Consider the following 57,671-nt stretch of genomic DNA (forward strand, 5'->3'; position numbering starts at 1 on the left):
GCGGTCATCTTTTCCTGGCCCACACAGGGGATCGTTCTGCTGTTATATGCCGCTCTGCTGCTGGTCGCATGCACCGCGGCGCTGGTTGCCGGCCTGATACCGGCGATCACCATGGCGCGCCTGACGATCTGGCGGCAGGTCCATTACGTCCTGTTCGTGACGGCGCTGGTCTATCTGCTGATACAGTTCAACAACTGGAACATGATCGGCTTCAGATTTTAACGGGACTGTCAGGCGGCGCGTGCGGTGCGCCGACGGGTCATGCTCCCACACACGGGGGCGGCTGTGTCTATCCCTGTGCCGCCCGTTTGACCGGGCGGTCGGGGAAGGAATGGCAGGTATCGCCCAATGATGGGCCGCGTGACTGACTGGTCAGTCACGCGGGGTCTCCAATGGCCCATACAGGGCCCCGAAATGGTACATTTGCCCAGAGCTCTTTCGTGATTTCTGAGCCCTTTCATGATCTGCGATGGATGAACGCGACAGCATGACGCGTTCCCGCTGACGCGGTACCCACCGGGTGGGCAGACCCTTGGGCGGTTTGGCGCGACCCGCTTCAGCCGTGATTCATGGTATCCGAAAGCGCCGGGCATCTAAAAAAGGCCGTTCATATAGGCCTTCCTGTGTGCGATGGGTCGCCGCATGAAGGGGTATCAGGCCGCTTTCTCAGGTCCGAGTTTTTCGAAATACTCCAGACTGTCGGCCAGCGTGATCACATCGGCGTAACGCCGGCCCACATCCAGAAGATTGGCCTTGTGCGGGCCTTCCTCCATGTCGCCCACACAGTCCTCCGGCACCATTGTGCGGAAACCGTGCGAAAAGCTGTCATTGATGGTGGCGCGTACACAGCCGCTCGTGGTGCAGCCGGTCACGAACACGGTGTCGACCCGCTGTTTGGTGAGGAAGGTGACCAGCGGTGTACCGAAAAACATCGAGGGTGCCGATTTGGTGAAGGCGAAGTCATAGTCCTTGTCATGGGTCTTTGGTTCAAACTCGGTGGACGGATCGCCGTAAAACATGCCCTCATACAGCATCGGCACCTTCCAGTAGGACATGTCCTTTTCACTGCCCCAGGCCACATTGCACACCGCCACCGGGATACCGCGCGACCGGGCCTGTTTCAGCAGGATGGCCGTGTTGTCCACGGCACGGTGAATATGAGGGGAAATCCCGGCGGGATATTCGGGCCGGGTGAAGCCGACCTGAAAGTCCACCACAATCACCGCGGGCCGCGTGCCGAAGCCGATCCCGGCCTTGCCGTAACCGACAGTGTCAAACCGATCAGACATGAGTAAGGTCTCCTTTTCCATGCAAGGTGATGCGTGACCGCGCTATGCGGCCGGTGTCATGGCGAATGTCCGGTACCGTCCCTGACAGGGCGGGCCGAAACAGACATGCAGACGGCCCGCCGACGGTTCCGCCACCAGCGAGGCAACCGTCATCCACTGATCCCCGTCATATTCGGATACTTTGGCCCGGTGACGGCAGATGCTGCTCGGATAATTGTGGTGGTCGCGCAAAACGTCCTTGGCCGCGGCAACCAGATCGCCGGTGGCATCGATATCGTCCAGCAGTTTCCGGCCCGCCTCGTACCGGGCCTCGGAATCCGGCAGGATGGCCAGCAGCCGTTCGTCTGCTTTCAGTGCGTCACACAGATAATGGTTGGTATGGAACAGGCGGTCGCCTTCGGGTTCGATCGTCTCGACCCTGTCCACCGTCTGCTCCAGATCGCGGATGTCACCGGTCCCGTCCGTCAGCAGCAGGTTGATGGTCGACGCCCGTCTGAGGGCGCGGATGCGGGCTTCCGCCGCGCGGGCGGACCGTTGTTCCAGCGCCAGGCGGCAGACCAGATAACGCGGAAAACCGATACGCCAGCCGGGTGACAGCAGGGCATTGCCGAAAACGCTGACACCATGGCTGTTAAAGCCCAGATAGCCGATCATGCCGGGATAATAGGTATACATCAGGATACTTGGACCATTGGCCGGCACCATCCGGACCACCAGCCCCAGACGGACATGGTCTTCCACCGTGTCCACATTCTGCCCGGTGACCATATGCCCGTCCGTGCCGCGCACGGCCAGTGACGAACATCCGTCGCCGCCGCGTCCGTCAAAACCCACCGCTTCGAACCGAAGCTGCAGCAGCAGGGCGTCCGCCATTGGAATGCCGGCGCTTTCGGCAAGACCTTCCAGTTCATCGGCCAGATGCGGTGCGTCCTGCAGGATGGACGGCAAATAGGCGAGCGCCCGTTCGCGCGCCTGATCCAGGGGGGCGATGCGCGACGCTTCGGATGCGACAAGGTCCAGCGCCTCGCCGATGCCGGGCCGGCATTCCTCGCCCAGTTGACGGCCCATGTCGCGGTTGGTGCCGCTGACCGTGACAATTCGGGTTTCCCCCGTCCTGAAGGCGGTTTTTTCACTGCTGTGCATGGCCCGCATACTCTCCTTGCGGCCGGTGTCACAGGCCGCGCCCCGGCCCGGTCGGCCGGCTTAATATCTGACGGTCAGTTCAATGCCGTATGTACGTGGCAGCCCCCGGTGGGCAAAATTCAGCAGCGCCTGCGCCGGTGTGTCGGGGCCCGGTGTCTGGGTGTAGGAGATGATGTTTTCCACATTATATTCTTCATCGAAGAGATTGCGGGCCCAGGCCGTGATGGACCACCAGTCCTTCTGAAAACCCAGCCGCACATTGACCAGATCGACGGGATCGCGCACCGTAACCGCCCCGGACCCGCCGTTGATATCCCAGGGTGTTTCGCCGATGCGCTGATAATCGACCCGGCTGATCAGCTCCAGATCGTCCTGAACGGGATAGTTGAACTGCCCGCCGACATTCAATGTCGTCTCCGGCACGGAGGGAACGGCATTGCCCTCGGCGAAGGGGTTTGCGTCAAAACGTTCGACAGTGGCATCGGTATAGCCGAAAGCCGCGTTCAGGGTCAGATAGTCATTGGCGGCCCAGATGGCCTCCGCCTCAAATCCCTTCAGTTCCGTTTCGTCAATATTGGTACGGGCGCGGGTCGATGTCACCGGCGTGAACTCAAACACCTGGGAGTTTTCCGTTTTCGTCAGGAAGACCGTGCCGTTGAACTGCACGGCACCGTCGAACAGTTGCGACTTGAAGCCGGCCTCCCAGCCTTTCACCACCTCTTCGTCATAGGTGTCGAAGATATTCACACTGTCCGGATCAAGGGCGGCAAAGTCGAATGCCAGCACGGTCGCGCGGGTGCCGGGGGCGTTGAAGCCGCCGGCCCGGAACCCCTCGCCGTAACTGGCAAAGAAAGTGACGGTGTCCGTTGCGGTCCAGCGCAGGGAAACCCTCGGCTGGAAACGGTCGAAGCTCTCCTCGCGGACAAGACCGTCAAATCCGGCCAGCGTCGGCAGGCCGGCGAAATTGGAATCCAGAAGGTTGGTGGCCGTACGGTCTTCCGAGTCCCAGCGCCCGGACAGAGCCAGTTCCAGCCTTGGCGTGATATCGTAGAAAAGCTGACCGTAGAAGGACAGGACATCGGCTTCCGTCAACTGGTCTTCGGTCACATTGAAAGTCTGCGGTCCCGGATTGATCAGAGAGATTTCACCGTTATTGCTGTCTTCCTGCAACGATACGAAGACCGACCGCTCAATGTCGGCCACATAGGTTCCGACGCTCCACTCCAGCTTTTCGCCGATGTCGCCGGACAGGCGGGCCTCGAACGTCATGGATTCTCCATTGCGTTCCTGAAAGGCGATGGTGCCCGGCGCCGGTGTATAACCGACCAGGCCGAAATCATTGTTTGCATTGCCGTCGGCGCCGACCCCTTCAAAGCCGAAGGCCGTATTGATGATGAAATCGGAGCCGAGCGCGTTGTCGTTCTGATTATAGCCGCCGGCTATGAAAAGATCGGCAAAGCCAAGGTCCCATTCCAGCTTGGCGATGAGGTTCAGCCGCTCCGCCGGGTTGATGGATTCCACATTGGGCGCGAACGCCAGACTGGTGTCGTTCACATTGATGCCGTCAGCAAATTGCGGCTGGATGTTGGGGAAAAACGCCGTCTGGAAATTGAAGTTTATGGCGCTGCCCTGAATATCGGCATATTCCGCCGATACATCCAGTGACACATCGGATGACGGTTCCCACAACACGCGTCCGCGCAGGCGCGTCTCCTCGTAAAAGTCCACCTGTCCGCCCAGGAATTCATTATCGAAAAACCCGTCCCGGTCCGTGTAGGACGCCGCCAGGTTGGCATAAAGCTGGTCCTGCACCAGCGGCCCGCTGACAAAGCCGGACATGCGCATATGCCCCCCATTGCCAATTTCCGCCGTGGCGCGGGCTTCCAGATCGTTTGAAGGACGTTTGGTGGTGATAAGGATGGCGCCGCCCACGGCATTCCGCCCGTAAAGGGAACTGACCGGCCCCTTGACCACTTCGATCTGCTGAATGGCGACCAGATCCCTGTTCAGGGCGTACGGGTCCGGCTGCAATACGCCGTCGACGACAAGGGCGTAAGACGGGTCGACGTCGCGGGCGTTGATGACGCCGCGGATGATCACCTGGGTGTCACCCGCTTCCGCCGTGTCCAGCATCAGGACATTGGGAACAAGCTGGGCGAAATCCGTCGGGCGCTGAATACCCGCTTTTTGAATGGTATCCTCGGAAAAGGCCGACACCGTGATCGGCGCATCCTTCAGGGACTCCTGCGTGCGCCGCGCCGTGATGAGGATTTCATCAATGGCGAAAGCCCCGCTGTCCTCGTCCATGGACTGCGCGCCGTCGGCCCCGTTGGTTTCCTGTGTGCTTTCCTGTGCGGCGGCCGGCTGCGTGGCCCCCAGGCTCAAGGCCGTCATCAGCGCCGTGATGGACGCGGATGCGGTTAACGTTGTTTTCAGACCAAACATTCAACCCCTCCCAGATTATGCCTGTTTGATGTGTCGGCGGTCCGGCCCAGTGGACTGCCGTGTTGTTCAGGGCCGGCATGCCTCGCGGCCCGCCGGCCCTGTTTCAGCCGTGCATCGCGACGGTCTCCTTCAGGGCGCCGTTTTTCGCCGCCCGGTCGGCGTTGTCCGCGGCAGACCGGGAAAAGGCCGGCGCACGCGGCGGTTCCAACCCGGTGTCCGCCTTGCAGCGGTCGCGCAGGGTCTCCACCGTGCCGCCGAAATCGAACAGGCCGGGCGTGCCGGCCTCCGCGGCCATCTGTTTGCGCAGCGCCTGTGTCGCCACGTCATCGACGGTGTGGCCATCCCCCCCGGTCACCACGCCATAGCGCCGCGCGCCGTCGGGCGTGATCAGACCGGATTCCAGGTCGTGGATAACGGCGTCAAGGTCCCGTTCCAGCGGATTGCCCCAGCCGCCGCCGCCCCAGGTCTCGAAGAGGACATAGTCGCCGGCGTCCACCATGACATTGTCGCACTTGGCCGGCAGCAGTGTCTCGCTGCCATCGGCGCGGATCAGGGTTTTACGGCTGCGCTGGCCGGGCTGGCCGCCCTTGACCCCCCATGGATAGGTGAACCAGCGGTCGTCATGGATCGATACGCGGCCGGGCCGCAGAAACCGGTAGCCCACGCGCATACCGTTGCCGCCCCGGTGCTGTCCGGGGCCGCCGCTGTCCGGTATGGTTTCGCTGACCTCGATACGGACGGGAAAGTAGCTTTCCACGAACTCGTTCGGGATATTGATGAATTTGGGCCAAAGCGAATGGCCGTCCGGTCCGTCGCCTGACGGTTTGCCGGGGATGCCGCCAAAGCCGATCTGGAAAAACAGGAACCATTTTTCATTTTCGTCCAGACCGGAATACATGAAATGCGGACTGGACGAGAAACCGGCGGCGCAGAGATAATCGGGATTGGCACTGCCGAAAAGGCCGCTGATGATGTCGAAAATACGCCCCAGGGCATGAGTGCGCCCGTTCAGCGCGGCGGGCCGCCTTGGCGCCAGCAGCGTACCGTCGGGGATGCGTACCTCCATCAGGTCGAAAAAGCCGTCATTCAGCAGAATATCGGGATCGAACATCATCACCATGAACTGGCCACAGAACATTTTGAACATCTGGTCGCTGAGCAGCAGGTTGATACAGCCCAGCGATTGCGGGTCGGTGCGGCCGAAGTCGAAGATCATCCTGTCGCCCTCGCGCCACATGTCGCAGGCGATCCTGTAAGGCCCCATGCCGAGACCGTCGTCACAGACATAATCCTCGAAGCTGACCTTGCGTTCCGGCACGGTGGTGCGGATCAGATGCCGCATGGACCGGCGGTTGCGGTCCAGCAGTTCCTCGAGGGCGGAAACAAAGACGTCCACACCGTAACGGTCCGCCATTTCCAGGCAGCGGTTGCCGCCGGCGCGGCATGCCGCGACGATGGCGTTGAAGTCACTCTCATTCCATTGCGGGACCCGGCAATTGTGCAGAATGATCTTCATCACATCCGTTTGCAGCTTGCCCTTGGAGAAGATTTTCACCGGCGGGATGACGATCCCCTCTTCATACAGGTCCACCGAGTCCACCGGCATGCTGCCGGGAACTTTTCCGCCGATATCCGTCATGTGCCCGAACATGGCCGACCAGTTGATCAGGCGGCCGTCCTTGAAAATCGGCATGCAGACCAACCAGTCATTGGCATGACTGATGGAACCCTTGCAGGCATAGGGGTCCGAGGTCAGCATGATATCGCCTTCCTCGATCTCGCCGTCATACAGGTCCATGAAGCCCTTGACCGGTGACCCGAACTGACCGGCCACCAGGCGCCCCCTGCGGTCGGTGATGACGGGGAAACCGTCGCGCTGCTCGCGGATGATCGGCGACATGGCCGTACGGAACAGCAGGGCATCCATCTGCCCGCGCGCGCTGACCAGGCCGTTTTCAATCAGGTCCAGCGTGATGGGATCAACGTCGGCTTTTTCAAATGGCGCGGTGTTCGGCTCGATAAGCGTGGCCATTGTCTCTCTCTCCCTTGCGCTACGCGTCCGGACGGATCAGGATATTGCCGAAGTCATCGATCTCGCCGGTATGACCGGGCAGGATCAGCGTTGTGGAATCCATTTCGGTGACGATGGCGGGGCCCGGCACCCTGTTGCCGGCTTTCAGTTTGCTCCGGTCGTAAATGGTGGCGGGCACGTCCTCGCCGTCGACGAAAATCTGCGTGTCCTGTGTCCGGGCCGCGCCGCAGTCCGGGCCGCCGGCCTCGATTTTTTGCGCGGCGGCGATGGGGGCGGCGCCTTCGACGACGGCGCGCAGATTGATGAACTCATGCTCGCTGTCCAGCCTGAAGGTGTAGAGCTTTTCATGCTCCGCATCGAAATGGTCGCGGATGACGCCAAGCCCTTCCCGCTCAAGCCGGTCCGGGTCCACCGGGACCGTCAGTTGCAGCGCCTGCCCGTGATAGCGGACATCGGCCTCGCACATGACGGTCTGTTCGCTGCGGGGGACGTTGTCCTTGTCCAGTGTCTTCGCCGCCCGTTCCGCCAGGCCCTTCAGGGTGCTGACCAGATCCGGCACGGACACGTCGCCAAACCGCGAGATCAGGGTCTGCGATGCCTCATCCCTGAGGCGGGTGGTGGCATCGCCGCTGGCGCACAGCACACCGGGACCGCGCGGAATGATAACGGGCCAGCAGCCAAGCAGTTTGCCCAGCGCGTTGCCGTGCAGCGGCCCCGCGCCGCCAAAGCCCATCAGGGCAAAGTCGCGCGGATCAAATCCCTGTTCGACCGATACCAGCCGCAGGGCACCGAACATATTTTCATTGACGATATCGATGATACCGGCGGCGGCCTGTTTGATCGTCATCCCCAATGCGTCGGCGATTTTTTTCACCGCGGCCTCCGCTTTCGGTCTGTCGATGGCCATATCGCCGCCAAGCTGGGATTCGGCCGGCAGATAACCCAGTACCACATTGGCATCGGTCACTGTCGGCTCCTCGCCGCCCTTGCAATAGGCCGCCGGACCGGGAACGGCGCCGGCGCTTTGCGGGCCCACCCGCAGCGCTTTTGTCAGTTCGGGCACATGGGCGATCGATCCGCCGCCGGCACCGACGGTGCTGATATCGACCGACGATGCTCGCACGGTCACATCCCCCACCGTCGTCTCCCGCCTGAGGCGGGCCTTGCCGTCCTTGACCAGCGCGACATCGGTGGATGTGCCCCCCATGTCGAACGTGATGATGTTTTCAAACCCGGCCTGTCTGGCCACCCACAGGGCCCCGGACACGCCGCCGGCCGGGCCGCTCATCAGCAGGTTCACGGGATAGTCGGCGGCGGCATCGGCGGACGACAGGCCACCGTCGGACCGCAGAATGCTGAGCGAAACGCCGTCCATGCGGCTGTCCAGCTCCCCGTTCAGATTCCGGATGTATTTGCTGACGGCGGGACGTACGAAGGAATTGGCGACCGTTGTCACCGCCCGTTCATATTCCTGCATTTCGGGGATCACATCCGATGAAATGGAAACCTCGATCCCCGGCAGTTCGGCCCTGACGATATCGCGCACCTGACGCTCATGGTCGCCATTGGCGAAGGAATTGATCAGACATATGGTCACCGCTTCCACGCCGTCGCGGCGGAAAACATCCAGCCGGGCCCGGATCGTGTCGGTGTCGACCGGTCTGATGACGCTGCCGTCGGCCCCGATACGCTCGTCCACCTCGACCGTCCATTTCAGCGGGGCCATCGGGGCGCTCTTGTTGTAGATGACCCATCCGCCCAGTCCGCCCGGTATAAAGGACCGCGCGATGTGCAGGATCTGCCGGTATCCCTTTGTCGTGATCAGGCCGACCTTGGCGCCGTTGCCGGTCAGGACGGCATTGGTCGCAACCGTGGTGCCGTGCATCACATAGTCGATGTCCGACGGGTCGATCCGGGCCTGCTCGCAGATGCGGTTGATACCGTTCAGGACCCCTATGGATGAGTCATGGGGCGTCGAGGGAACCTTGGCGGCATAGACTGTCGCAGTTGCCTGATCGATCAGGGTCAGATCGGTAAACGTCCCACCCACATCAGCACCCAGTCGATAAACCATCGACACACCTCCCCACGCGTCACGAAATTTTTCCTAATATGAAACATTTTTCATTGTGGGTCAATAGTTCGAATAAATTGTATTAGTTCGAACAAAAGTGATCGACGACGCTGGGGGCGGCTGGTAATTTGAAGATGCAGTGACCCGCCAGACTGCTGCAAAACGAACCCCTGCAAAACAGACTGCTGAAAAACAGATGCCAACCGTCGATACACACTGTCCGCAACGATTCGGCCATGGCCGGATTTCCGATAATCCGGGCCTTGCCGCTTGTCCCGCGCGGGCCATCTGGCGTACATGGACACAATGATTTCTTCTGATACCCTCCCAGCCAACGCGTCCCGCCATGAGATGCTGTACCGGACATTGCGGAAAGCGCTTGAAGGCAATCTTTACAAAATCGGCGAAATGATGCCGACGGAAACCTGTCTGTGCACCGAGCACCAGGTCAGCCGCTATGCCGTGCGGGAAGCGTTGAAGCGCCTCGAGGACGAAGGCTTCATCCGCCGCCGTCGCGGGTCCGGGACCCGTGTCATTTCCAACAAGCGCAAAAATCCGGTTTTTCGCCATGCCATCGGATCCCGCAGCGAACTGGAACTGTTTGCCCGTGGCACCCGCATTGAATTCGATGAGGGCACACTGCTGGAAACCGACGGCAAGCTGGCCCGTCTTCTGGGGTGTGACGAATTGCGGCGCTGGTACTGTTTCAAGGGTATCCGGTACGATCACGATACGCCTTTCGGGATCACCACCATGTATCTCGATGCCAACCGCGTGGGTCAGCCCGGCGCCGAAGACTTCGGTCATGAACCGGTCTATCGCTGGATGGAGCGGCACGCCGGCCTGAGACTGAGCGGCGTATCCCAGGATGTAACGGCCGTGGCCCTGACCAAAGACCAGGCGGACCTTTTCGGGGAGGCCGCCGGCACGCCGGCCCTGCAGATCATCCGGCGTTATTTTGACGAACAGAATATGGTTTTCGAGATTGCGGTGACCGTCCACCGGACGAATTTCGTGCACAACATGCGTATCCGGCACGACCCCTGATCGCGCCAGGGCGCAAACCACCGGCACACATCCGGCACGCATGTGGGGCGGCCCGCGCGGACCATCGCAGAGCCGGATCTTCAGATATTTTCGCGCCGGCCGGCGATCTCCTCGGTATTGGCGCCGAGGGCGGGGGCGGGATGTTGCGGCAGGCGCCGGCCGTTGAGCCGTATGGGATTGGCCAGCACGGTCATATCTCCGGCCACGGGGTGGACGAGCCGTTCGACCATAGCGGTTTCCGATACCAGAAAATCGCTGGTCAGCGCCTGTTGCAGGTCATAGAAGGGGGCCACGGGCACCTTGCCCTGCAACCGTTCGACCCATACATCCGTGGGGTGCCGGGCAAAATCGGCATCCAGCAATTCGGTCAGCGCCTCCCGGTTCGACAGCCGCTCCGACGGACTGGCGAAGCGCGGATCCTCGGCCAGATCGGCGCGCCCGAGCTCCGCCAGCAGCATCTGCCAGAAGCCCTCGTGCATGCAGCCCACATAAACCCAGCCGTCGGCCGTTTTATAAAGCTGGCACGGAACGGTGGACGGGTGGGCGGAACGGGGCTGCCGGTCGGTGACAATCCCCTCATTGAGAAACCATGTCCCCTGATAGGCCAGCTGGTGCGTCGCCGCGTCGAAAAGCGATACGTCCACATCCATGCCCTTACCGCTGTGTTCGGCGGCCCGGATGGCACTGACAACGGCAAAGGCCATCATCATGCCGGTCATATAGTCCACCATCGACAATCCGACCCGTGTCGGCGGTGTGCCCGGCTCGCCCGTCAGCGCCATGAAACCGGTTTCCGCCTGCATCAGAAAATCATAGCCCGGCCAGCCGGCACGGCGGTTGTCCCGTCCGTATGCCGATATGTGACCGCACACAATGGCGGGATTGATATTCGACAGGGCGGCATAATCCAGTCCCAGCTTGGCCGGCAGGGTCCCGCGCATATTGTTCATGACCGCGTGCGCGTTTGTGACCAGATTTTCGAAAGTCTGCCGGTCAGCCGGGTTTTTGATATCCAGGCAGATACTCTTTTTATTGAGGTTGAAGGTCTGAAAATACAGGCTGTCGCCGGGGCCCAGCGTGTCCGGGCCGGTCTTGCGGGCATAATCTCCGCCCGTTGCCTCCGTCTCCACCTTCAGCACTTCTGCGCCCATGGCCGCCATGAACATGGTGGCATAGGGGCCGGCGCCGAACTGTTCGAAACTGATGATCCGTAAACCGTCCAGGGGCAGAGACGTCATTGGCGTATTCTCCTGTCGCAATCTTCAGCGGCCGGCGGCAGCGGCCGGTATGAGCGGGTACCGGCCGTATGCCTGCCGGGGTCGATTTCGCGGGTCTGTCTTCGGTGTCCGGAAAAACATGAAATATATATCAAAATTATTCGAACTTTTCAATGAATACACTGTCCCGCGCGGGATTTCCGCGAGCATAAGGGCGGTGTCCCTGCGCTCAGACCGTCGCGTAAAAATCCCGCAGCAGATCGGCGAAGGCCTGCTTTAACGGCCGCCCCGCGATGACATGCGCAGCCCCTTCCATGACATGGCCGCGCGCATTGGGCAGTGCGTCCTCGATCGGTTTCGTGGTGCGCGGCCCGGTGACCTGATCCAGCGGCGCGTGCAGGATCAGCGACGGTGTCTGAACCGTGCGCAGTGCGTCCATGACGTCGTGCCGTACACTGGCCTCGATAAAGCGGGCATGGGCGTCCACGCGCCCGTTCAGATGATGCCACACCCCGCTTTCGCCAAGCAGGCGGTCGATATTCTTGGCATAATAGCCCGGTTCGAATGACAGCAGCGAAACCGTCTTTTGAAAGGCGAGAAAGCCCATTTCCCTGTGGACGGTCAGGAAAAGCTCCAGCTGATCCTTCAGGAAACGGTCCATCGTCGCCCAGCTGCCCGTGTTGACCATGGACCGGGCCAGATCCGGCCGGGTGATGGAGATAATCTGGGTCACGCAGGCGCCGATGCCGACCATGCCCAGCAGGTGAACGTTTTTCAGGCCCAGATGGTCCAGAATGGCGCAGACATCGCGGGCATACAGATCCATGGTCGCGTCCAGGGTGGGGTCGTCGGTCGATTCGCCGATACCGCGATAATCCATGATGATCACCTGATGGCGGTCCAGAAGCCCCCAGGGCAGGTGATGATGCTCGCCGTGGCAGAAGCTGCCCCACCCGCCCAGACAGACGACCGGGTCCCCCTGACCGTGGACTTCATAATAAATTTGTGCGTTTCCGCGTTGCAGCACCGGCATGATGGCCCTCCCGAAAGACGATCGCTCTGAGATTCTTTCCACAAATTAATTCGAACTTTTCAGAAAGCAACTGCTTTATATCTTTGACGTGATCCGGTGGCGGTGATATTTATTCGAATAAATATTCATCGTTTCGCTGCGGGATTCCTTATCCGATGCCCACCGACCGCGACACGGCTGCGTTTCGTCCCAGACGGTCGCTGCTTTTTGTACCGGCCAGCCGGCCCGACCGCTTTGAAAAAGCGGCCCGCTCCGGTGCGGACATGGTGTGCATCGATCTGGAAGATGCCGTGCCGCCGTCCGGAAAGGCCGGTGCCCGCGATGCTGTTGGCGCCTATCTGTCAGGACGGTCACAGGCCGAAGGGGAGGCGGAGACGGGTGTACGCCTGAACGGTGTGCATACGCTGGACGGCTGCCGGGATGTGCTGGCCCTGGCCCCGGTTCTTGCGCAGGCCGATTTCGTCATGGTGCCGAAGGTGTCCTGCCGCCACGATCTGGATCTCATAGTGGATTGGCTGGGGGCCGGTATCGGACTTGTCCCTGTGATTGAAAGCGCGCGCGGGCTTGAAAACGCCGCCGATATCCTCCGGCACCCCAACTGTATCGCCGGTCTGTTCGGCGGTGCCGATTACAGCGCCGATGTGGGCGTGACGCTGGACTGGGACCCGTTGATGTTTGCAAGGGCGCGGCTTGCCAATGCGGCGGCCGGTGCCGGTGTTTTGATGATCGATGTGCCGTATCTGGATATCGCGGACGAGGCCGGGCTGGCTGCGGAAACGCGCCGTGTCCGGGCGCTTGGCCTGCATGCCCGCGCGGCCATACACCCCAAGCAGATTGCGGCCATTCACGATGCTTTCCGGCCCGACACCGAGGAGGTCGCGCAGGCCCGCAGGGTGGTGGCGGCTTTTGAAAGCGGCGATGGCGGGGCCGCCCTTCTTGACGGCAAACTGATCGAGAGGCCCGTGATCCTCGCGGCCCGGCGCACACTGGTTCTGGCTGACGCGACCTGAGTCAGCCCAAGGGGGAGATCAAGCGACATGGTGCAGAACTGGAAGGATGTGGGACCGCAGCGTTACCGCGAAACCTTTGGCCGTTATTTCGAGGATTTCACCGTCGGCGACATTTACGAACACCGTCCGGGGAAAACCGTGACCGAGTATGACAACCACCTGTTTACCCTGTTGTCCCTCAACACGCACCCCATGCATTTTGACGCCGAATTCGCCAAGGAGTCCGAGTTCAAACAGAATCTCGTCGTCTCCCCCTATACCCTTGCCCTGTTGATCGGCATGTCGGTCACCGATGTCAGCCAGAAGGCCATTGCCAATCTGGGTATGGACGAAGTCAGATTTACCGCTCCGGTTTTTGCCGGCGATACGCTGTACGCCGAAAGCGAGGTTCTGGCGAAGCGGGAGAGCAAATCGCGCCCCGGACAGGGGGTCGTCACCATCCGCACGGTTGGCAGGAACCAAAAGGATGAAACCGTCTGTACCTTTCTGCGTAACATGCTGATCCCGGCGCGCGGCCAGGCGGTTGAAGACAAAAATCCGCGATACTGATTCCATTTCGGTCCAACAGGTGAAAGGTCACGGCGATGACACAGGATGATGCAGGTCTGTCGGATTTCGAGGAAACCGCAATTCTCGACCAGATCGAAAAATGGCTGGAACGGGATGTCCGTCCCCATGTGATGCGCCTGGAGCATGCGGACGAATACCCCCATGCCATGGTCGAACAGATGAAGGAATTCGGGCTGTTCGGCGCGACCATCTCGCCGGACTATGGCGGGCTGGGCCTTTCGGCGACCACATATTCCCGTATCGTCACGAAGATTGCCGAATGCTGGATGTCCCTGTCCGGTATTTTCAATTCGCACCTGATGATGGCCACCATCGTCGAGAAGTTCGGCACAGATTTCCAGAAGGACTACTGGCTGCCCAAATTCGTCACCGGCGAAGTGCGCGGCGGTCTCGGTCTGACGGAACCGGACGCCGGCACCGACCTTCAGGGTATCCGGACCGTGGCGCGCCGCGAGGGCGACGATTATGTCATCAACGGCAGCAAAACCTGGATTTCCAACGGCATTGAAGGCGGTGCCGTGGCCCTTCTGGTCAAAACCGACCCGTCGGCAAGCCCCGCGCGGGCCGGCATGTCCATGTTCATCGCGCCGAAGGCGGACCCGGACACCGGCGGGCCACACTCCGGTTTCGAGACAGGCAGGAAGCTGGAAAAGCTGGGCTATAAGGGGATCGATTCGGCCGAGCTCATCTTTCAGGACTACCGGCTCGATGCCAAACGCCACCTGGTGGGCGGCGAGGAAGGCAAGGGGTTTTACATGGCCGTGGGCGGGCTTGAACTGGGGCGTATCAATATCGCCGCCCGCTCCGTCGGCATCGCCCAGCGCGCCCTGTCCGAAAGCGTGGCCTACGCCAGGGAACGCAAGACCTTCGGCAAGCCCATCGCCGAACATCAGGCCATACAGCTCAAACTGGGGGAAATGGCGGCCCGCACCCGCGCGGCCAAGCTGCTGACGGAGGACGCGGCCCGCGCCTATGATGCCGGCGAACGGTGCGACATGGAAGCGGGCATGGCGAAATATTTCGCCTCGGAAACGGCGGTGGAAAATGCTCTGGAGGCCATGCGCATTCACGGTGGATACGGCTATTCCAAGGAATATCACATCGAACGCCTGTACAGGGACGCACCGCTGATGTGCATCGGCGAGGGCACCAATGAAATGCAGCGCATCATCATCGCCAAACAGCTTGTCGCGCGCAGCCAGGCATAGGGGTTTTCCGTCATGAAGCTGGAAGGCGTGAAAGTCCTCGATATGTCGAGCTTTTTACCGGGACCGCACCTGACCATGATGATGGCCGACCACGGCGCCGACGTCATCATGGTGGAAGTTGCCAACGGCACGGGCGAGCCGGCCCGCGCCATCGGTGACAGAGCCGCCGACGGAACCACCGTATGGTTCCGCAACATCGCGCGCGGCAAGCGGGCGGTCGCCCTCAATCTTAAAGAGACGGACGACCATGCCCGTTTCATGGCGCTGGCGGCGGACGCCGACGTTCTGGTCGAAGCCTTTCGCCCCGGTGTGACGGCACGGCTGGGCGTGGATTATGATGCGGTGCGCGCGGTCAATCCGGGCATCGTCTATTGTTCCATTTCCGCCTTTGGCCAGTCCGGTCCGCTCCGCGACCGGCCGGCCCATGACATCGCCATACAGGCGCTGGCCGGAACGGTCGACCTGAACCGCGGACTGACGGACGGCAAACCGGCCATGCCCAACATACCGGCGGCCGACATGGCGGCGTCCCTTATGGCCCTGTCCGGGATACTGATGGCACTTTACCGGCGCACGGAGACGGGTCGGGGCGATTATCTGGACATGTCCATGTATGATGCCGTGTTAAGCTGGACGGCCAATGTCACCGGCCCGGTCTTCGCCCACGACCGCGCGCCGCAGCCTGAAATCATGCGGTCTTTCGGCGGCGCGGCGATGTACAGCATCTACGAAACCTCGGATGGAAAATTCCTGGTCCTTGGCGGCTCCGAACCCAAATTCGCCCGCACTCTGCTGCAGGCGTTGGACAGGGAGGATCTGCTGCCTTTGGCCGGCAGGGAACCGGGACCGGAACAGGACCCGCTTAAGGAGTTTTTCCGCGAAACCTTCGGCGCCTGTCCGCTGGCGGACTGGATCCGCTTTCTGTCCCCGCTCGACATATGCTGGGCGCCCGTGCAGTCCCTGAAGGACGCCTTTGCCGCCCCCCACACACTGGCCCGTGCCATGCGGCTGGACGATGCGGACGGCAACCCGCACATCGGCGTGCCGATCCGTTTCGCGGAAGAACCGGCCAGGCCCGGTTTCGATCTGCCCCCTTACCGCGAAACCGATGCCGGACCGATGCCCAGGTTCGGCAAAAGGTCCGCGTCCTGAAACCCGTGCCGGCGGCCGGAACGCCCTACCCGCGCGAATAGATGATGATGGACAGATAAACCGCGGGCAGGCGGTCCAGCGTTTCCGGGCCGTGCGCGGCGGCGGAATCGAACAGCAGCGCGTCGCCTTCTTTCATCGCATAAACGGTATCGCCGTGCCGGTAGCCGACGGACCCGCTCAGCATATAAATGAATTCCATGCCCTCATGCTGGAACCCGGCATAGGGTGTCGCATCCTCGGCCAGTGTGATCAGATAGGGCTCCACCGCGGTGTCCCCGGACAGGGTGGCGCCCAGCACCTGATACTGGTGACCCACCCTGGTACCGCGCCGGTCGATTTTCACGCCTTCGCCCGCCGGCACAAAGGAACAGTCCCGCCGTTCGTCAAATTCTGTAAACAGCCGGCTGATCGGCACTTTGAGGCCGCGCGCCAGCTTTTCAAGTGTGGCGAGGGACGGGCTGATTTGTCCGTTTTCGACCTTGCTCAGCATGGCGACGGATACGCCGGCGACCGCGGCCAGTTCCCCCACCGTCAGATGAAGCTGTTTCCGTAGCTTGCGCACCGTGGTGCCGATGGCTTGCTCTATCGCCGGCGCGGAGCGGCTTTCCGGGGCGTTGGACGATGTCCGGTAGACGCTGTCCCGGTCAACCGTCGCCTGTTTTGTCTTGCGGTTCATGACGGGGTTTTCCTGCTCTCTTTAAACGCTTCTACATCGCCTCAGGCGTTGGCGCAAATTTCTTATTAAGAAAAAAATTATCTTCTGGATTGACATTTTTCGATGATATCGATTAACTCGCATATGTCGGGGAGGGTAGATGCATGTGCGGAATTGTCGGACTTTTCGCCAAAACACCGAAATATGAAGGCCGGCTCGGCACCCTTCTGGCCGGCATGCTGGAAACCATGAGCGAACGCGGACCCGACAGTGCCGGGTTCGCCGTCTATTCCGGCGGGGATGACGGCATGCTCAAGCTGACCGTGCGCCCGGCGGATGCCGAACCGCTGCCGGCCTTTGCCGAGACATACGCCCCCAGGCGCTGTGGCAGCCACGCGGTTCTGACGGTGCCTTTGGACGAAAGCGAAACGGTGATCGCCGCGCTGAATGAGGCCGGAGCCGCCGTCGTCGGCATCGGCAAACGGATGGAACTGTATAAGGGTATCGGCTTGCCCGCCGCCGTGGCCGAGGAATTCGACCTGTCCCGGATGACGGGAACGCACGGGCTGGGACATACCCGGATGGCAACGGAATCCGCCGTGACGACCGACGGCGCCCATCCTTTCAATACGGGTCCGGATTTATGCCTTGTCCATAACGGGTCGCTGTCCAACCACGCTTCCCTGCGCCGGCGCCTCCGGTCCGAGGGGATTGCCTTCCAGACGGATAATGATTCGGAAGTGGCGGCCGGTTATCTCACCTGGTGCCTGAACCGGGGTATGAGCCTGAAACAGGCCCTGGATCGGGCGCTTGAAGATCTGGACGGCTTTTTCACCTTTGTGGTCGGAACGGAAAGCGGGTTCGGCGTACTGCGTGACGCCATCGCCTGCAAACCGGCGGTCATGGCCGAGACCGGGGATTTGATCGCCTTCGGTTCGGAATACCGCGCCCTGGCCGGGCTGCCCGGTATCGACACGGCACGGGTGTGGGAGCCGGAACCGGCAACCGTTTATTTTTGGGAGCGGGCCGCATGATCGAGTTTGATCTCGCCCGGCAGACCACACGGGACCTGAACGCGGCCCTGCATGCATGGCCCTCCCGGTCGGACGGCGACGATAAAACGGTGCGGATTGTCAATCCTGGTGGCAGGCATGCCCTTGCGGTCGGTCTGAACGCCCCTGTCGATGTGGAGATCATCGGCCCTGTCGGCTATTACTGCGCCGGCATGAACCAGCACGCCAGCGTTACTGTCGCCGGGTCCGCCGGGGTCGGTATCGCCGAAAACATGATGTCCGGCCGTGTCCATGTGAAAGGCGATGTCAGCCAGTCCGCCGGCGCCACCGCCCATGGCGGTACGCTGATCGTGGACGGCAACGCGTCGGCCCGTTGCGGCATCTCCATGAAAGGCGTCGATATTATCGTCAAGGGCTCGGTTGGTCCCATGTCCGCTTTCATGGCGCAGGCCGGCAATCTGGTCGTCCTTGGCGACGCGGGCGAGGCGCTGGGCGATTCCCTTTACGAGGCACAGATTTTTGTGCGCGGCACGGTGAAGAGCCTGGGCGCCGACTGTGGACGGAAACCCCTGACCGGCGAGGCCCTTGCCGCCCTGCGGCGGCTTCTGGACGCGGCGGATGTGGATGCGGACCCAGGCGATTTCAACCGCTATGGCTCCGCCCGGCGGCTTTATAATTTCCATACCGACAATGCGGGGGCCTATTGATGGCGGATACAGAGCATCCCGGTACCCTCCCGCGTCATTCGGCGACTTTCGACCTCCACACCCTGTCGGAAATCCGCCGTGCCGCCGCCACCGGCATTTACGATATTCGCGGCGGCGGCGCGAAACGCCGTATTCCCTGTTTCGACGATCTGGTTTTTCTCGGTGCGTCCGTCTCCCGCTATCCGCTGGAGGGATACCGCGAAACCTGCGCGACGGATGTGGTGCTGGGCACACGCTTCGCCAAAAAGCCCTTGCATCTGAAAACCCCCATCACCATCGCAGGGATGAGTTTCGGGTCCCTGTCCGCCCCCGCCAAGGAGGCGTTGGGGCGCGGTGCGTCCATTGCCGGCACGTCCACCACGACCGGCGACGGCGGTATGACACCGGAAGAACGGCACCATTCGACGCTTCTGGTCTATCAGTATCTGCCGTCGCGCTACGGGATGAATCCGGATGATCTGCGTAAGGCCGACGCCATCGAGATCGTCGTCGGCCAGGGGGCCAAGCCGGGCGGCGGTGGCATGCTGCTGGGGCAGAAAATCTCGGACAGGGTGGCCGAAATGCGCACTCTGCCGAAAGGGATCGACCAGCGTTCGGCCTGCCGTCATCCCGATTGGACCGGTCCGGACGATCTTGAAATCAAGATCGAGGAACTGCGCGAAATCACCGACTGGGAAAAGCCTGTCTATGTAAAAGTGGGGGCGACGCGGCCCTATTATGACGTGACGCTGGCGGTCAAGGCCGGCGCGGACGTCATTGTCCTGGATGGCATGCAGGGCGGCACCGCCGCGACACAGGACGTGTTTATCGAACATGTGGGCATTCCCACCCTGGCCGCCATCCGCCCTGCCGTCCGCGCCCTGGAAGACCTGGGCATGCACCGTCAGGTGCAGCTTATCGTCTCCGGCGGGATCCGCAGCGGCGCCGATGTGGCCAAGGCGCTCGCCCTCGGGGCGGACGCCGTGTCCCTCGGCACGGCGGCTCTGGTCGCCATAGGTGACAATGACCCGAAGTGGGAGGCCGAGTATCAGGCGCTCGGCACCACTGCCGGGGCGTATGACGACTGGCAGGACGGGCGTGATCCCGCCGGTATCAGCACACAGGACCCGGCGCTGGCCGCGCGGCTGGACCCGATCGCGGCCGGGCGCCGGCTGGCCAATTATCTCTCCGTTCTGACGATGGAAACCCAGACCATCGCGCGGGCCTGCGGCAAAAGCCATGTGCGCAATCTGGAACCCGAAGATCTCGCCGCGCTGACCGTGGAAGCCGCCGCCATGGCCGGGATACCGCTGGCCGGTACCGACTGGATACCCGGACGATCCGACGGCTGAGGGAAATAATAAGGGGGAGGACACATGGCAACGCCGCTTAAGGACATGGCCGAAGAAAAGGGCATCAAATATTTCCTGATCTCTTTCACCGACCTGTTCGGGGTGCAACGGTCCAAGCTGGTGCCGGCCGCCGCCGTGGATGGCATGACCGCAACCGGTGCCGGCTTCGCGGGCTTTGCCGCCTGGCTTGACCTCAGTCCGGCCGATACGGACATGTTCGCCGTGCCCGATACCGGTACCATCATCCCGCTGCCCTGGAAACCGGAGGTGGCCTGGATGCCGGCGGATCCGGTCATGTCCGGCAGGCCCCTGTCCCATGCACCACGCAATGTGCTGAAACGCATGATCGCCGCTGCCGCGGATATGGGCTTTGATTTCAAGACCGGCGTGGAATGCGAATATTTTTTGCTGGATGCCTCCGGCAACGCCCTGTCCGATCCGCACGATACCCAGTCCAAGCCCTGCTATGACCAGCAGGCTTTGCTCAGGCGCTATGACGTCATTGCGGAAATCGGCGATGCCATGCAGACCCTCGGATGGCGCCCGTATCAAAGCGATCATGAAGATGCCAACGGCCAGTTTGAAATGAATTGGGAATATGACCATGCGCTGATCACGGCGGACCGGCACGCCTTTTTCAAATTCATGGTCAGGTCCATCGCCGAAAAACACGGCCTGCGCGCGACCTTCATGCCCAAACCCTTCGCGCATCTGACCGGCAACGGCTGTCATGTGCATGCCTCGCTCTGGTCCGGAAAGGATGGGACCAATTTGTTCGAGGACGCGGGCGGCGACCTGGGCCTGTCGCGTCTGGCCTATCATTTCATCGGCGGCCTTATGCGGTCCGCCCGCGGCCTGACGGCACTGAGCAATCCGGCGGTGAACAGTTACAAACGGATCAACGCGCCCCATACGGCGTCCGGTGCGACATGGTCCCCCAACACCATCAGTTACAGCGGCAACAACCGCACCCATATGATCCGCATTCCCGACCCCGGTCGGATCGAGTTGCGGCTCGGCGACGGGGCGGCCAATCCCTATCTTCTGCCCGCGGGGATGCTGGCGGCCGGTCTTGACGGTATTGCCAATGAACGGGACCCCGGCACGCGGCTGGACATCAATATGTACGAAGTGGATGACCGGTCGGAATACGCCGACAGGAAACTGCCGATGAACCTGCTCGACGCCCTCCGGGCTTTGAAGGACTGCCCCGTCCTGACGGCAGCATTCGGCCCGGATTTCATTGCCGCTTACGACAAGCTGAAAATGACGGAATGGAACGCCTACGCCCGTCATCTGACGGATTGGGAGCGGCAAAATACCCTGGACTGTTAAGGAGCCGGGCCCTGTCCGGGCCGCAGGATTGCGTTGGGGATATGAAATATTCGGTTGTCAGTTTGCTGCGCAATGCGCTTGCCGGTCACACGGTGTGGCCGCCGCAATGGCGCGACGCCGAGCCTGGGCCGGCTTATGACGCCGTTGTCGTCGGTGGTGGCGGGCACGGCCTTGCGACCGCCTATTATCTGGCCACCGAATTCGGTCTGACCAGTGTGGCTGTCCTGGAAAAGGGCTGGATCGGGGGCGGCAATGTGGGACGCAACACCACAATCGTCAGGTCCAACTATCTGCTGGACGAGAATATTCGCTTTTATGAATTGGCTTTGACATTGTGGGAAGGCTTGGAGCGGGCACTGAATTACAATGTCATGGTCAGCCAGCGCGGCGTGCTGAACCTGTATCATTCCGACGCGCAGCGTGATGCCTTTGTCCGCCGTGGCAATGCCATGCGTCTGAACGGCGTGGATGCGGTCCTGCTGGAAGCGGATGCGGTGCGCGGGCGCCTTCCTTTCCTCAATTTCGACGATGCGCGGTTTCCCATTCGCGGCGGCCTGTTGCAGCCGCGTGGCGGCACCGTGCGTCATGATGCCGTGGCCTGGGGCTATGCCCGCGCGGCCGACCGTTACGGTGTGCATATCATCCAGAATTGCGAGGTCACGGGTCTGCGCATCGCCGGGAACCGTATACTCGGCGTGGAAACAACGCGCGGTCCCATCGCCGCCGCCAGGGTCGGTGTGGCGGTGGCGGGCAACAGCTCACGTCTGGCCGCCATGGCCGGTCTGCGCCTGCCGATCGAAAGCCATGTGTTGCAGGCTTTTGTCAGTGAAAGTCTGAAGCCCTTTCTCAACTGTGTGGTGACCTATGGCGCCGGGCATTTTTATGTCAGCCAGTCGGACAAGGGCGGGCTCGTCTTTGGCGGCGACCTCGATGGCTATAACAGCTATGCCCAGCGCGGCAATCTGGATGTGGTCGAGGATGTGTGCGAAGGCGCCATGTCCCTGATGCCCGCCATCGGCAGGGCAAGGGTTCTGCGGCACTGGGGCGGTACCGTGGACATGAGCATGGACGGCAGCCCCATCATCGACAGAACCCCGGTGGACGGTCTCTATCTCAATGCGGGCTGGTGTTACGGCGGGTTCAAGGCCACGCCGGCCAGCGGTCTGTGCTTTGCCCATCTTATTGCAAAAGATGCCCCTCACCCGGCTGCGGCCGCTTTTCGTCTGGACCGGTTCGCGCACGGTACCGTCATCGATGAAAAGGGCCAGGGCGCCCAGCCAAACCTGCACTGAGGAACCCGGCGATGATGATCCCATGCCCCTATTGCGGTCCGCGCCTGTCCGGCGAATTCGTCTATCGCGGCGATGCCGGGCTGATGGACCGGCCGGACCCGCAAGCCCCGGAGGCTGTCTGGACCGATTATGTCTTCATGCGGGACAACCCCGCAGGGCTCCACCGCGAGCTGTGGTACCACGCTGTGGGGTGCGGCGCGTGGCTGATCGTCGAACGCGATACACGCAGTCACGATATCCTGCGTGCCGTTCCCGCGAAGGACCGGACATGACTGGGCTATGGCGTATCCCGTCCGGCGGTTTGATCGACCGTACCCGTACCTGCCGCTTCCGCTTCGACGGCAAACGCTATACCGGCCATCCGGGCGATACGCTGGCCTCTGCGCTGCTGGCGAACGGTGTGAAGGTGTTTGGCCGTTCGTTCAAATATCATCGCCCGCGCGGTCTTTATACGGCGGATACGTCGGAGCCGAACGCCCTCGTCCAACTGGGCGTCGGCGCGGCCCAGGACCCCAACGGCAAGGCAACCGGCATTGAACTGATCGACGGTATGAGCGCGGTCAGCCAGAATCGCTGGCCGTCGCTGCGCTTTGACGCCATGGCCGCTGCCGGCTGGTTTGCACCCCTGTTGTCCGCCGGATTTTACTACAAGACCTTCATGTGGCCGTCCGCTTTCTGGGAAAAGCTGTATGAGCCGCTGATCCGTCGTGCCGCCGGCCTCGGCCGGTTAAGCGGTCAGGCAGACGACCGCCGCTACGAACGTCAATATGCCCACTGCGACCTGCTGGTGGTCGGGTCCGGGCCGGCCGGTCTGATGGCGGCTCTGACAGCGGGCCGCGCCGGTGTCCGGGTTATTCTGGCGGAAGAGGATTTTCAGATGGGGGGCTGGCTTCTTGGCGGGGATGACGCCAAAGCCGCCGCGTGGCTGTCGGCGGTGGTGGCCGAACTGGCCAGCCTTGACAGTGTCGTTCTTCTGCCGCGCACCAGCGTTTTCGGCGTTTATGACGGCGGCGTGTTCGCGGCCCTTGAACAACCGGGATCAAACGGTGGCACGGGGCTTCAACGATACTGGAAAATTATCGCTGGACACGCGATTCTCGCCACCGGTGCCCAGGAACGGGGGATCGTCTTCGGCGGGAATGACAAACCCGGTGTCATGCTGGCCTCGGCGGCGCGGTCCTATGCTGTGCGCTATGCCGTCCGTCCGGGCCGCCGGGCCGTGGTTTTCACCGCGACCGATGACGGTTGGCGCGCTGCGGCAAGGCTTGCCGCCGCCGGCGTTGATATTGAAGCGGTCGTGGACCCCCGCGATACGGTGACGCCTGTGTTGAAAGACGCTGTGGATGCGCCGCATATGCTGGGGGCTGTCGTCAAGGATGCGCACGGGTTTGGAAGCCTGTCGTCCGTATCGGTGGCGACGCGTGCCGGTGGCCAGGGGATAAAACTGCCCTGCGATCTGCTGGCGGTCTCCGGCGGTTGGAGCCCCAATATCGGCCTGACCTGTCATCTGGGTTCCAGGCCCCGCTGGGACGATGACCTGAAAGCATTTGTGCCGGGACGGTTGCCCGCGCTCATGTCCGCCGCCGGCGGTCTTGATGGTGCTTTGTCGGCCATGTCCGCGCTGCGCAGTGGCCTGCGGGCCGCGCAGCGGGTCCTGTCGGCGCGCGGCATACCGGCCGTGGCACCGGACATACCGGATATGCAGGCGGAGACAACGGATCACATGCCGTTTTGGCGGGTGTGCGGCAGCCGGACGAAGGCTTTTGTCGATTTCCAGCATGATGTGACGGCGGACGATATCGTTCAGGCACACCGTGAAGGCTTTCGCGCCGTCGAACATGTCAAGCGCTACACCACCCTCGGCATGGCGACGGACCAGGGGCGCACCTCAAACCTGAACGGCCTTGCCATTCTGGCCTCGGCCCGGGGCGAGCCGATGGAACGCGTCGGGACAACCACCTATCGTCCGCCTCATGTGCCCGTTGCCGTCGGTGCCCTCGCCGCTGAAAACAGGGGGCGGACTTTTCGTCCCGTCAGATTGCCGCCAAGCCATGCCTGGGCCTGCGAACAGGGCGCCGTTTTCGTCGAGGCCGGGGTCTGGCTGCGGGCGCGGTATTTCCCGAAACCGGGTGAAACCCACTGGCGCACGGTTGTCGACCGCGAAGTCGCCACCGTGCGCGGTGCCGTCGGTTTTTGCGATGTTTCGACGCTGGGCAAAATCGATGTCTTCGGGCCTGATGCCGGTGTCTTTCTGGAGCGGCTGTATATCAACGCCTGGCAAAAACTTGCCGTCGGCAGGGCCCGTTATGGCCTGATGCTGCGCGAAGACGGCTTTGCCATGGATGACGGCACCACCAGCCGTCTGCGTCAGGACTATTATGTCATGACAACGACGACAGCACAGGCCGGGCCGGTGTTTCAGCATATGAAATTCTGTCACCACTGTTTGTGGCCGGACCTGGATGTGCAGTTTGTCTCGGTGACGGACCAGTGGGCGCAGTTCGCTCTGGCCGGCCCGCAATCGCGGCGGGTGCTGGCGAAACTGGTCGGGGATGATGTTTCCAATGAGGCCCTGCCCTATATGGGGGTGATGGAAACGACGGTACTGGGTGTATCGGGTCGTGTCTTTCGCCTGTCCTTCTCCGGCGAACTGGCCTACGAAATCGCTGTGCCGGCCCGTTACGGCGACGCGCTGGCCCGTGCCCTGATGCAGGTGGGCGCGGCATTCGGAATCTGCCCCTACGGTACCGAGGCGCTCAGCGTGATGCGTATTGAAAAAGGCCATGTCGCTGGCCCGGAGCTGAACGGGCAAACCACGGCCCGTGATCTGGGTCTGGCCGGGATGATGTCCAAGAAGAAGGACTTTGTCGGCCGCAGAATGGCCCTGCGCCCCATGCTGAACGAGGAAGGGCGCCCCCGTCTGGTGGGGGTGAAATCCCATGAGCCTTTTCAGGCCGGCGCGCATTTGTTGCCGTTGGAAGGGGCAGCCACGGCGGTGGTCGATGCAGGCCATGTGACATCGTCGGCCTATTCGCCAACGGTGCGGGCCCATATCGGGTTGGGTTTCCTGGCCGATGCCGATGCCGATGCCTTTCTCGGCAAATCCTTGCGTGCCGTCGATCCGCTGCGCGGTCGGGACACGCTGGTCGAGGTCTGCACACCGGTTTTCGTCGATCCGAAGGGGGAGAGGGTGCGTGCCTGACCTGACGGCTGTTCCGGCGGTGCGCGATCCGGTCTTTCCCATCGCGGAACCGCAACCGCTCACGGTCCTCAGCGCCCGGCGGGGGCATGGGACTGCCCTAGGCCGGGCGGTTGAACGGCAAACCGGTCTCCTTCTGCCGCCTGTCAACCGGACTGTAGGCGGCGGCGGTATACGTTTCATCTGGATCGGGCCGGACCAGTGGCTTGTCCGGGGACCGCTTGAAAGTGACGGCCTCGCCGCGCATGCCGGCATATCGGATCAGTCCGATGTCTGGACGATCTTTTCCCTGCCGGCCGGCGAGGCGCGCCGGGTTTTGTCAAAAGGATGCGCTGTCGATTTGCACGAAGGGGCTTTCAAACCCGGTCACGCCGCTGTAACCGGTGTGAACCGTTTTTCCGTTGTGCTGTGGCGCCCGGACAGTTCAGGAGACCGGATATGCGCCGCCGTTTTCCGCAGTTTCGCAAACAGTTTCAATGATTGGCTTACCACGGCTTCGGGCCGCGAAGGACTGCCCCATGATTGATACCGGATACAGTCTCACCCTGTCCTGCCCGAACCGCCCGGGCATTGTCGCTGCGGTTTCCAAGGCCCTTTTCGCACGGGGCGGGGATATTTTCAGCGCCCAGCAATATGACGATGTCGAACATGGTTTGTTCTTCATGCGCGTTCTCTTCACCCTGCCGGATGGCGGCGATCATTATCAGCCGCTACAGGCGGATTTCACCGCCATCGCCGAGGAACTGGGCCTGCGCTGGACCATGCGTGACCGGACCCGGCGTCAACGGGTGATGATCATGGCATCGAAATTCGACCACTGTCTGGCGGATTTACTGTACCGCAGACGCATCGGCGAGTTACCGATGGACATATCCGCCATCGTCTCCAACCATCCGCGCGACACATATGACGGCCTGGATCTGTCGGGTCTGCCATTTCATCATCTGCCGGTGACAAAAGAGACGAAAGCCGATCAGGAAACCGCGCTATGGCGGCTCGTTGGGGAGACGGGCACGGATCTTGTGGTGCTGGCGCGCTATATGCAGATTCTGTCCGATGGCCTGGCGGACAAGCTCAGCGGTCGCTGTATCAATATCCATCACAGCTTCCTGCCCGGTTTCAAGGGTGCGCGTCCCTACCATCAGGCCCATGCGCGGGGTGTCAAGGTCATCGGTGCGACGGCGCACTATGTCACCGCCGATCTGGATGAAGGCCCCATCATCGAACAGGATGTGGAGCGGATCTCCCACGCCGATACACCGGCGGACCTGATCCGCAAGGGCCGTGATATCGAACGCCGTGTACTCGCCCGCGCCGTGCGCTATCACCTGGACGACCGCGTCATGCTGAACGGGCGTAAAACCGTCGTCTTTCGCGATTGATACCACCAGACTGACTGGTCAGTCAGCCGGGTGATCTATTGGCTTCGTAACTGACGTGTCTTAAACATCCAGATTGACGACGCTCAGCGCGTTGTCCTGGATGAACGTGCGCCGTTCTTCCACCACGTCGCCCATCAGTCGGGTGAAGATTTCGTCGGCCGTGTCGGCCTCGGTGATCTTGACTTGTAGAAGCGAGCGCACCTCGGGGTCCAGCGTGGTTTCCCACAACTGCCCCGGATTCATTTCGCCGAGGCCTTTGTATCGCTGGATCGACAGGCCCTTGCGGCCAAAGGTCAGCAATTGTCCGAGCAGTCCCAGGGGCGAGTGGATCTGATATGTGTCTTCCCGCCGCGTCAGGGTCATCCCTGCACCGAACAGGTCGGCGAGCGGCGTCATCAGCGTATCCAGGCTGCGGGCTTCCTGGCTGTCCACCAGCGGGCCGTCGATCCGGTGCAGATCGATGATGCCGCGCACCTCGTGACGGAACAGATAGCCCCCTTCACCGAGGGCCTCGCCGACCCAGCCGTCCTCTTCCGTGGCAGCGGCGCGGGCGTTGAGCCGCGCGGCCGCTTGTGCCGCTAGGGCGTTCCGGCTGTCCGGGGTGGCCAGCGCCGTGTGCGAAAATCCGCCCATCAGGGCCAGGGTTTCCACCAGCATCTGATTGTAGCGTGGCGGCACGCCCGTCATCACGCTGCGGATACGCCGGGCGGTTGTCGCCATGTCGGTCAGGGCGGCGCCCGCATGCTGCCCGCCGGCCGCGTCCTGAAGCACCACATCCTGAATACCGGCCTGCAACAGATAGTCGTCCAGCGCCTTGTCGTCTTTCAGATACACTTCCGACTTGCCGCGGCTGACCTTGTACAGCGGCGGCTGGGCGATATAGATATTGCCGCGCTCGAACAGGTCGGGCATCTGGCGATAGAAAAACGTCAGCAGCAGGGTACGGATATGGGCGCCGTCCACATCCGCATCCGTCATGATGATGATCTTGTGGTAGCGCAGCTTTTCAATGTTGAAATCCTCGCGCCCGATCCCGGTGCCAAGGGCCGTGATCAGCGTGCCGATTTCGTTCGATCCCAGCATCCGGTCGAACCGTGCACGTTCCACATTCAGGATTTTTCCGCGCAGGGGCAGAATGGCCTGGGTCCGCCGGTCGCGTCCCTGCTTGGCCGAGCCGCCGGCGGAATCGCCCTCGACGATGAACAGCTCGGATTTGGCCGGGTCCCGCTCCTGGCAGTCGGCCAGCTTGCCGGGCAGCGAGGCGATGTCCAGCGCCCCTTTCCGCCGCGTCAGTTCGCGCGCCTTGCGCGCGGCTTCACGCGCGGTGGCGGCGTCGATGATCTTCTGGATCACTGAGCGCGCCTGCGAGGGATGCTCGCCGAACCATTCACCCAGTTTTTCGCCCACCAGGCTTTCAACCGCCGGGCGCACCTCGGACGAGACCAGCTTGTCCTTGGTCTGCGAGGAAAATTTCGGGTCCGGCACCTTGACGGACAGGACCGCGGTCAGCCCTTCGCGGGCATCGTCACCGGACAGCGTGACCTTGGACTTTTTCGCCAGCCCGCTTTCATTGACATAGGTGTTGATGGACCGCGTCAGCGCGGCGCGGAACGCCGCCAGGTGAGTGCCGCCGTCGCGCTGGGGGATGTTGTTGGTAAAGCAGAAGACATTTTCGTGATAGCTGTCATTCCATTGCAGGGACAGCTCGGTCGTGATGCCGTCCCGTTCGCCGGTGACGGTGATGGGCTCGCCGATCAGACTTGTTTTTGACCGGTCCAGATATTTCACGAAGGCGGTAATGCCGCCCTCATAATACAGCTCAACCTCTTTCACCTCGGCATGGCGGCGGTCGTTCAGCACGATGCGCACGCCCGAATTCAGGAACGCCAGCTCGCGGAAACGGTGTTCCAGCTTTGCAAAGTCGAACTCGATATTCTTGAAGGTGCTGACCGCCGGCAGAAAGGTGACCGCGGTGCCCTTGTTGTTCCCGGCGTCGCCGACAACTTTCAGGTCCTCGACCGGCTCGCCGTGCTCGAAACGCATGAAATGTTCCTTGCCGTCGCGCCAGATGCGCAGTTCCAACCAGTCGGACAAGGCGTTGACGACGGAGACACCGACACCGTGCAGACCGCCCGAGACCTTGTAGCTGTTCTGGTCGAATTTCCCGCCGGCATGCAGTTGCGTCATGATCACCTGAGCGGCGGACACGCCTTCTTCCTCGTGAATGTCGACCGGAATGCCGCGCCCGTTGTCGGTGACCGTGCAACTGCCGTTCGGGTTCAGCGTCATCGTCACCGTGTCGCAGTGCCCGGCCAGGGCCTCGTCAATGGCATTGTCGCTGACCTCGAAGACCATGTGATGCAGGCCCGAGCCGTCTTCCGTGTCGCCGATATACATGCCCGGCCGCTTTCGCACCGCGTCCAGGCCTTTCAGAACCTTGATGGATTCAGCGCCGTATTCGCCGCCGTCAGCACCACCGTCGATCGGCTCGTTTCCAGTTTCGCTCATAAAATGTTCAGTCCTCTTTGCCTTCGGTCTTTTTCGTTGTGCCCGCAACATCTGCCGAAACGGCTGTCACAATACCGGTCTTCACCTCGAAAAGCGCTGTTCCGGGCGCCATATCCTCAAACAGGGCGCGGTCGGTGCCGGTGATCCAGCACTGCCCGCCCAGCCGCGCGAGGTTTGCGAACAGGGCCTCGCGCCGCGTTGCATCCAGATGGGCGGCCACCTCATCCAGAAGCAGGATGGGCGCCCGTCCCTTCAGGGCGGTTTGCAGCCGGCAGTTGGCCAGCGTCAGGGCGATCAGCAGGGCTTTCTGTTCCCCGGTGGAGCATTGCCCCGCCGGCATGGCCTTGCCCAGATGCGTCACCACCAGGTCGCTTTTGTGCACGCCCGCACCCGTCCGGCCCTTTGCCGCGTCCTCACCGCGCAGCGTTTCCAGCCGGGCCGCCATCATCGTCTCCGCGTCCGTCGCGGCCATGCCGTCGGCCAGTACCCCTTCAAGCCAGCCGTCTATCGCCAGGGCCGCTTGCGGAAAGGCGCTGTCTTGCCCGGAACCGTCCCGGTCGTCTTCCGCCAAGTGCCCGCTCAGCTGTCCCGCCAGTTGCGCCACGAAATCGACGCGGGCAACGGCAATGGCGACACCGTGTTCCGCCAGCCGGGCTTCCAGCGCCGCCAGCCAGCGCGGGTCCGCTGCCGCTCCGCCGGCCAGCAGCCTGTTGCGTTCGCGCATGGCGCGCTCATAGGCCGCCACCTGCCGGGCATGGTCCGGGTGCAGCCCGATCACCATCCTGTCGAGGAAACGGCGCCGTGCGCTTGGCCCCTCGATAAACAACCGGTCCATCTGCGGCGTCAGCCAGGAGACCGTCCAGTGTTCGCCCAGCGCGGCGCTGGATGGGTATGTCTGGCCGTCGATACGCACCTGACGGCGGCCGCTGCCGCCGCTGCCGCGTTTCTCCGGGGTGGTCCATCCGGTACCGGCACGGATGCTTTCCCCCGCAACCGACAACGTGGCGGAAACGGCCCATGTGCCAATATCGCCCCAGTCTGCATCGCCCCAGTCTGCATCGCCCCGGTCTGCATCGCCGCCTTGCCTATGGACCACATCGACCATGCTTGCCCCGCGCAGACCCCGCCCCGGTGCCAGATAACTGATGGCCTCCAGCACATTCGTCTTGCCGGCGCCGTTTGGCCCTGTCAGCACCACCAGGCGCGCCCACGTCGGAACGGTGATACGGGCATCGCCGTAGCTGCGGAACCGGTTCAGGCGCAGGGTCTCGATACGCACGGCAGGTCCGCGTTCAGAGGCCTCCACACCGGCATCCGCTATGCCGGCGTCCGACATGGGGATGAAATCCCTCGTGTCAGAGACAGTAACCATGCCGCCGTCCATGGGATGTCTGGCTCAGGCCGTGCCCGCTCACACGCGCATCGGCATCAGCACATACAGGGCGCCCTCGTCCACCGTGTCGCGCAGAATTGTCGGTGCCGACGGGTCCGCAAGCTGCACGTCGACCGTTTCGCCCTCGACCTGTGTCAGGATATCCAGGAGGTACCGGCTGTTGAAACCGATCTCCAGCGGGTCGGACGCATAGGCCGCCGACAGTTCCTCGCGCGCCGTGCCGCTGTCCGGGCTGTTGACCGACAGGGTCAGCTGGTCATTGTCCAGGGACAGTTTGACCGAGCGGGTTTTGTCCGAACTGATGGTCGAAACCCGGTCGACGGCTTCCGCGAACAGGCGGCAATCCATTTTGAGTTCCTTGTCATTGCCCTGCGGGATGACGCGGCTGTAGTCCGGGAAGGTGCCGTCGATCAGCTTCGATGTGACGACCGCGCTGGCAAAGCTGAACCGGATCTTCGTATCGGACAGGGCGATGTCCACCGGACCGTCGATCTCGTCGATCAGTTTGCGGATTTCCCCGACGGTTTTGCGCGGAATGATCACACCGGGTATGCCGGCGGCCCCTTCGGGCAGGTCCTGCTCGACCTGGGCAAGCCGGTGCCCGTCCGTCGCCACGGCGCGCAGGCGCTGGCTGCTGTCACCGTCCATGACATGCAGATAGATACCGTTCAGATAATAGCGGGTTTCTTCCGTCGAAATGGCGAAGCGGGCCTTGTCGATCAGGCGCTTCAGCTCTTCCGATGCCAGGGCGAAACGGTGCGGCATGTCCCCTTCGCTCATCACGGGGAAATCTTCCCTGTCCAGACAGGTCAGGGTAAAGCGTGACCGCCCCGCCTGCACGATGAGACGGTCGCCGTCCTCCAGTGTCAGTTCCACCTCCGCCCCGTCGGGCAGCTTGCGGACGATGTCGAACAGCGTATGGGCCGGAACCGTGGTCGCACCTGCAACCGCAATGGTGGCCGGTGTCCGCTCGACAATGGAAATATCGAGATCGGTTGCCGTCAGGCCAAGACCGTCGCCGTCCGCCTCCAGCATGACATTGGACAGGATCGGAATGGTATTGCGCCGTTCGACCACCGACTGGACGTGGCTGAGGGACTTCAGGAGAGCCGAACGTTCAATGGTCACTTTCATGGATCGTATTCTTCTTTTCCGGGTCCTGACCGGCGGGTGTGCCGGGTGCGGACCGAATGAACCAACGGGACGTGGCAGAACACACCATGCCGGAGCCATTTTCAAGCCTGGCGGACAGAAGACGCACGACCCTGGTTTGTGCCGTGCATGTCCCTAGGGGTTTGCCCTGCGGAAACGGGGCTGAAATCAACGAAAATAGCCGAGTCGCACCCCACGCCCTAATGTCCCTGACCATAGCGGATTTGCCCGCTTTTCCAAGTGAAAAAGCGGGCTGCTGCGGTCGGGCCGGGCATTGCCGGAAAAGGTGTGGCGCACTCAGGCTTCAAGCACCCGGCTCAGCCGGGTGATATCCTCGTCCATGGCACTGTCGCTGCGCCGCAGATCCTCGATCTTGCGCACGGCATGCATCACGGTCGTATGATCTCGCCCGCCAAAGCGGCGACCGATATCGGGCAGGGACCGTGCTGTCAGCTGTTTGGACAGATACATGGCGATCTGGCGGGGGCGCGCGATGGTGCGGGCCCGCCGCTGCGACAGGATTTCCGACAGGCGGATATTGTAATAGTCGGCGACGGCGCGCTGGATTTCCTCGACCGTCAGCTTGCGGTCGTTGGCGCGCAGCAGATCCTGAAGGACGTCCCGCGTCATGTCCATGGTAATGGGACGGCCCACCAGCGTGGCATAGGCCATGACCCGGTTCAGCGCACCTTCCAGCTCCCGTACGTTGGAGGTGATGCGCCGCGCCAGAAACTCAAGCACATCGCCCGAGACCATCACGCTGCCGGCCTGTTCCGCTTTCGATTGCAGGATACCCAGGCGCAGTTCGTAATCGGTGGGGTGAATATCGGCAACCAGCCCCCAGCCGAGGCGCGAGACGATGCGTTCCTCGATCCCCTCAAGGTCGGTGGGGGAACGGTCGGCTGTGATAATCACCTGCCGGCGGTTGTCGATCAGCGCGTTGAAGGTGTGGAAGAATTCTTCCTGCGTGCTGTCCTTGTTGGCGATGAACTGGACATCGTCGACCATCAGCAGGTCCACGGTGCGGTATTTCTGCTTGAAGGCGTGGCTGTCCTTGTAACGCAGCGCCGCGACGAATTCGAACATGAATTTTTCGGCCGAGCAGTAAACCACTTTCTTCGTTGGGTCGTGCCGTGTCACTTCCCAGGCGATGGCATGCATCAGATGGGTCTTGCCCAGTCCCACGCCGCCATAAAGAAACAGTGGATTGAAGGGAATTTCCTGGCTTTCGGCAATGCGCTTGGCGGCGGCATAGGCCAGTTCGTTGGACTTGCCGACGACGAAACTGTCAAATGTATACCGCCTGTCCAGGGCTTCCATCTTCTGCGGGGTCGCGGCCTGTCCCGGTTGTGCGGCCGTGCCGGGTGTCTGCGGTGCGGATGGCGACGGCGCGCCGCCCCCGGTTTGTCCCCCGGTTTGTCCGACGGGCTCAGCCGCGGCCGGGTTGCGCAGATGGATGGTGATGTCACGGATCTGCGGGTTCTCGGCGGAAAAATAATCCCTCAGGCGGGGGCCGTAATTCCGCTGTATCCAGTCACGCACAAACCGTGTCGGCGCCGCCAGTTCCGCCGAACCGCCGTCAATGCCGACAAATCCGACCTGGCCCAGCCATGTCTTGTAAGCGTGTTCACCGTATTCGCGGCGGAACTTGTCGCATACCCGCCCCCATGCATCGCCGGAACCGGGTGGGGTCCGTGTACCGTCCCCGCCATCGAATTCACCTGCCATCATGCTTGCCCTTGTACTTTGAACGTGTCCCCTTTGAGCCCCCATGCCCAAATCTCCTGAACCAAACGGGCGGCACATATTCGTTCTTTTGTGGGTGTGCCCCCTCAAAGCCTACAGTCTTCAGGCTGCGGGATGTCCCGCCTGCCCGTTGTTCCCCATCACAGCATTCTGCCCATCACAGCGTTCTGTACGGGGACCCGCCATCTTCCGTCCATGACCTTTTGAAGGGTCTAGAACATCGTCCACCGCCCGGCCGGGCGGCGTGCGGAATTGCGACGCGCAGTCCACTTGGTTGAGGCGCCCCCGCACTTCGGGTCCGTCTCACGCGGATTGCTTCCTGTTTCAAAATACGGTGGCGTGATCCCAGCAGCACTCACAAGCCTGAACCACTTGCAGACAGCTCCCCGGAAGGGGATGGCTGGTTGCCCGACCGACCCACCGTAGCCAAGGAAACAAGATACTCCCCGGCCCGGTGACCAGCAACCGATTCTCATGCCACGGCTTTTATTTTGCGATGCGGTATGGTCTTCATGCCGGCCAGCCACAAGATGTTGGGGCGGGGGTGGTCACCCGGGTGTTTTCGGGTGCTCCCCTGAGTGCCTCGGGCTCGGCTTGAAACGACACTGGCCGGCCCATTCGGGCCGGCCAGTGTCGGAAAAGTGTCAAAAGCCTGAGTATTGCTGGCGCGACTCAGGATGCGCCCCGGCCTGTATCCGTTCAGGCGATGGCTTTGACGCGTTTTGCCAGGCGGGATACCTTGCGGGATGCGGTTTTGCGGTGCAGGACGCCCTTGGTAGCCCCGCGCATGATTTCGGGCTGGGCGGCTTTCAGGGCTTCGTCCGCAGCGGACTTGTCGCCGGACGCAATCGCTTCTTCCACCGACCGGATGAAGGTGCGGATTCGGCTCACACGGGCCCGGTTGATTGCGGCGCGGCGCTCATTGCGGCGGATCCGTTTTTTGGATTGAACTGTATTTGCCATATCGTCTTCTCGTTTCTTCAACTGTAAACCGGTTTCCGCGCGGCCCTGCAACTGCTTGCGGGCAAGGGTCACGGATGCCGGGATGTTCAGATCATGCCCGGCATCGTGCGGTGTCCGCAGGGTCCCGGTGCATTTTCGTGCGCATTTTCATGCTGTGCGGCCCGTCCTGCCGGCACAGAAATCAGGACTTCGGCATGACCTGCCACGCCGCAGCCCGTAAATCGAGGACCGTTCCATAACGCTGTTGCCCTTCTGCGTCAACTCTTAAAGACAGCCTGGCGCAGGGGTTTTGCGTCACTGATGCTTGAATTTGGGCTGTCGTTTTTCAATGAAGGCCAGCATCCCCTCGCGCCTGTCTTCCGTCGCGAAAAGGGAATGGAACACCCGCCGCTCATAAAGAATGCCCTCATGCAGGGTGGTCTCCAGCGCCCGGTCGGTTGTCTCCTTGGCCATGGCGACGGCCGGATGTGACAGGGCCGCGATATCCCGTGCGATACCGAGCACGGTTTCCAGAAGGTCGTCCACCGCCACGATACGGCTGACAAGCCCGGACCGTTCGCCTTCTTCGGCATCCATCATGCGTCCGGTCAGGATCATGTCCATGGCCTTGGACTTGCCGACAATCCGGGTCAGACGTTGCGTTCCGCCGATTCCCGGAATGACGCCCAGCTTGATTTCCGGTTGTCCGAATTTGGCATTGTCGGCGGCGATAATGAAATCACAGGCCATGGCCAGTTCGCATCCGCCGCCCAGCGCATAGCCGGCAACGGCGGCGATAACCGGTGTCCGTACCTGCTCGAACACACGGTTGATCAGGGCGAACTTGTCGGTTTTCAGAACATCGGCGAAACTCAGCTCGGCCATTTCCTTGATATCGGCACCGGCGGCGAAAGCCTTCTCGCTGCCTGTGATGACGATGGCGCCGATGTCGCTGTCCTCATCCAGCGCAATAAGGGCGTCGGCCACCTCGTCAAGCAGGGTGCTGTTCAAGGCGTTGAGCGCTTCCGGGCGATTGAGCGTGATCAGTCCCACGCCGTCCTGCTTGTCAAGCAGAATGGTCTCAAAGGTCATGCTGCTGTCCTCTCCAACTGTGCTTTAACTGTGCTTTGGGCTGTCTTCTCAGGTGCGCTGCATGTCTGCACGCCTGTTCCCTTAACTCTACGGCGAACAGGCTCTGCGTGTTCCCTGGCAGGGCCGTAAACCGGCGATTCCCCAAAATCACCACCCTGGCGTGATCGCGTCACCCGTTAGCCATAACTCCTAGCCGCCGGGTTTTCATTGTCAAAGATTTTCTGGGCGGGGTGCCGGCCTGCGCAGCCGCGCCCTGTCACCATCACCCCCCGTCAGAGCCAGAAACGGCGCGGGGTTCAAGCCGTATGCGGACCATCTGGGATGGGGCGTTTTTTGCCGCGCCGGACTCAAAAGTGATCCGCTGACCGCTTCTGAGACAGGTCAGGCGTGCCTGTGTCCGCCGGCATACCCAGCCGAGTCCGCCGAGCGCCTCGGCATAGCGGTCGATCAGGCGGGCACTGCCCTCCGTCGCACTCAGCGCCGTTTCCGCCAGCGTACCGGAGGGGGTGTCGAAAACCAGACGGTTCTCGGGCATGACCTCGCTCACGCCGGGCAGCAGCGGAATATCCGGAAAGCCGTCCAGAAAACGCTCCGCCGCCACGGCCGGGCCGGCATTCTGTACAGCCATCAGGGCTGTCGCTGTGAAAAAGGCTGTGACTGTCCGTATCATGGGGAAAGCTTAACCCTGACAGCGCGGGCAGTAAAAGCTTGATCTGCCGGACTGGACGATTCGCCGGATAATACCGTCGCAATTCTCTGTCAGGCAGGCTTCGTCTTCCCGGCCGTAGACGCGGAAATTATGCTGGAAATATCCCAGTTCACCGTTCGCCTGCCGGTAATCCTTCAGGCTGGAGCCGCCGGCGGCGATGGCCTCTTCCAGCACGGTGCGGATCGCCGGCACCAGCCGCTCGGCGCGTCGGCCGGAAACGGTCGCGGCGCTGCGGCGCGGACTGATATGGGCGCGCCACAAGGCTTCGCAGACATATATATTGCCAAGGCCCGCCACTGTTTTCTGATCGAGAAGCGCGGCCTTGATCGGCGTTTGCCGTCTGGCAAGCGCTTCCGACAGACCGGCCGCTGAAAATCCGTTCGACAGGGGCTCGGGTCCGAGATCGCGGAGAAGCGGGTGGGTTGCCGTCTCGCCCGCCGGAAACAAATCCACCATGCCGAAACGCCTCGGATCGTTGAAAACGATTCTGTCGCCACCCCTTGTTTCAAGGATGATATGATCGTGCTTGCCCGGCGCGTCCATGTCCGCACCGGCGCGGTGGATCGCCATGCGTCCCGACATTCCCAGATGGATGAGCATTGTCTCGCCCGTCTCGACCTCACCCAGGATATATTTCGCCCGGCGGTTCAGACGGACGATCCGGCGGCCTGTCAGGCGCTGTGCGAAATCATATGGCACGGGCCGGCGCAGGTCGAATCGCCTGACCGTCACATCCTTCAGGACGGCCCCTTCAAGAATGGGGACAAGGCCTCGCCGTACGGTTTCGACTTCCGGAAGTTCGGGCACGGTGTTTCGGTCTCCCTGATATTGCCTTCTCTATGGTGTCGCCGTCTGTATCGTGTTGTCGCATCCCCGCCGCATCTTCTGGCACTTGAAGACAGGCTCGGTTATGGTCGCGCCCAGTCAGACGGGATCGCGCGTCCCAGAAAGGATACAGTCGGGCTTTATGTCAAGCAGCAGCAACACGGCGCCCTCTGCCGGGCAGAGCGATGCGGAAACGACGCACTTCGGCTTTTCCACCGTCGCCGAGACGGACAAGGCCGGCCTGGTCCGGCAGGTGTTTGATTCCGTGGCCGGCCGGTATGACCTGATGAACGACGTGATGAGCGCCGGTGTCCACCGGCTTTGGAAGGCCTCATTGATCGACAGTCTGCGCCCGCGTACCGGCGAGCGGTTGCTCGATGTTGCCGGCGGCACCGGGGACATTGCCTTTCGTGCCATGGCGGCCGCACGGCGGGCGGGGGATAACCGGCAACCGCATCGGCCCGATTTGCGCGTCACGGTGTGTGATATCAATGCAGAAATGCTGCGTGTCGGTGCCGCCCGTGCCGAAAGCCGGGGGTGCGGTGATATCGATTTTGTCTGCGGGGACGCCGAGGCCCTGCCTTTTCCCGACAGAAGTTTTGATGCCTACACCATTGCTTTCGGTATCCGCAATGTGACCCGTATCGATGCCGCGCTTGAAGAAGCGTTCCGCGTTCTCAAGCCGGGCGGACGGTTTTTCTGTCTGGAATTCAGTCCTGCGGTCGTGCCGGCGCTGAAGGCCGCCTATGACCGCTACAGTTTCAGCGTGATCCCCCGCCTTGGCGGCTGGATCACCGGCGACCGGGACAGTTACCGGTATCTGGTGGAATCAATCCGCCGGTTTCCGGCGCCGGAACGGTTCGCCGCCATGATTGGTGCCGCCGGCTTTGATCGTGTAAAGGTGCGCGGCATGAGTATGGGCGTCGTCGCCCTGCACGGCGGCGTGCGTCTCTGACGGCCTGCCGCTCCCCCGCATTCGGAAAGAAGAATTAGGAATTATGGTCAGGGCCCTGCGTCATTTCTCCCGGCTGTACAGCCTTGCCGTCGGGCTCCGGCGGCATGGCGCGCTCAGTGCGCTTGAAGTGATCGCGCTTGTGCCGCCGGGCCTGACACTGCTTCTGAAAATACTCACATTTTACATTCCGGTCCGGCGCGACGCGGCCGAGACGCCCGGCAGGCGGCTGGCGGCGGCCTTGTCCCGCATGGGACCCGCCTATATCAAGCTTGGTCAGACGCTGGCGACCCGTCCGGACGTGGTCAGCCGCCCGCTGGCCGAAGGTCTCGCCACACTTCAGGACCGCCTGCCGCCCTTTTCCTACAAGGCTGTCTGCCGCATCATCGCCGATGAGCTCGGCGGCCCGGTCGAGGATCATTTCGACAGTTTCGAAGTCGAACCGGTGGCCGCCGCGTCCATTGCACAGGTGCACCGTGCCGTGACGAAAGAGGGCCGCCCGGTCGCGGTCAAGGTGTTGCGTCCCGGCATAGAAGGCCGCTTCCGCAGGGACCTGGCGCTGTTCGACTGGCTCGCCGGTCTGGGCGAGCAATACAGCGTCGAGGGCCGGCGTCTGCGCCTGAAAGATGTTGTCGCCAAGGTGCGCGAGACGGCGGCGCGTGAAATGGATCTGCGCCTGGAGGCGGCCGCCGGCGCCGAACTGGCCGACAATATGACAGCTGAAAGCGGCTACCGTGTGCCGTCTTTCGACTGGCACCTGACCTCCCGGCGTGTGCTGGTGCTGGACTGGGTATCCGGTATCCGCCTTGGCGACCGCGCAGGCTTGAGCGCGGCGGGCTTTGACCTGCCCGCGCTCGCCTCCAGGGTCGTGCGGGTCTTCCTCAAACAGGCCATGCGCGACGGGTATTTTCACGCCGATCTGCATCAGGGCAATCTGCTGGTCGAGGCGGACGGTACCATCGCCGCGATAGATTTCGGCATCATGGGCCGGCTCAGCGTCAAGGAACGGCGCTTTCTCGCCGAAATCCTTTACGGGTTCATCTCGCGCGATTATCAGCGCGTGGCGCAAATCCATTTCGATGCCGGATACGTCCCCGCCGACCAGTCGGTCGAGGCCTTTGCCCAGGCCATGCGTGCCATTGCCGACCCGATCATGGACCTGCCGGTCGAGCAGATTTCCGCAGGCAGATTGCTGGCCCAGTTGTTCGCCACCACCGAGCGGTTTTCGATGCAGACCCAGCCGCAGCTGCTGTTGTTGCAGCGGGCGATGGTCATGGCCGAGGGGTTGGCGCTGCACCTGGACGCCAACGCCAACATGTGGGAAATCTCGCGGCCCGTTCTGGAAGACTGGATGCGCGACAATCTCTCGCCGGAAGCACGCCTGTCCGAGGCGCTTGGCCGTATCCCGTATCTGACATCCCGCCTGCCGATGCTGATTGAACGCTGGCTGGAACCGGCCCCGCCCGCGCCTGTTACCGTTCCGGCCGCCCATACGGTGCGTGGGCGGGCGTTCTGGCCCTTTCTCGCCGGTCTTGCCCTTGGCACGTTGGCGGTGCTGCTCGCCGGCCTGTGATGGCGGCAATGTGACCGGTCTTGCGCGTGCCGGCTTTGCGCTTGCCCGAAAAGCCCTTATATGAAGGGCTCGGTTGTCAAGGTCAGGGTCAACAGGTCGGGCGAGGCACACATGCTGACGGGTAAACGCATTCTTCTTGTCATCGGCGGCGGCATCGCGGCCTATAAGGCGCTTGATCTCATCCGCCGCCTGCAAGATGCAGGCGCCGGCGTGCGCGGGGTTTTGACGGCCGGCGGTGCCGAATTCATCACGCCCCTGTCGGTGGCCAGCCTCACCGGGGATCAGTGTTATACGGATCTGTTTTCCCTCAAGGACGAAGCCGAAATGGGCCACATCCGCCTCAGCCGCGAGGCCGACGTTATCCTGATCGCGCCCGCCACCGCCGACCTTATGGCGAAGATGGCCGCCGGGCTCGCCGGTGACCTTGCCTCCACCGTATTGCTCGCAACCGACAAGCCGGTGCTGGCCGCGCCGGCCATGAATGCCGAAATGTGGGCACATCCCGCCACACAGCGCAATCTGGCAACCCTGACCGGTGACGGCGTGATCATGATTCCCCCCGGCGACGGTCAGCTTGCCTGCGGCGAGGTGGGACCGGGCCGGCTGGCGGAGGTACCCGATATCGTGGCGGCGGTGGAGGCTCATTTCAGCGCCGCGAAAAAACCCCTGACCGGCAGGCATGTCCTTGTGACCGCCGGCCCGACCCATGAACCCATCGACCCTGTCCGCTATATCGCCAACCGGTCTTCCGGCCGTCAGGGGTTCGCCATTGCCGGCGCGCTTGCCCGCATGGGTGCGCGCGTGACCCTTGTGGCCGGTCCGGTGGCGCTGGACACGCCGCCCGGTGTGACCCGGATCGATGTGGAAACCGCGTGCCAGATGGCGGATGCCGCCGACAAGGCCCTGCCCGCCGATGCTGCCGTGTGTGTCGCTGCCGTGGCCGACTGGCGGACGTCGGATGAGGCGTCGGGCAAATTGAAGAAATCGCAGGACGGCCTGCCCCATTTGAACCTGGTGGAAAACCCCGATATCCTCGCCCGCCTGTCATCGGGCGGGAAACGGCGGCCAGGACTTGTGGTCGGCTTTGCGGCGGAAACCGACGATGTTGTCAACCATGCCATGGCGAAACGTCTCCGCAAGGGCTGTGACTGGATTGTGGCGAATGATGTTTCGGTGGAGAGCGGCGTCATGGGCGGCGGGGACAACACCGTTCACCTTGTGACGGATACAGGCGTGGAAGACTGGCCGACACTGCCCAAACAGGCCGTGGCCGAGCGTCTGGCCGAACGGATTGCAGGGGCGCTCTCATGACCGGGGCGGACGCAGTGTCATCCGTCCGCGTGCCTGTGCGTGTTCTGGATCACGGTACCGGTCTGGACCTGCCGGCCTATCAGACGGCAGGCAGCGCGGGTCTGGATCTCAGGGCCGCCCTGCCGGAAAGCGACCCTGTCGTGCTGGCACCCGGTGCCCGCGCCCTTGTGCCGACCGGTCTGGCCATGGCCCTGCCGTCCGGGTTCGAGGCGCAGGTGCGCCCCAGGTCCGGCTTGGCCGTGAAACACGGCGTGACGATTCTAAACGCCCCCGGTACCATCGACAGCGATTATCGCGGGGAAGTGCGGGTGGCTTTGGTCAATCTGTCGGCTGAACCCTTTCTCATCACGCGCGGCGAACGGATCGCCCAGTTGGTGATTGCCCCCGTTACGCGTCTGGAATGGGTGCCGTCCGACATGCTGGATGAAACCGGCCGCGGCAGCGGTGGTTTCGGTTCGACCGGCCGCTGAGCGCGTCGGCCTGCCGGATGGAAAACACATGGATTTCACCGACGATCAGCTGGAACGCTACGCCCGCCACATCATCCTGAAGGAGGTCGGCGGTGCCGGACAGGCCGCGCTGATGCGGTCGCGCGTCCTGGTCATCGGGGCCGGTGGCCTTGGTGCCCCGCTTCTGATGTATCTGGCCGCTGCCGGGGTGGGGACCATCGGCATCGTTGACGATGACCGGGTGGAGCTGTCCAATCTCCAGCGCCAGATCGTGCATGAAACGCCGGCCGTCGGGCGGATGAAAACCGAAAGCGCGGCCGAGCGTCTGGCGGCCATAAATCCCGATGTGACCGTTGTACCGCATTCCGTGCGCCTGGAGCCGGGCAATGCGTCCGCCCTGATCGCCGGCTATGATCTGGTTGCCGATGGCTCCGACCGGTTTGAGACCCGTTTTCTTGTCAATGACACCTGTGTCGCCCTGGGGCGGACCTTGGTTTCAGCCGCGCTTGGACCGTATGAGGGACAGCTGGCCACTTTTCGGCCGCAGGATGGTACCCCCGAACGGCCGCTGCCCTGTTATCGCTGTTTTGTACCGGAAGACCCCGGCGAGGATCATCAGCGCACCTGTTCCGACAGTGGCATTCTGGGCGCGGTCGCCGGGGTGATGGGCGCACTTCAGGCTATGGAGGTCATCAAGGAAATTCTGGGCCTGGGGGACAGCCTTGCCGGGCATTTGCTGTTGTATGATGCCCTGTCCGCCAGCACGCGGCGGGTCCGGCTGCCTGCGGACCCGCGCTGCCCCGTTTGCGGACCCGGCGCCCGTGAAAGGGTGACGGGATGAGCCGCGCGCCCACACCGCGCCGGCCGTTTACGCTGATGATCATCAGCAATGCGGCGGACAGGGTGCATATGGCCCTGATGACGGCCGCCACGGCGGCGGCCATGGGCCGGCCGGTAACGCTTTTCTTCTCGAAAAAAGCCGCCCATGCCGTGAAGCGCGGCGGTTTCGATGCACTGCCGGCGCCGGACGGCGGCAGTGCCGCTGACATGAACCATGTCCAGACGGAAAAAGGCATTGCCGACGCGCATGTGCTTCTGGATGCTCTTGCCGCGCTGGATGCATGGTTTCTTGTTTGCGAAACCGCCCTGCGCGAGGAAGACATCGACCCCGCCGATCTGATGACCCGCCCGCCGGTGGAAGTCGCCGGGCTCGCCACCATATTGGAACGGGGCGCGGGCGGCGACTGGCTGACCTTTTAAGCCGGTACGGGTCCGGTTATGACGGCCCGCGAGACAGGCCTGTAACCTGTCCGTAACCGGCTCCTAACCTGACGGGGTTCAGCCCATATTTCTCAGTTTTTCCAGCGGATACGTTCCCAGAATTCTGACCCGCCGGGCATGGAAACGCAGTTCCTCCATGGCGCGGGCCACCGGTGCCTGGCCTTCATGGCCCTCGATATCGGCGTAAAACTCGCTGGCCATGAAGCTGTCGCCCTCATAATAGCTTTCCAGCTTGGTCATATTGACGCCATTCGTGGCAAAGCCGCCCAGTGCCTTGTACAGGGCTGCGGGAACATTGCGCACTTCGAAGGTGAAGGATGTCAGCGTGGCGCCCTTCACCGCGGCGATGTCCAGCGGTGTGGCCGACAGGACCACGAACCGTGTTGTGTTGTGTCCTTCATCCTGAAGATCGGCCCGGATTATTTTCAGGCCGTAGACATCCGCGGCCAGGCGGCTCGCGATGGCGGCGCGGGTCGGGTCGCCGGTTTCGGCAACGGCGCGGGCGGCCCCGGCGGTGTCGGCAAAGGGATGCGGTTTCAACCCCATGCGTCGCAGGGTTTCGCGGCACTGGCCCAGCGCCTGCACATGGCTGCTCACATGGTTCAGCGTTGTTTCGTCCGCCGTCCGGCAGGCCAACAGGCAGTGTCGGATGGTCTCGAAATGCTCGCCCACGATATACAGGCCGCTGTCCGGCAGCAGCAGGTGGATGTCCGCCACCCGGCCCGCTATGGAATTTTCGATCGGAATCATGGCCAGACGGGCCGCCCCGGTTTTGACCGCCTCCATGGCATCTTCGAAGGACGGGCAGGGCATGACGTCCATATCCGGAAATTTGGCCTTGGCCGCCATATGGGAATACGCCCCCAGTTCTCCCTGAAACGCGATCATCTTTTCAGGTGTCCGCTTTTCAGATATCTGGGGATCCTGTGACGGGTCGGTGGCGTCTTTACCGGTTTTTGCCATACTCATTGCCGGCATCCTTGACTATATGTGAACGGTTTGTTGCGGCGCCGAAAACTTGTGCCAAGCACTGTGCGCCAAGTCAACGCATCCTCTTGCGACATGGCGGTTCCGGAATTTCTGGCCGTGAATCCCGTGCGGCGGAATCCTGCGTCACTCTGTCATACTGCGCGAAAATGGGGTCTTGCGGCATAACTGCGATAACAGAGGCTTGAACGGTGCGGCAAGCAAGGCTATTGTCGCGCCGATTTTCGACGTGGCGCCCGACCGTGAAAAACAGCGTTGCGTGTAAGGAGGACGGCCAGTGGCACACTCATCCGGTAATGATCCGCTTTTCTCGAACAAGATTTTCGCCGCTCTTTTGATCGGCGCCCTGTCTGTGATGGTAATCAGCACATTTTCGTCCAGCCTGTTTCCGGGCGCCGGCCATGGTGGTCACGGCGACCATGCCAAGCCGGCCTACACCATCGCCGTTGCCGAAACCGCAGGCGCGACCGAGGCCGTTGTCGAGGAAGGGCCCAGCCTGGCGGAACTTCTGGCCGTGGCCGATGCGGGCAAGGGCGCGCGTCAGTTCGCCAAGTGCAAAAGCTGCCATACGGTGAATGAAGGCGGCAACAACGGCACCGGTCCCAACCTTCATGCCATCATGGGTGCCCCTGTCGCCGCGCGCGAAGGGTACCGGTATTCGGCGGCCCTTGTCGAGCATGGCGGCACTTGGAGTTACGAACTGATGGATGCCTGGCTTGCCAACCCGAAAGGCACTATCCCCGGCAATAAAATGTCCTTTGCCGGTCTGCGCAGACCCGATCAGCGCGCCGACCTGATCGCCTATCTGCGCAGTCTCAGCCCCGATGCACCGCCCTTGCCGGCCGTTGAGGCGGCGGCGGATGAGGCACCCGCCGATATCGCCGCAGAGGCTGCAGAGGGACGTTGACACGCTGCTTCCCTGTACGGCGGTAGAAATGGAAAGCGGCTGTCCTGTGGGAGCAGCCGTTTTTTATTGATCGGACTGCTTCGCCCCGCCGGTGCCTGTCGCGGTTCTTCGGAAGCCTGAAAAGGGCGGTTTGTCGGTTTCAGAAGCCACCCATGCAATGACGGCCTCCAGCGTATCGACGGTCACGGCCATATGTGTGGCATTGGCGTGGATCAGATGGCTTTCGTCCACCATGAACCCCACATGGCCGGGGAAAAAGGCCAGATCCCCCCGCCGTGGTCGTGCCCCTCGCGGCAGGGCATGACCGATGCTGCCCCGCTGAAGGTCGCTGTCGCGGTGGACCTTGAGCCCGCAGGCATCGAGCGCGATTTGCACAAGCGCACTGCAGTCAAGGCCGGCGGGCGTCCGTCCGCCCCACAGATAAGGACTGCCCAGAAGCATCTCGGCCACGCCCACGGCATCCTGCGCGGCGTGTTCGACCGGACATAAATGCTGGCCGATCATCCATCCGCCATCGCGGGTTTGGACAAAGCGGCCCTCCCTTGCCGTGACCGCCACCAGCGCACCGAGAGGCAGGACCGCAAGTGGTGGCGCCTTGATATCCGGCGCGGCGTAACGGTGTGCCCATACGGCGGATATACGGTGCGTCGGGTCTGTCAGGGCCGTGGTCAGTGCACCGCGCGGCAGCCAGCCGCGATACCCGTCCGTCAGGCTTGCCACCTCGATCCAGTCGCCCTGAATGCCAATGCGGGCAACCGGTTCGCCGTAAAGCAGTTCGCTGACGGTGGGTGCGCCGTTATCGGGCGCCCCGCGCAGCCGCACATGCGGTTTGACAATGTTGGCGTCTGCCTGTCCTTTGGCATCGTGCAGGCGGCTGTCATGTGTCAGCGCCCCTTCCGGGTCGATCAGTGCAGTGTGGCCGGAACGGTTGGACGGGGTCGTGTTCATGGGGTGTCGTTTTCAGCCTCGGCATGGTCATCGATTGAGGCGAGACCGTAACTGACCCTGTCGGCACCGATGATGCGGTCGGACAGTTCGCTCAGGTAAACGGCGCCTTTGACCGTACGCTGGATCAGGACATTGCGTTTGTCCGTGTCATCCCGCTTGCGTTTGACATAGCCCTTTTGGCCAAGCGTATCCAGGGCCCGGGTGACAACGGGCTTGGCCACATTCAATTCCCTGGCCAGTCCGCGCACGGTGTGCGGCGGCTCCGTCATATAGACTGTCAGTAAAAGGGCCATCTGCCGCAGGGTCAAATCCGGATCGTCCGACCGGACGCCCTCAAGAAGCGCTTGCCGCCACCAGCGCAGAAGCCGCTGGTCGGTCTTTTCGCTCATATCTGTCCCCTCCGCCTGTTGCCCTGGCCTGCCTTGCAACAAGGCTTGGCCGCGGATGATTCTGGCCCGACCCCGCAGGTTTCAAGACGAAAGCGTAACAACCCCTTATGAACAGTATGTTAAGACGCACAGGGACGCAAATGGTGGGGTTTACGGACCGTTTCCGTCAGTCGTCGGATAAAAGCCGTGTTTTGATCGTCTCAAAGGCGGCAAGGACCCCTTGGGCGGCGCCCCCCTTGGGCCGGCCCGGTTTCGCTGCCGGTCGCCAGGCAAAGACGTCCAAGTGTGTCCACGGTACGGTCGGCGTGACAAAGGCCTTCAAAAACAGGGCGGCGATGATCGCTCCTGCGAAACCGCCTTCGCTGATATTGTTCATGTCGGCCACATCGCTTGCGAAATCGCTTTCATAAGGCGCCCACATCGGCAGGCGCCACAAGGGATCGCCCGTGCCTTGCGCAGCGGCTTCAAGTCCGTGCCAAAGACTTTCGTCGTCGGTAAAGGTGGCCGGCAGATCCGGGCCGAGGGCAACGCGGGCCGCCCCTGTCAGGGTGGCGAAATCGATGAGAAGGTCGGGTGTGCCCTCACAGGCAAAGGTTAGTGCGTCCGCCAGAATCAGGCGGCCTTCCGCGTCGGTGTTACCGATTTCCACGCTCAGCCCCTTGCGGCTTGCGAGTATGTCGCCCGGCCGGAACGCATTGCCGGATACGGCATTTTCCACCGCCGGAATCAGCAAATGCAGGCGTATATCCAGTTTCTCGGCCATGATCAGGCTGGCCAGCCCCAGTGCGTGTGCGGCCCCGCCCATGTCTTTTTTCATCAAGGCCATGGACCGGCCCGGTTTCAGATTGAGACCGCCGGTATCGAAACAGACGCCTTTTCCGACAAGGGCCAGTTTCGGCGCGTCCGCCCGTCCCCATGTCAGTTCAATCAGGCGGGGCGTCCGGTCCGCCGCCGCCGCGCGTCCGACCGCATGGATCAGTGGAAAGCCGCTGTCGAGAAGGTTGTCGCCGGCAATCACCTGCACGTCCGCATCGTGGTCTGCGGCCAGTGTTTCGACGGCGGATTGCAGTTGCGCCGGGCCCATATGTTCCGTGGGTGTATTGACCAGATCGCGGGTCAGCGCGACCGCCTCCGCCCGGTTCAGGGCGGCGGTCCGCTCCCCGGCGGTCACATGCAGGCGGCGCGGGCCTTTGCGCGTCCCGTCCTTGGACTTGTAAAGATCGAAGCGGTACTGCGCCAGACACCACCCGATACTGCCGGCGCTGCGCACATCCTCCGGCAGAACGGTTGCCAGATGATAATCGCCTGCCGGCAGACCCTCGGCCGCACCCGCCAGCCACCATGGATCATTTGCCTGCGGCATGGCGTCATCGGCGCCGATCAGGATACGGGCCGGTTGTCCCCCGGCGTCCGGCAGCATGACCATGGTGCCGGGCGCGCCGTTGAAACCCGATGCGCGTACCCAGGCCTGTTCCGTTGCGCTTAAGGTGTCGCCGCGTTCCAGGATACCGGCCGGCATGACCTCAATCGGGATGGAGTGTTCCGCGCGGGTTTCGGTCAGCAGATCGGTAAAGGGCATCGGTCAGGCCTTTCCAGATGGAGGGCGCGGCGGGGTATCCTATACTTCGGGCGCGATGGTGACGTGCAGGCCGGTCATGCCGTCAGTGACTTCGATCTGGCAGGACAGGCGGCTTTCGCCGTCACGGAAGTGTTCGCTGTCTTCCACAAGATCGCTTTCATCATCTTGCGGTGTCGGCAGTTTGCCGTACCAGTCCGTATCCACATACACATGGCACGTACAGCAGCTGCAGCAACCACCGCACAGCGCTTGCAGATCATCAAAATCATTGTTGCGGATGTTTTCCATCAGGCTGAGGCCGGTTTCGGCATCGATGGTGCGGGTGTCACCCGCCAGGTTGGTGATAGCGATTTTCGGCATAAGTGGCTGGTCTCACAAATTTGAACAACACATGAAAGATGCCGGCGGCCTTTCGCCCCGGCATCGCAATTCAGTGGCCCAACATAGTTTGCCGGCGCAAAATTTCCAGTCTTTAAGATTTTATCGGCTCGGCGCGGAGGGCCTTGAGACAGTGGACCTCAGACGCGGGCCCTCAGACAATCATGCCAAAGGGAGCGGCCATACCCCCGGCTGGGGCGCGTAAACGATTCTGCGCCATAAGGAACAGGGGCTTCGCGATCCAGCGCGCGAAGCCCCTGATGTCTGCGGCTTGCCCTTCCATGATCCAGCGCATGGCATGGGCCGGTGCCGCCGGTCAGCCGCGATCCAGCGCGCGGCCGACACATTTGACTAAGCTGTTATTCGGCTGCCAGAAATTGTGACGTTTCCGTCGATTCCGCCATGGCCGTTGTCGAGGACTGGCCGCCGGATATGGCCTGCGCAACCGCATCGAAATAGCCGGTGCCGACTTCGCGCTGGTGGCGCGTTGCGGTGTATCCACGGCTTTCGGCGGCAAATTCGGCCTGCTGCAGTTCGCTGTATGCGGCCATGCCCCGGTCGCGGTATCCTGTCGCCAGTTCGAACATGCCGTAATTCAGGCTGTGGAAACCGGCCAGTGTCACGAACTGGTATTTGTACCCCATGGCTCCCAGCTCGCGCTGGAACTTGGCGATGGTGTCCTTGTCCAGATTCTTTTCCCAATTGAAGGAGGGCGAGCAGTTATAGGCCATCATCTTGCCGGGGAATTCCTTCTGGATGGCCTCGGCAAAACGCTTGGCGTCGTCCAGATTGGGGGTGGACGTCTCCCACCACAGCAGGTCGGCATAGCGGGCGTAGGACAGGCCGCGCTTGATGCAGTGGTCGACGCCGCTGTTCAGCCGGTAGAACCCCTCGGGCGTGCGATCCTCGCGATCGATGATGAATTCATGGTCGCGCTCGTCGATATCGGACGTGATCAGCTTGGCGGATTCCGCATCGGTGCGTGCGATGATCACCGACGGTACCCCGCACACATCCGCAGCCAGCCGTGCGGCGGCCAGATTGCGCTCATGCGCCTGCGTCGGGATCAGGACCTTGCCGCCCAGATGGCCGCATTTTTTCTCGGATGCCAGCTGATCCTCGAAATGAACACCGGACGCGCCGGCTTCGATATATGCCTTCATAAGCTCGAAACTGTTCAGCGGTCCGCCAAAGCCGGCTTCGGCATCGGCCACGATGGGGGCGAACCACTCGCGCTCGGCACCGTTTTCGGCATGTTCGATCTGGTCGGCACGCTGAAGGGCGCGGTTGATCTTGCGGGCCAGTTCGGGGCCCGAGTTGGCCGGATAAAGCGACTGGTCGGGATAGGTCGTGCCGGCGGTGTTGTTGTCGGCGGCAACCTGCCATCCTGAAAGATAGATGGCTTTCAGTCCGGCGCGCACCATCTGTACGGCCTGGTTGCCGGACAGGGCGCCCAAGGAATGGACATAATCTTCCATGTGCAGAAGATCCCACAATCTGCGGGCGCCGCGATCAGCCAGCGTGTATTGAATGTCGATGGACCCGCGCAGCGCCTTGACCTGCTCGGTCGTGTAGGGGCGCTCAATGCCCTCGAAGCGGCCTTCGGGACAGTTCGGGATCAGATCTGCAAAACGCTCGGTCATCGGGTTACTCCTTGCGTTGGTTCGGTTACTGAACAGGTCGGCGGCTGCGGTGCTCGGGTGGTCCGGTATGGACCCGTATTTGCGCTTTCCGCAATTTTGTTGCCGCCACACGCTCTTTGTTTCACGAAAATTTCCGGGAAAAAAGATGAAATCATACAAAAAATGTTCTATTGTGCATATTAGTGTATGTAAAAATGTAAACTTGTAAAAAATGTAAAAATCGCGCTGAAATTATGTCCGATACACAAGGCAACGCCGCTCAAAGAAAAATCTTCGCAGGCCCGCGCATACGGCGTTTGCGCCGTGAACTGGGGCTTTCCCAATCCCGCATGGCCAGCGAGCTGGGATTTTCGACCAGTTATCTCAATCTGGTTGAACGCAACCAAAGGGCGATGTCAGCGCAGTTTCTGCTGCGTCTGGCGGAAGTGTATGACGTGGAATTGACCGCTTTCGCCGGCACGGACGAGGCGCGGGCCTTTGCAGATTTGAATGAAATCATGGCCGACCCCCTGTTCAAGGGCCTCGAAATCGGCCGTGCCGACATGCAGGATCTGGCGGACAGCACGCCGGCCATGGTCGAAGCCATGCGCCGTCTGTATTCCGCCTATGCCCAGGCACGCCAGTCGGCCAGTGAGATCACGTCCCAGGTGGCGGAACGCGGCCTGTCCGACGCCGATGCCCAGCCCGTTGATGCCGTGCGCGATTTCATTCACGACCGACGCAACTATTTCTCGGAAATCGATGAGGCGGCCGAGTCCCTGCACGCCGATCTGGGCATGAACCGGGATGACGCCCATATGATTCTAAGCGCCCGCCTGGACGAAGAGCATGGTGTGCGGGTGCGCATCATGCCTCATGAAGTGATGCCGGAAACCCTGCGCTATTTCGACATGCACCGGCGGCAGCTTCAACTGTCGGAACTGCTGGATCATCGAACAAGGCTGTTTCAGATGGCCTATCAGATCGGGGCGCTGGAATTTTCCCAGACCATCCAGAAAGCGGCGGACAGCCACGACTGGCCAAGCGAGGAAGCCCGGCGCTTGGCGCGGATCAGTCTGACAAATTATTTCGCCGGTGCCCTGTTGATGCCGTACGGCCGTTTTCTCGAAAATGCGCGGGCGCTTGGCTATGACATCGAACATCTGGGCCGCCGGTTCGGCACCAGTTTCGAGCAGGTCAGCCACCGCATGACCACTCTTCAAAGGCCGGGGGCCCGGGGTGTGCCCTTTTTCTTTATCCGTGTGGACAAGGCCGGCAATATCTCCAAACGGTTTTCCGCCGGGCGCTTTCATTTCTCCCGATTCGGCGGCACATGTCCCCTGTGGCGGGTGCATGACACTTTTTCCACGCCCGGACGAATCGTCACCCAGCTGATCGAATTGCCGGACCGCACCACCTATTTTTCCATTGCGCGCACGGTGCGGCGCATCGGTGCCACATATGGCGCGCCGGATCAGGAGCTGGCCATCGGACTTGGCTGCGATATCGCCTATGCCCGCGATCTGGTCTATGCCAAGGGCCATGATCTTGAGACACCGGAGGCCACGCCCATCGGTCCCAACTGCCGCCTTTGCGAACGTCCCGCCTGTCCGCAGCGGGCCAACCCGCCGCTCAGCCGGTCCCTCATTCTGGATGAAAGATCAAGGGGGGTGACCGCCTACCGGTTTTCCCGGAATTGAGTGCGGCACCCCCCTTGGGGCAGAAAACCCGTGACAGAGCCGGCGCGGTCTCTTGGCCGGGCCGTGCGCCCTAGCCTGCGTCGATATCTCTGTTCAACGCTTCGATCTGGGAGCGCGTTTCATCGATCAGCTCGGCGATTTCGCTGGCGGATTCCTTGGACCCGCTGGCCAGATTGCGCACCTCGTTGGCGACGACGGCAAATCCGCGCCCGGCATCACCGGCCCTGGCGGCCTCGATGGTGGCGTTCAGGGACAGCAGGTTGGTCTGGGAGGCAATGCCGTCAATGCCATGGGCAATGTTGCTGATCCGGTCAAGGACGTTGGACATCAGATCGCTTGTCTTGGCGATGGCCTCCCGCCGTGCGGTGATATCGGTGCCGTACATGGTGATCCGCGTCATCTCGCCGCGATAGTTCACAATCGGCTGGAAATTGACCGACAGGTGCAGCGCCTTGCCGTTGTCACCGTTGAACATCACCTGCTTCGAGACATGCTGCCCCGCCATCAGCAGTTGCCGTTCGTCCGATGTGATAATATTGGACAGCTGAAGCCGGCTGCTGTCGCCGGCCGCCGCGCCCAGCAGTTCGTCCATATAGGAATTGGCCTCGATCAGGCGGCCGTTTTCATCCCACTCCACAACGGCGTTCGATGCGTTGATGGCCTCAACCCGCGATGTGAAGTCGAGGGCGCGCTCTTTCGTTGCGGTAATGTTGGCCTGCACGGAAATAAAACGTTCCAGCTGGCCTGTCTTATCGAACACCGGATTGATCGACAGCGAAATCCAGTAAGGCTCGCCCGATTTGGTGTAGTTCAGGATTTCCTCGTAAAAGGGCTGCCGCGAATGCAGTTTCTCGCGGATGCGTTCCACGGTGGACATGTCCGTCAGTTTGCCCTGCAGAACCTGACCCGGTTTTTTGCCCATCACTTCTTCGGATTCGAAGCCGGTCATCCGGGTAAAGCCGGAATTGACATATTCGATATGGCCCGTCGGGTTCGTGATAATGACCGAATTGTCCGTTTCGTTGGCGACCAGCGACAGCAGACGGAACCGTTCCCGTCGCAGCACTTCTTCATGCACATTCTTGACGAAGGCGGTGTATAGGGTCCTGGTTTCCAGCTTTACCTTGGACAGGGACAGAGCGCCCCAGATCTTGTTGCCGTCCTTGCGCTCGATAATGACTTCACGGCTGGTGCCGACGATTTTGTCCTCACCGCCATCCCGGTTGGCGTTGACATAGCTGTCATGGGGGCTGCGTATCTCGGCCGGCACCAGCATCTTGACATTGTGGCCGATCACTTCGGTGCGGTTATAGCCCCACAGTGCCTCCGCCGCCTTGTTGAAGAAGGTGACATTGTTGTGTTCGTCAATGGTGACGACGGCGTCCAGGGCCTGTTCCAGTGTCTGCCGGATGATTTCCTGTGCCTCGCGCTCGGCGGTGATATCCTTGACGAAAGCGGTGTAACGGATCTTGCCGCCCATATCGACCTTGGACAGGGACAGGTTGGCCCAGACGCGGCGGCCGTCCTTGCGCTGGACCTCCACGTCGCGGCTGGTGCCGACAATCTTGTCCTGGCCGGTGGTGCGGTTGGCGTTGACCAGGGAATCGTGATTGGCGCGGAACTCGTCCGGCACCAGCATCTTGACATTCTGACCGATCACCTCGTCTCGGCCATAACCCCACAGCCCTTCCGCAGCCTTGTTGAAGAAAGTGACCTCGTTATTCTCGTCAATGGTGACGACGGCGTCCAGCGCCTGCTCCAGCGTCTGGCGGGTGGTTTCACGGGCCTCACGCTCGGCGGTGATGTCCTTGACAAAGGCGGTGTAGAGAATTTTACCACCCAGGTCGACCTTCGACAGGGACAGGTTGGCCCAGACGCGGTGGCCGTCCTTGCGCTGAACCTCCACGTCGCGGCTGGTGCCGACAATCTTGTCCTGGCCGGTGGTGCGGTTGGCGTTGACCAGGGAATCGTGATTGGTGCGGAACTCGTCCGGCACCAGCATCTTGACATTGCGGCCGATCACTTCGTCGCGGCTGTAGCCCCACAGGTTCTCCGCCGCTTTATTGAAAAGGGTGACGCTGTTGTGCTCGTCAATGCTGACGACGGCGTCCAGCGCCTGCTCCAACGTCTGCCGAGTGGCTTCGCGGGCTTCGTGTTCGGCGGTGATGTCCTTGACAAAGGCGGTGTAGAGAATCTTGCCTTTCTGGTGAATTTTCGACAGGGACAGATTGCACCAGATGCGCTTTCCATCCTTGCGTTCCAGTTCCACATCGCGGCTGGTGCCGACAATCTTGTCGTGGCCGGTGGCGCGGTTGGTGTTGACATAACCGTCATGGCCGGGCTGATGCTCCTTGGGCACCAGCATTTTGACATTGCGCCCGATGACTTCGCTGCGTTTATACCCCCACAGCTTTTCCGCTGCCGCATTGAAGAAGGTGACGCGATTGTTGGCATCGATGGAAACAACGGCATCTATGGCCTGTTCCAGAACCTGCCTGGTGGCGTTGTCGGAACCACCCGTAGTGCTTTCAGTCTTTTTGGGGCCAGTCAGTACACCCGACGGCTCCCGGCCTGTCAGTTTTTCAAACATATCTCTGCCTCATGACACCCGATTTTGGATTCGGGACTTGTCGTTCAGGCAACTAAAGCAGAGCGTGGTGAAATTTTCCTAAAGTTTTATATTTATGCTTTGCATAATGAAAGTAATCTATGAGTTATACGTGCTTTGTTCATATGGGAACACTTTATAGTTTATCGCGCTGTGCTTTATAATATTATGGCGTATTTCCGGCATTCCCCTACTTTAGGTAGGTTATTTGATTGTATTTTTTGCAGAATGGAAAATATTCAGGTTCCTAATCGTGTGTCATGAAGTGTGCCGGACATATAAGCCCGTCGACAGACGGCGGGCATCATTTCAAAACTGGCCGCTTACCGTCAACGCGACAAAGGTGCCGCGGCTGCGGTCCACCTGCTCGCTGCCGGTAAAATCGTCGCTGCGATCCGAATCCCGGAAGAACAGACGTGTGCGTTCAAATTCCTGCCGGGGGACCCGGCTGGCGCGCAGGCGGATTTTCACGCCCAGAAAGCGTGTGGTCTCGACAAAGGCGTCGAACTGGCCGTTTTCCCGTTCGATACTGATTTCGTCCGCGAAGATGTTTTCCTCGCGGTTGAAGGCCTCATACCCGATCCCCCAGGCGATGCGTTCCTTTACCAGATCCTGTCGAAAATCAATGTTGATGACCGGATTCGTCAGTCCGGTGATATCCCGTATTTGCCCATCCAGGGGGTCTGTAAAACGGGAATCGATGGTTTCCGCCTGGATTTCCAGTAGGCCGCCCCGAATGACCCCTTTCAGCGGCAGGCTGGCATTCATGTTCAGGCCCCACACCCTTGCGGTCCCGGCATTTCCCAGGCCTGGCACCTCACTTGGCAGGATGATCTGTTCCAGCACATCCGAGCGCCATTCGTGAAAGGCTTCCACATTCAGGGCTGCGCGGCTTTTGGTGCGCAGATCAACCGAAAGGCTCAGCCGGTCGGTGGTCTCCGGGCTGAGATCCGGGTTTCCGCCCAGGAAACGGTCGTCCGCCGCGGAGGCGGAGGCGGCAAAATTGGAAAAATCCAACTGGCCGATAATCCGCCGCGCGGCAAGGCGTGTCTGAAAGTTGCTGGCCACATTGTAGATAAGGGTCAGCGACGGTTTCAGGAAGGTGAAGGTCTGTGTGTTGTCGGCGCCGCCCGTCACCATTAGACGCGATGCTTCCAGGGCCAGTCCGCTTTCCACGGTCAGTTTCGGACTGACGGTCCAGATCAGATTGCTGAAAGCCTCTCCCCGGACTTCTTCAACGAGTACAGAGGCTGCCGGCAGGTCAATGTCACGGGCGCCTTCCTCGTCTTCGATTCTCAGGGCAAGGCTGCTGTCCAGACGGTTATAAGCGGCCTCGATCCCGATTTCCCCGCGCAGGGTCTTGCCGCCGCGCGACAGCGTTGTCCTGAAGATGGTCTCCAGCGGGCGGCTGTCCTGCAGAAAGGTCGCGATGGAATTGGTGTCGCCCACCGGTGTCTGGATTTCCGTGATCGTGTCCTCGCTCGCATCTTCACCGGAAACGAGGCTCAGGATTTTCCAGGTCAGGCCGCTGTCATAGGTGCGCGTCCAGTCGCCGCCCAGCTCGAAACTGTAATTGTTTTCATCGAAATCGATCAGTTGTGCTGTATCCGGTGTGTCATTTTCGCCGGGGATGCGCCCGAAAAAGCCCAGACGTTCCGTATCGGACTGGAATGTCCACCAGCCAAGCTGACCGTTTAGGGTCAGTCTGCCCCCGGCAAAGGCGCGGCGGGCTTCGCTGGATAGAAAGGCCTCGCGATACCGGGCCGGACGGTCCTCTCGCTGGAACAGGGTCGGGTTGCCGTCCGCGTCCCGGTTGTCGCGGGTGCCCGACAGAGGAAAGCGCTCCCACTCGAAATTGAACCGGGTGGTGGTATCCCAGGCGCCGAACTGTCGGGACATGGTCGCCTGACCGAATTGATTGATGTTGCCATCCGGTGCCCGTTCCAGTGTGGCGAAGAAAGCGCCGGACGCCTTGCCGGGGATGCGGATGACATTGGCGATAACGCCCTGGCCGGCGGCTTCGCCCGCCCCGGCGGAGCCCCGGATCACCTCGATCCGGTCCACCTGCGAGGACGGAATGCGGCGCAGGGCCTCGGCAAGACCCAGCGATTTGGCCGACGGACGCGCACCGTCGATCAACACATTGCCCGCCGTGCCGCCAAACCCTCTCAACTCGGCACCGGTATCGAGGACGAAACCGGGAATGCGTCTGACCATGCCGAGTGCCGTTTGCGGTACGAACTGATCGAAAAAGGCCTTTGGATAGACCTGTTTCGACCCATCGGCGGGGGTTTGTGGGGTCGCTGTTTCCGGTGGCAGGGTGCGTTCGTCCGTCTCACCGGGTCTGTCTTCCTGAGATACGGGCGTTTCAGCGGGTGCCTGATCCTGCGCCCGGACAGGTTGTGCCGTCGCTATATGAATGGCACAGGCGGTGAGAAAACAGGCCGTAACTGCCCCGTTATTGTGATGACCCCTGAACATGATACGCTCTTTACCCCCCAAAACTCCGGACGATTTTCTTTTTACATGCTGACCCCGTGACCCGCGTCACCTATAACGACCATGGCCGCCGCAAGCCGCAGCGATGCGATGAAGTGTGCCATTTCATCGGTTAAACGATAGTTGACAGGCCGATAAAATCGCTTGGAAGGCGACCGGTCAATACCGGTTGCCGCATAGATGGACGGAAGGGGCAGCGCAAGCGTGAACAGACTGAAAAACAAGATCGCCCTGGTGACGGGGGCATCCCGCGGTATCGGTGCGGCCATTGCCCGCCTGTATGTCAGCGAAGGGGCAGAAACCATCCTGACCGATATCGATGACGGCGCCGGCGAGGCCCTGGTGCGGGACCTGGGACCCTCGGCATCCTATCTGCACCTCGACGTCAGCGATGAGGACCAGTGGCTGGCGGCTGCCGACCATATCGCTGCCGGTCCCGGCCGGCTGGATATTCTGGTCAACAATGCCGGCATCACCGGTTTCGAAGAGACGTCCGGACCGTATGACCCGGAAAGCCTGGACATGGCCAGCTGGCATATGGTGCACAGTGTCAATCTCGACGGTGTGGCGCTGGGCTGTAAATACGGGATCAGGCTGATGAAACCGTCGCCGGCGGCCAGTATCGTCAACATCTCCTCCAGGTCCGGCATGGTCGGTATTCCGGCGGCGGCGGCTTATGCGTCCAGCAAGGCGGCCGTTCGCAACCATACAAAAAGTGTCGCGCTTTATTGTGCGCAGCAGGGATATGCCATCCGCTGCAATTCGATCCATCCGGCGGCCATCCTGACCCCGATCTGGGAGCCCATGCTGGGCGAGGGGGCCGCCCGCGCGGATGCTCTGAAGACCCTGGCCGCCGATATTCCCCTGGGCCATATCGGTGATCCGGACGATGTGGCCTGGGCCGCCGTATATCTGGGCGCGGATGAATCCAAATATGTCACCGGCGCCGAACTGACCATAGACGGCGGCATTCTTGCCGGCAGCAGC

The 57,671-nt window shown here is 61.8% G+C and carries 48 protein-coding genes (2 of these 48 cut by a window edge); 24 read left to right on the forward strand and 24 right to left on the reverse strand.

Annotation, left to right across the window (positions count from 1 at the left end; all coding sequences use genetic code 11):
* Positions 1-222: the end of a serine hydrolase domain-containing protein gene (locus tag BXY39_RS18675; RefSeq protein ID WP_121940428.1), read on the forward strand. Its footprint begins 1,839 nt before the window's first position; 222 of the gene's 2,061 nt are visible here — the last part of the coding sequence; its start codon lies beyond the left edge, outside the window; its stop codon occupies positions 220-222.
* A 431-nt stretch (positions 223-653) separates the two neighbouring features.
* Here the strand turns inward: BXY39_RS18675 and BXY39_RS18680 are convergent, their stop codons facing one another.
* The 5 genes from BXY39_RS18680 to BXY39_RS18700 all read right to left on the reverse strand — a co-directional run bounded on the left by BXY39_RS18680 (position 654) and on the right by BXY39_RS18700 (position 8,983).
* The gene (locus BXY39_RS18680; protein ID WP_211332348.1) at positions 654-1,289 is read right to left on the reverse strand and encodes an isochorismatase family protein; all 636 of its coding nucleotides are present in this window, start codon (positions 1,287-1,289) and stop codon (positions 654-656) included.
* Positions 1,290-1,331: 42 nt separating this feature from the next.
* Positions 1,332-2,432 (reverse strand): C45 family autoproteolytic acyltransferase/hydrolase, encoded by a 1,101-nt coding sequence (locus tag BXY39_RS18685; protein WP_170163964.1) that lies wholly within the window; start codon positions 2,430-2,432, stop codon positions 1,332-1,334.
* Between the two features lie 60 nt (positions 2,433-2,492).
* Positions 2,493-4,877: a TonB-dependent receptor gene (locus BXY39_RS18690; protein ID WP_121940431.1), complete on the reverse strand. Its 2,385-nt coding sequence runs from the start codon at positions 4,875-4,877 to the stop codon at positions 2,493-2,495.
* Between the two features lie 103 nt (positions 4,878-4,980).
* Positions 4,981-6,909: a hydantoinase B/oxoprolinase family protein gene (locus BXY39_RS18695; protein ID WP_121940432.1), complete on the reverse strand. Its 1,929-nt coding sequence runs from the start codon at positions 6,907-6,909 to the stop codon at positions 4,981-4,983.
* A 19-nt stretch (positions 6,910-6,928) separates the two neighbouring features.
* Positions 6,929-8,983: a hydantoinase/oxoprolinase family protein gene (locus BXY39_RS18700; protein WP_121940433.1), complete on the reverse strand. Its 2,055-nt coding sequence runs from the start codon at positions 8,981-8,983 to the stop codon at positions 6,929-6,931.
* Between the two features lie 306 nt (positions 8,984-9,289).
* Here BXY39_RS18700 and BXY39_RS18705 point away from each other — a divergent pair, with 306 nt between their 5' ends.
* Entirely contained in the window at positions 9,290-10,030 is a 741-nt protein-coding gene (locus BXY39_RS18705) for a GntR family transcriptional regulator (protein ID WP_170163965.1), read from the forward strand.
* An 80-nt stretch (positions 10,031-10,110) separates the two neighbouring features.
* On the opposite strand, the gene BXY39_RS18710 is transcribed toward BXY39_RS18705, so the two are convergent.
* Complete coding sequence (locus BXY39_RS18710; protein WP_121940435.1) at positions 10,111-11,268, reverse strand: CaiB/BaiF CoA transferase family protein; 1,158 nt, start codon at positions 11,266-11,268, stop codon at positions 10,111-10,113.
* Positions 11,269-11,476: 208 nt separating this feature from the next.
* Complete coding sequence (locus BXY39_RS18715; protein WP_121940436.1) at positions 11,477-12,280, reverse strand: alpha/beta fold hydrolase; 804 nt, start codon at positions 12,278-12,280, stop codon at positions 11,477-11,479.
* Positions 12,281-12,435: 155 nt separating this feature from the next.
* On the opposite strand from BXY39_RS18715, the gene BXY39_RS18720 reads away from it, so the two are divergent.
* Genes BXY39_RS18720 through BXY39_RS18735 form a run of 4 tightly spaced genes read left to right on the forward strand, consistent with a single transcriptional unit; the run spans position 12,436 to position 16,220 of the window.
* Positions 12,436-13,290 (forward strand): HpcH/HpaI aldolase/citrate lyase family protein, encoded by an 855-nt coding sequence (locus BXY39_RS18720; RefSeq protein ID WP_121940437.1) that lies wholly within the window; start codon positions 12,436-12,438, stop codon positions 13,288-13,290.
* Positions 13,291-13,317: 27 nt separating this feature from the next.
* On the forward strand, positions 13,318-13,839 hold the full coding sequence (locus BXY39_RS18725) for a MaoC family dehydratase (protein WP_121940438.1): 522 nt from the start codon (positions 13,318-13,320) through the stop codon (positions 13,837-13,839).
* Between the two features lie 35 nt (positions 13,840-13,874).
* Entirely contained in the window at positions 13,875-15,068 is a 1,194-nt protein-coding gene (locus BXY39_RS18730) for an acyl-CoA dehydrogenase family protein (RefSeq protein ID WP_121940439.1), read from the forward strand.
* Positions 15,069-15,080: 12 nt separating this feature from the next.
* Positions 15,081-16,220, forward strand: a complete 1,140-nt coding sequence (locus BXY39_RS18735; protein WP_121940440.1) for a CaiB/BaiF CoA transferase family protein — start codon at positions 15,081-15,083, stop codon at positions 16,218-16,220.
* A gap of 25 nt (positions 16,221-16,245) precedes the next feature.
* On the opposite strand, the gene BXY39_RS18740 is transcribed toward BXY39_RS18735, so the two are convergent.
* Positions 16,246-16,896: a helix-turn-helix domain-containing protein gene (locus BXY39_RS18740; protein ID WP_121940441.1), complete on the reverse strand. Its 651-nt coding sequence runs from the start codon at positions 16,894-16,896 to the stop codon at positions 16,246-16,248.
* Positions 16,897-17,039: 143 nt separating this feature from the next.
* On the opposite strand from BXY39_RS18740, the gene BXY39_RS18745 reads away from it, so the two are divergent.
* From BXY39_RS18745 to purU, 9 genes are read left to right on the forward strand one after another with little or no spacing between them, the layout of a single operon-like run.
* Entirely contained in the window at positions 17,040-17,909 is an 870-nt protein-coding gene (locus tag BXY39_RS18745; protein WP_121940442.1) for a class II glutamine amidotransferase, read from the forward strand.
* A complete protein-coding gene (locus tag BXY39_RS18750; protein WP_121940443.1) occupies positions 17,906-18,595 on the forward strand; it encodes a protein glxC in 690 nt (229 codons plus the stop codon). The genes BXY39_RS18745 and BXY39_RS18750 overlap by 4 nt, the downstream gene beginning before the upstream one ends.
* Positions 18,595-19,926 carry an FMN-binding glutamate synthase family protein gene (locus BXY39_RS18755; protein ID WP_121940444.1) on the forward strand — a complete coding sequence of 444 codons (1,332 nt, stop codon included), beginning with the start codon at positions 18,595-18,597 and terminating at the stop codon, positions 19,924-19,926. Before BXY39_RS18750 ends, BXY39_RS18755 begins: the two co-directional genes overlap by 1 nt.
* A 24-nt stretch (positions 19,927-19,950) precedes the next feature.
* A complete protein-coding gene (glnT, locus tag BXY39_RS18760) occupies positions 19,951-21,261 on the forward strand; it encodes a type III glutamate--ammonia ligase (RefSeq protein WP_121940445.1) in 1,311 nt (436 codons plus the stop codon).
* 41 nt (positions 21,262-21,302) lie between these two features.
* The gene (locus tag BXY39_RS18765) at positions 21,303-22,553 is read left to right on the forward strand and encodes a sarcosine oxidase subunit beta family protein (protein WP_121940446.1); all 1,251 of its coding nucleotides are present in this window, start codon (positions 21,303-21,305) and stop codon (positions 22,551-22,553) included.
* Positions 22,554-22,564: 11 nt separating this feature from the next.
* Positions 22,565-22,825 (forward strand): sarcosine oxidase subunit delta, encoded by a 261-nt coding sequence (locus BXY39_RS18770; RefSeq protein WP_121940447.1) that lies wholly within the window; start codon positions 22,565-22,567, stop codon positions 22,823-22,825.
* The gene (locus BXY39_RS18775; protein ID WP_121940448.1) at positions 22,822-25,755 is read left to right on the forward strand and encodes a sarcosine oxidase subunit alpha family protein; all 2,934 of its coding nucleotides are present in this window, start codon (positions 22,822-22,824) and stop codon (positions 25,753-25,755) included. The genes BXY39_RS18770 and BXY39_RS18775 overlap by 4 nt, the downstream gene beginning before the upstream one ends.
* Positions 25,748-26,278: a sarcosine oxidase subunit gamma gene (locus BXY39_RS18780; protein WP_170163966.1), complete on the forward strand. Its 531-nt coding sequence runs from the start codon at positions 25,748-25,750 to the stop codon at positions 26,276-26,278. The genes BXY39_RS18775 and BXY39_RS18780 overlap by 8 nt, the downstream gene beginning before the upstream one ends.
* On the forward strand, positions 26,271-27,134 hold the full coding sequence (gene purU / locus BXY39_RS18785; protein WP_121940450.1) for a formyltetrahydrofolate deformylase: 864 nt from the start codon (positions 26,271-26,273) through the stop codon (positions 27,132-27,134). The genes BXY39_RS18780 and purU overlap by 8 nt, the downstream gene beginning before the upstream one ends.
* A 60-nt stretch (positions 27,135-27,194) precedes the next feature.
* On the opposite strand, the gene gyrB is transcribed toward purU, so the two are convergent.
* The 8 genes from gyrB to mutM all read right to left on the reverse strand — a co-directional run bounded on the left by gyrB (position 27,195) and on the right by mutM (position 37,483).
* The gene (gyrB, locus tag BXY39_RS18790) at positions 27,195-29,642 is read right to left on the reverse strand and encodes a DNA topoisomerase (ATP-hydrolyzing) subunit B (RefSeq protein WP_121940451.1); all 2,448 of its coding nucleotides are present in this window, start codon (positions 29,640-29,642) and stop codon (positions 27,195-27,197) included.
* 7 nt (positions 29,643-29,649) lie between these two features.
* A complete protein-coding gene (gene recF, locus BXY39_RS18795) occupies positions 29,650-31,014 on the reverse strand; it encodes a DNA replication/repair protein RecF (protein WP_211332349.1) in 1,365 nt (454 codons plus the stop codon).
* A gap of 39 nt (positions 31,015-31,053) precedes the next feature.
* Positions 31,054-32,169 (reverse strand): DNA polymerase III subunit beta, encoded by a 1,116-nt coding sequence (gene dnaN / locus BXY39_RS18800; RefSeq protein WP_121940453.1) that lies wholly within the window; start codon positions 32,167-32,169, stop codon positions 31,054-31,056.
* Between the two features lie 315 nt (positions 32,170-32,484).
* Positions 32,485-33,915 (reverse strand): chromosomal replication initiator protein DnaA, encoded by a 1,431-nt coding sequence (dnaA, locus tag BXY39_RS18805; RefSeq protein ID WP_121940504.1) that lies wholly within the window; start codon positions 33,913-33,915, stop codon positions 32,485-32,487.
* A gap of 717 nt (positions 33,916-34,632) precedes the next feature.
* Positions 34,633-34,896 (reverse strand): 30S ribosomal protein S20, encoded by a 264-nt coding sequence (rpsT, locus tag BXY39_RS18810; protein WP_121940505.1) that lies wholly within the window; start codon positions 34,894-34,896, stop codon positions 34,633-34,635.
* 294 nt (positions 34,897-35,190) lie between these two features.
* Complete coding sequence (locus tag BXY39_RS18815; RefSeq protein WP_121940454.1) at positions 35,191-35,967, reverse strand: enoyl-CoA hydratase; 777 nt, start codon at positions 35,965-35,967, stop codon at positions 35,191-35,193.
* Between the two features lie 262 nt (positions 35,968-36,229).
* Positions 36,230-36,637, reverse strand: a complete 408-nt coding sequence (locus BXY39_RS18820; protein ID WP_147453645.1) for a hypothetical protein — start codon at positions 36,635-36,637, stop codon at positions 36,230-36,232.
* Positions 36,638-36,646: 9 nt separating this feature from the next.
* On the reverse strand, positions 36,647-37,483 hold the full coding sequence (mutM, locus tag BXY39_RS18825; protein WP_121940456.1) for a bifunctional DNA-formamidopyrimidine glycosylase/DNA-(apurinic or apyrimidinic site) lyase: 837 nt from the start codon (positions 37,481-37,483) through the stop codon (positions 36,647-36,649).
* A gap of 160 nt (positions 37,484-37,643) precedes the next feature.
* Between mutM and BXY39_RS18830 the strand changes: the two genes are divergently transcribed.
* The 6 genes from BXY39_RS18830 (at position 37,644) to BXY39_RS18855 (ending at position 43,046) form a co-directional block, all read left to right on the forward strand.
* The gene (locus BXY39_RS18830) at positions 37,644-38,456 is read left to right on the forward strand and encodes a class I SAM-dependent methyltransferase (RefSeq protein ID WP_121940506.1); all 813 of its coding nucleotides are present in this window, start codon (positions 37,644-37,646) and stop codon (positions 38,454-38,456) included.
* A 43-nt stretch (positions 38,457-38,499) separates the two neighbouring features.
* On the forward strand, positions 38,500-40,026 hold the full coding sequence (ubiB, locus tag BXY39_RS18835) for a 2-polyprenylphenol 6-hydroxylase (RefSeq protein WP_121940457.1): 1,527 nt from the start codon (positions 38,500-38,502) through the stop codon (positions 40,024-40,026).
* A gap of 111 nt (positions 40,027-40,137) precedes the next feature.
* Entirely contained in the window at positions 40,138-41,337 is a 1,200-nt protein-coding gene (gene coaBC, locus BXY39_RS18840) for a bifunctional phosphopantothenoylcysteine decarboxylase/phosphopantothenate--cysteine ligase CoaBC (RefSeq protein ID WP_121940507.1), read from the forward strand.
* Positions 41,334-41,807: a dUTP diphosphatase gene (gene dut, locus BXY39_RS18845; protein ID WP_121940458.1), complete on the forward strand. Its 474-nt coding sequence runs from the start codon at positions 41,334-41,336 to the stop codon at positions 41,805-41,807. Before coaBC ends, dut begins: the two co-directional genes overlap by 4 nt.
* Before the next feature lie 28 nt (positions 41,808-41,835).
* The gene (locus tag BXY39_RS18850) at positions 41,836-42,627 is read left to right on the forward strand and encodes a HesA/MoeB/ThiF family protein (protein ID WP_121940459.1); all 792 of its coding nucleotides are present in this window, start codon (positions 41,836-41,838) and stop codon (positions 42,625-42,627) included.
* On the forward strand, positions 42,624-43,046 hold the full coding sequence (locus BXY39_RS18855) for a DsrE family protein (RefSeq protein WP_121940460.1): 423 nt from the start codon (positions 42,624-42,626) through the stop codon (positions 43,044-43,046). Before BXY39_RS18850 ends, BXY39_RS18855 begins: the two co-directional genes overlap by 4 nt.
* 78 nt (positions 43,047-43,124) lie before the next feature.
* Here BXY39_RS18855 and BXY39_RS18860 read toward each other — a convergent pair whose 3' ends face one another.
* Positions 43,125-43,955 carry a prephenate dehydratase gene (locus BXY39_RS18860; RefSeq protein WP_121940508.1) on the reverse strand — a complete coding sequence of 277 codons (831 nt, stop codon included), beginning with the start codon at positions 43,953-43,955 and terminating at the stop codon, positions 43,125-43,127.
* 376 nt (positions 43,956-44,331) lie between these two features.
* Between BXY39_RS18860 and BXY39_RS18865 the strand changes: the two genes are divergently transcribed.
* Positions 44,332-44,961 carry a c-type cytochrome gene (locus BXY39_RS18865; protein WP_211332350.1) on the forward strand — a complete coding sequence of 210 codons (630 nt, stop codon included), beginning with the start codon at positions 44,332-44,334 and terminating at the stop codon, positions 44,959-44,961.
* Between the two features lie 63 nt (positions 44,962-45,024).
* On the opposite strand, the gene BXY39_RS18870 is transcribed toward BXY39_RS18865, so the two are convergent.
* The 5 genes from BXY39_RS18870 to aceA form a co-directional block, all read right to left on the reverse strand.
* On the reverse strand, positions 45,025-45,909 hold the full coding sequence (locus BXY39_RS18870) for a C40 family peptidase (protein WP_121940461.1): 885 nt from the start codon (positions 45,907-45,909) through the stop codon (positions 45,025-45,027).
* Complete coding sequence (locus BXY39_RS18875) at positions 45,906-46,298, reverse strand: MarR family transcriptional regulator (RefSeq protein WP_121940462.1); 393 nt, start codon at positions 46,296-46,298, stop codon at positions 45,906-45,908. Before BXY39_RS18875 ends, BXY39_RS18870 begins: the two co-directional genes overlap by 4 nt.
* Before the next feature lie 166 nt (positions 46,299-46,464).
* A complete protein-coding gene (locus BXY39_RS18880) occupies positions 46,465-47,877 on the reverse strand; it encodes a leucyl aminopeptidase family protein (RefSeq protein WP_121940463.1) in 1,413 nt (470 codons plus the stop codon).
* Between the two features lie 39 nt (positions 47,878-47,916).
* Positions 47,917-48,237: a 2Fe-2S iron-sulfur cluster-binding protein gene (locus BXY39_RS18885; protein WP_121940464.1), complete on the reverse strand. Its 321-nt coding sequence runs from the start codon at positions 48,235-48,237 to the stop codon at positions 47,917-47,919.
* A gap of 377 nt (positions 48,238-48,614) precedes the next feature.
* Positions 48,615-49,898, reverse strand: coding sequence for an isocitrate lyase (aceA, locus tag BXY39_RS18890; protein ID WP_121940465.1), 1,284 nt, complete (start codon positions 49,896-49,898; stop codon positions 48,615-48,617).
* 233 nt (positions 49,899-50,131) lie between these two features.
* On the opposite strand from aceA, the gene BXY39_RS18895 reads away from it, so the two are divergent.
* A complete protein-coding gene (locus BXY39_RS18895; protein WP_121940466.1) occupies positions 50,132-51,577 on the forward strand; it encodes a helix-turn-helix domain-containing protein in 1,446 nt (481 codons plus the stop codon).
* Positions 51,578-51,647: 70 nt separating this feature from the next.
* On the opposite strand, the gene BXY39_RS18900 is transcribed toward BXY39_RS18895, so the two are convergent.
* Both BXY39_RS18900 and BXY39_RS18905 read right to left on the reverse strand, forming a co-directional pair.
* On the reverse strand, positions 51,648-54,167 hold the full coding sequence (locus BXY39_RS18900) for a PAS domain S-box protein (protein ID WP_121940467.1): 2,520 nt from the start codon (positions 54,165-54,167) through the stop codon (positions 51,648-51,650).
* Positions 54,168-54,494: 327 nt separating this feature from the next.
* Complete coding sequence (locus tag BXY39_RS18905; protein WP_121940468.1) at positions 54,495-56,666, reverse strand: TonB-dependent receptor plug domain-containing protein; 2,172 nt, start codon at positions 56,664-56,666, stop codon at positions 54,495-54,497.
* Between the two features lie 222 nt (positions 56,667-56,888).
* Between BXY39_RS18905 and BXY39_RS18910 the strand changes: the two genes are divergently transcribed.
* Positions 56,889-57,671 carry the 5' portion of an SDR family oxidoreductase gene (locus BXY39_RS18910; protein WP_211332351.1) on the forward strand. Its footprint extends 21 nt past the window's final position, so 783 of the gene's 804 nt are visible here — the first part of the coding sequence; it begins with the start codon at positions 56,889-56,891; its stop codon lies beyond the right edge, outside the window.

Source organism: Eilatimonas milleporae, assembly GCF_003688555.1.
GTDB classification, from domain to species: Bacteria; Pseudomonadota; Alphaproteobacteria; order Sphingomonadales; family Kordiimonadaceae; genus Eilatimonas; species Eilatimonas milleporae.

Coding starts and splice junctions, on each gene's coding strand:
- BXY39_RS18685 (WP_170163964.1), bottom strand. CDS start 2,432: ATGCACAGCAGTGAAAAAACCGCCTTCAGGACGGGGGAAACCCGAATT.
- purU (WP_121940450.1), top strand. CDS start 26,271: ATGATTGATACCGGATACAGTCTCACCCTGTCCTGCCCGAACCGCCCG.
- BXY39_RS18765 (WP_121940446.1), top strand. CDS start 21,303: ATGAAATATTCGGTTGTCAGTTTGCTGCGCAATGCGCTTGCCGGTCAC.
- BXY39_RS18755 (WP_121940444.1), top strand. CDS start 18,595: ATGGCGGATACAGAGCATCCCGGTACCCTCCCGCGTCATTCGGCGACT.
- BXY39_RS18850 (WP_121940459.1), top strand. CDS start 41,836: ATGGATTTCACCGACGATCAGCTGGAACGCTACGCCCGCCACATCATC.
- BXY39_RS18870 (WP_121940461.1), bottom strand. CDS start 45,909: ATGAACACGACCCCGTCCAACCGTTCCGGCCACACTGCACTGATCGAC.
- BXY39_RS18705 (WP_170163965.1), top strand. CDS start 9,290: ATGATTTCTTCTGATACCCTCCCAGCCAACGCGTCCCGCCATGAGATG.
- BXY39_RS18880 (WP_121940463.1), bottom strand. CDS start 47,877: ATGCCCTTTACCGATCTGCTGACCGAAACCCGCGCGGAACACTCCATC.
- BXY39_RS18700 (WP_121940433.1), bottom strand. CDS start 8,983: ATGGTTTATCGACTGGGTGCTGATGTGGGTGGGACGTTTACCGATCTG.
- BXY39_RS18875 (WP_121940462.1), bottom strand. CDS start 46,298: ATGAGCGAAAAGACCGACCAGCGGCTTCTGCGCTGGTGGCGGCAAGCG.
- BXY39_RS18715 (WP_121940436.1), bottom strand. CDS start 12,280: ATGCCGGTGCTGCAACGCGGAAACGCACAAATTTATTATGAAGTCCAC.
- recF (WP_211332349.1), bottom strand. CDS start 31,014: ATGGTTACTGTCTCTGACACGAGGGATTTCATCCCCATGTCGGACGCC.
- aceA (WP_121940465.1), bottom strand. CDS start 49,898: ATGACCGAGCGTTTTGCAGATCTGATCCCGAACTGTCCCGAAGGCCGC.
- BXY39_RS18725 (WP_121940438.1), top strand. CDS start 13,318: ATGGTGCAGAACTGGAAGGATGTGGGACCGCAGCGTTACCGCGAAACC.
- gyrB (WP_121940451.1), bottom strand. CDS start 29,642: ATGAGCGAAACTGGAAACGAGCCGATCGACGGTGGTGCTGACGGCGGC.
- BXY39_RS18815 (WP_121940454.1), bottom strand. CDS start 35,967: ATGACCTTTGAGACCATTCTGCTTGACAAGCAGGACGGCGTGGGACTG.
- BXY39_RS18735 (WP_121940440.1), top strand. CDS start 15,081: ATGAAGCTGGAAGGCGTGAAAGTCCTCGATATGTCGAGCTTTTTACCG.
- BXY39_RS18895 (WP_121940466.1), top strand. CDS start 50,132: ATGTCCGATACACAAGGCAACGCCGCTCAAAGAAAAATCTTCGCAGGC.
- BXY39_RS18710 (WP_121940435.1), bottom strand. CDS start 11,268: ATGACGTCTCTGCCCCTGGACGGTTTACGGATCATCAGTTTCGAACAG.
- BXY39_RS18820 (WP_147453645.1), bottom strand. CDS start 36,637: ATGATACGGACAGTCACAGCCTTTTTCACAGCGACAGCCCTGATGGCT.
- BXY39_RS18745 (WP_121940442.1), top strand. CDS start 17,040: ATGTGCGGAATTGTCGGACTTTTCGCCAAAACACCGAAATATGAAGGC.
- BXY39_RS18750 (WP_121940443.1), top strand. CDS start 17,906: ATGATCGAGTTTGATCTCGCCCGGCAGACCACACGGGACCTGAACGCG.
- BXY39_RS18855 (WP_121940460.1), top strand. CDS start 42,624: ATGAGCCGCGCGCCCACACCGCGCCGGCCGTTTACGCTGATGATCATC.
- glnT (WP_121940445.1), top strand. CDS start 19,951: ATGGCAACGCCGCTTAAGGACATGGCCGAAGAAAAGGGCATCAAATAT.
- BXY39_RS18770 (WP_121940447.1), top strand. CDS start 22,565: ATGATGATCCCATGCCCCTATTGCGGTCCGCGCCTGTCCGGCGAATTC.
- BXY39_RS18690 (WP_121940431.1), bottom strand. CDS start 4,877: ATGTTTGGTCTGAAAACAACGTTAACCGCATCCGCGTCCATCACGGCG.
- BXY39_RS18905 (WP_121940468.1), bottom strand. CDS start 56,666: ATGTTCAGGGGTCATCACAATAACGGGGCAGTTACGGCCTGTTTTCTC.
- BXY39_RS18720 (WP_121940437.1), top strand. CDS start 12,436: ATGCCCACCGACCGCGACACGGCTGCGTTTCGTCCCAGACGGTCGCTG.
- BXY39_RS18730 (WP_121940439.1), top strand. CDS start 13,875: ATGACACAGGATGATGCAGGTCTGTCGGATTTCGAGGAAACCGCAATT.
- coaBC (WP_121940507.1), top strand. CDS start 40,138: ATGCTGACGGGTAAACGCATTCTTCTTGTCATCGGCGGCGGCATCGCG.
- BXY39_RS18900 (WP_121940467.1), bottom strand. CDS start 54,167: ATGTTTGAAAAACTGACAGGCCGGGAGCCGTCGGGTGTACTGACTGGC.
- BXY39_RS18830 (WP_121940506.1), top strand. CDS start 37,644: ATGTCAAGCAGCAGCAACACGGCGCCCTCTGCCGGGCAGAGCGATGCG.
- ubiB (WP_121940457.1), top strand. CDS start 38,500: ATGGTCAGGGCCCTGCGTCATTTCTCCCGGCTGTACAGCCTTGCCGTC.
- BXY39_RS18680 (WP_211332348.1), bottom strand. CDS start 1,289: ATGTCTGATCGGTTTGACACTGTCGGTTACGGCAAGGCCGGGATCGGC.
- BXY39_RS18885 (WP_121940464.1), bottom strand. CDS start 48,237: ATGCCGAAAATCGCTATCACCAACCTGGCGGGTGACACCCGCACCATC.
- rpsT (WP_121940505.1), bottom strand. CDS start 34,896: ATGGCAAATACAGTTCAATCCAAAAAACGGATCCGCCGCAATGAGCGC.
- dnaA (WP_121940504.1), bottom strand. CDS start 33,915: ATGGCAGGTGAATTCGATGGCGGGGACGGTACACGGACCCCACCCGGT.
- dnaN (WP_121940453.1), bottom strand. CDS start 32,169: ATGAAAGTGACCATTGAACGTTCGGCTCTCCTGAAGTCCCTCAGCCAC.
- BXY39_RS18860 (WP_121940508.1), bottom strand. CDS start 43,955: ATGATCGCGTTTCAGGGAGAACTGGGGGCGTATTCCCATATGGCGGCC.
- BXY39_RS18775 (WP_121940448.1), top strand. CDS start 22,822: ATGACTGGGCTATGGCGTATCCCGTCCGGCGGTTTGATCGACCGTACC.
- dut (WP_121940458.1), top strand. CDS start 41,334: ATGACCGGGGCGGACGCAGTGTCATCCGTCCGCGTGCCTGTGCGTGTT.
- BXY39_RS18695 (WP_121940432.1), bottom strand. CDS start 6,909: ATGGCCACGCTTATCGAGCCGAACACCGCGCCATTTGAAAAAGCCGAC.
- BXY39_RS18740 (WP_121940441.1), bottom strand. CDS start 16,896: ATGAACCGCAAGACAAAACAGGCGACGGTTGACCGGGACAGCGTCTAC.